The 56927-nt window shown below is 53.9% G+C and carries 59 protein-coding genes and 6 pseudogenes (1 of these 65 running past the window's edge); 49 read left to right on the forward strand and 16 right to left on the reverse strand.

All coding sequences use genetic code 11. The features are described 5' to 3' along the window. The 6 genes from JCM12296_RS03700 to JCM12296_RS03725 all read left to right on the forward strand — a co-directional run. On the forward strand, positions 1-381 hold a 381-nt coding region (locus JCM12296_RS03700; protein ID WP_157067354.1), incomplete at its 5' end, for an OmpA family protein. 107 nt (positions 382-488) lie between these two features. Beyond that, on the forward strand, positions 489-1166 hold the full coding sequence (locus JCM12296_RS03705) for a DUF2959 family protein (protein WP_213182036.1): 678 nt from the start codon (positions 489-491) through the stop codon (positions 1164-1166). Between the two features lie 9 nt (positions 1167-1175). After that, a complete protein-coding gene (locus JCM12296_RS03710) occupies positions 1176-2009 on the forward strand; it encodes a mechanosensitive ion channel family protein (RefSeq protein ID WP_054690002.1) in 834 nt (277 codons plus the stop codon). Positions 2010-2125: 116 nt separating this feature from the next. Beyond that, a complete protein-coding gene (locus JCM12296_RS41325) occupies positions 2126-2404 on the forward strand; it encodes a PxxKW family cysteine-rich protein (RefSeq protein ID WP_054690006.1) in 279 nt (92 codons plus the stop codon). 313 nt (positions 2405-2717) lie between these two features. Next, complete coding sequence (locus JCM12296_RS03720; RefSeq protein WP_306303948.1) at positions 2718-3929, forward strand: aminotransferase class I/II-fold pyridoxal phosphate-dependent enzyme; 1212 nt, start codon at positions 2718-2720, stop codon at positions 3927-3929. A gap of 3 nt (positions 3930-3932) precedes the next feature. Next, the gene (locus JCM12296_RS03725) at positions 3933-5762 is read left to right on the forward strand and encodes a chloride channel protein (RefSeq protein WP_054690009.1); all 1830 of its coding nucleotides are present in this window, start codon (positions 3933-3935) and stop codon (positions 5760-5762) included. Between the two features lie 12 nt (positions 5763-5774). On the opposite strand, the gene truA is transcribed toward JCM12296_RS03725, so the two are convergent. Genes truA through JCM12296_RS50105 form a run of 3 tightly spaced genes read right to left on the reverse strand, consistent with a single transcriptional unit; the run spans position 5775 to position 7580 of the window. Further along, positions 5775-6530: a tRNA pseudouridine(38-40) synthase TruA gene (gene truA, locus JCM12296_RS03730; protein ID WP_054690014.1), complete on the reverse strand. Its 756-nt coding sequence runs from the start codon at positions 6528-6530 to the stop codon at positions 5775-5777. Positions 6531-6548: 18 nt separating this feature from the next. Next, the gene (locus JCM12296_RS03735) at positions 6549-7466 is read right to left on the reverse strand and encodes an AEC family transporter (RefSeq protein WP_054690017.1); all 918 of its coding nucleotides are present in this window, start codon (positions 7464-7466) and stop codon (positions 6549-6551) included. Between the two features lie 6 nt (positions 7467-7472). After that, positions 7473-7580, reverse strand: a complete 108-nt coding sequence (locus JCM12296_RS50105; RefSeq protein WP_422698521.1) for a dual CXXC motif small (seleno)protein — start codon at positions 7578-7580, stop codon at positions 7473-7475. 409 nt (positions 7581-7989) lie between these two features. Here JCM12296_RS50105 and argJ point away from each other — a divergent pair. The 12 genes and pseudogenes from argJ (at position 7990) to JCM12296_RS43390 (ending at position 17900) form a co-directional block, all read left to right on the forward strand. After that, positions 7990-9065: pseudogene (argJ, locus tag JCM12296_RS03740) on the forward strand (bifunctional glutamate N-acetyltransferase/amino-acid acetyltransferase ArgJ). Between the two features lie 23 nt (positions 9066-9088). Then, positions 9089-9817: a pseudouridine synthase gene (locus JCM12296_RS03745; RefSeq protein ID WP_054690020.1), complete on the forward strand. Its 729-nt coding sequence runs from the start codon at positions 9089-9091 to the stop codon at positions 9815-9817. Positions 9818-9819: 2 nt separating this feature from the next. Next, positions 9820-10695 carry a B12-binding domain-containing radical SAM protein gene (locus JCM12296_RS03750; protein WP_054690021.1) on the forward strand — a complete coding sequence of 292 codons (876 nt, stop codon included), beginning with the start codon at positions 9820-9822 and terminating at the stop codon, positions 10693-10695. 77 nt (positions 10696-10772) lie between these two features. Beyond that, entirely contained in the window at positions 10773-12083 is a 1311-nt protein-coding gene (locus JCM12296_RS03755) for a nucleotide sugar dehydrogenase (RefSeq protein WP_054690024.1), read from the forward strand. Between the two features lie 130 nt (positions 12084-12213). Further along, positions 12214-12624, forward strand: a complete 411-nt coding sequence (locus JCM12296_RS03760; protein WP_054690026.1) for a DUF3617 domain-containing protein — start codon at positions 12214-12216, stop codon at positions 12622-12624. 47 nt (positions 12625-12671) lie between these two features. Further along, the gene (locus JCM12296_RS03765) at positions 12672-13055 is read left to right on the forward strand and encodes a DUF6794 domain-containing protein (protein ID WP_157067355.1); all 384 of its coding nucleotides are present in this window, start codon (positions 12672-12674) and stop codon (positions 13053-13055) included. 426 nt (positions 13056-13481) lie between these two features. After that, positions 13482-13811 (forward strand): PilZ domain-containing protein, encoded by a 330-nt coding sequence (locus tag JCM12296_RS03770; protein WP_054690030.1) that lies wholly within the window; start codon positions 13482-13484, stop codon positions 13809-13811. A gap of 153 nt (positions 13812-13964) precedes the next feature. Further along, positions 13965-15581 carry a glutamate formimidoyltransferase gene (gene ftcD, locus JCM12296_RS03775; protein ID WP_054690033.1) on the forward strand — a complete coding sequence of 539 codons (1617 nt, stop codon included), beginning with the start codon at positions 13965-13967 and terminating at the stop codon, positions 15579-15581. A 52-nt stretch (positions 15582-15633) separates the two neighbouring features. Next, positions 15634-15771, forward strand: coding sequence for a hypothetical protein (locus tag JCM12296_RS43385; protein ID WP_246803958.1), 138 nt, complete (start codon positions 15634-15636; stop codon positions 15769-15771). 8 nt (positions 15772-15779) lie between these two features. Next, positions 15780-16331: a TerC family protein gene (locus JCM12296_RS03780; RefSeq protein WP_246803959.1), complete on the forward strand. Its 552-nt coding sequence runs from the start codon at positions 15780-15782 to the stop codon at positions 16329-16331. Between the two features lie 86 nt (positions 16332-16417). After that, positions 16418-16678 (forward strand): annotated as a pseudogene (locus JCM12296_RS50110) (FAD-dependent monooxygenase); the annotation flags it as partial. A gap of 85 nt (positions 16679-16763) precedes the next feature. After that, on the forward strand, positions 16764-17900 hold the full coding sequence (locus JCM12296_RS43390; protein WP_246803960.1) for an NAD(P)/FAD-dependent oxidoreductase: 1137 nt from the start codon (positions 16764-16766) through the stop codon (positions 17898-17900). Positions 17901-17939: 39 nt separating this feature from the next. Here JCM12296_RS43390 and JCM12296_RS03790 read toward each other — a convergent pair whose 3' ends face one another. Both JCM12296_RS03790 and JCM12296_RS03795 read right to left on the reverse strand, forming a co-directional pair. Beyond that, positions 17940-19055, reverse strand: a complete 1116-nt coding sequence (locus JCM12296_RS03790; protein ID WP_157067356.1) for a M20 family metallopeptidase — start codon at positions 19053-19055, stop codon at positions 17940-17942. Positions 19056-19062: 7 nt separating this feature from the next. Continuing rightward, positions 19063-19644 carry a GNAT family N-acetyltransferase gene (locus tag JCM12296_RS03795; RefSeq protein ID WP_083455795.1) on the reverse strand — a complete coding sequence of 194 codons (582 nt, stop codon included), beginning with the start codon at positions 19642-19644 and terminating at the stop codon, positions 19063-19065. A gap of 32 nt (positions 19645-19676) precedes the next feature. Between JCM12296_RS03795 and JCM12296_RS37830 the strand changes: the two genes are divergently transcribed. The 16 genes and pseudogenes from JCM12296_RS37830 to JCM12296_RS03870 all read left to right on the forward strand — a co-directional run bounded on the left by JCM12296_RS37830 (position 19677) and on the right by JCM12296_RS03870 (position 34006). Continuing rightward, positions 19677-19829, forward strand: a complete 153-nt coding sequence (locus JCM12296_RS37830; protein ID WP_157067357.1) for a hypothetical protein — start codon at positions 19677-19679, stop codon at positions 19827-19829. A 231-nt stretch (positions 19830-20060) separates the two neighbouring features. Beyond that, positions 20061-21475: pseudogene (locus JCM12296_RS03800) on the forward strand (helicase HerA-like domain-containing protein). Positions 21476-21519: 44 nt separating this feature from the next. Next, the gene (locus JCM12296_RS46995; RefSeq protein WP_054690038.1) at positions 21520-22137 is read left to right on the forward strand and encodes an LptF/LptG family permease; all 618 of its coding nucleotides are present in this window, start codon (positions 21520-21522) and stop codon (positions 22135-22137) included. Then, positions 22134-22697, forward strand: coding sequence for an LptF/LptG family permease (locus JCM12296_RS47000; protein ID WP_054690041.1), 564 nt, complete (start codon positions 22134-22136; stop codon positions 22695-22697). The genes JCM12296_RS46995 and JCM12296_RS47000 overlap by 4 nt, the downstream gene beginning before the upstream one ends. Beyond that, positions 22694-23770, forward strand: a complete 1077-nt coding sequence (gene lptG / locus JCM12296_RS03815; RefSeq protein WP_054690044.1) for an LPS export ABC transporter permease LptG — start codon at positions 22694-22696, stop codon at positions 23768-23770. The genes JCM12296_RS47000 and lptG overlap by 4 nt, the downstream gene beginning before the upstream one ends. Positions 23771-23795: 25 nt before the next feature. Continuing rightward, positions 23796-25115 carry a 3-deoxy-D-manno-octulosonic acid transferase gene (locus JCM12296_RS03820; RefSeq protein ID WP_054690047.1) on the forward strand — a complete coding sequence of 440 codons (1320 nt, stop codon included), beginning with the start codon at positions 23796-23798 and terminating at the stop codon, positions 25113-25115. Further along, the gene (gene lpxK / locus JCM12296_RS03825; protein WP_054690049.1) at positions 25103-25861 is read left to right on the forward strand and encodes a tetraacyldisaccharide 4'-kinase; all 759 of its coding nucleotides are present in this window, start codon (positions 25103-25105) and stop codon (positions 25859-25861) included. The genes JCM12296_RS03820 and lpxK overlap by 13 nt, the downstream gene beginning before the upstream one ends. Then, the gene (locus JCM12296_RS47005) at positions 25851-26225 is read left to right on the forward strand and encodes a tetraacyldisaccharide 4'-kinase (protein ID WP_172683760.1); all 375 of its coding nucleotides are present in this window, start codon (positions 25851-25853) and stop codon (positions 26223-26225) included. Before lpxK ends, JCM12296_RS47005 begins: the two co-directional genes overlap by 11 nt. A gap of 301 nt (positions 26226-26526) precedes the next feature. After that, a complete protein-coding gene (locus JCM12296_RS47010) occupies positions 26527-26895 on the forward strand; it encodes a pilus assembly FimT family protein (protein WP_054690058.1) in 369 nt (122 codons plus the stop codon). A 181-nt stretch (positions 26896-27076) separates the two neighbouring features. Further along, on the forward strand, positions 27077-27940 hold the full coding sequence (locus JCM12296_RS03840) for a PilW family protein (RefSeq protein ID WP_054690060.1): 864 nt from the start codon (positions 27077-27079) through the stop codon (positions 27938-27940). Between the two features lie 22 nt (positions 27941-27962). Beyond that, positions 27963-28418, forward strand: a complete 456-nt coding sequence (locus JCM12296_RS03845; protein WP_157067358.1) for a type IV pilus modification PilV family protein — start codon at positions 27963-27965, stop codon at positions 28416-28418. A gap of 2 nt (positions 28419-28420) precedes the next feature. After that, complete coding sequence (locus JCM12296_RS03850; protein ID WP_054690065.1) at positions 28421-29002, forward strand: pilus assembly PilX family protein; 582 nt, start codon at positions 28421-28423, stop codon at positions 29000-29002. Positions 29003-29063: 61 nt separating this feature from the next. After that, positions 29064-29462, forward strand: a complete 399-nt coding sequence (locus tag JCM12296_RS03855; RefSeq protein WP_054690068.1) for a hypothetical protein — start codon at positions 29064-29066, stop codon at positions 29460-29462. 20 nt (positions 29463-29482) lie between these two features. Continuing rightward, positions 29483-32782, forward strand: a complete 3300-nt coding sequence (locus JCM12296_RS03860) for a pilus assembly protein (RefSeq protein WP_172683761.1) — start codon at positions 29483-29485, stop codon at positions 32780-32782. Next, positions 32739-33329: a hypothetical protein gene (locus tag JCM12296_RS03865; protein WP_054690073.1), complete on the forward strand. Its 591-nt coding sequence runs from the start codon at positions 32739-32741 to the stop codon at positions 33327-33329. Before JCM12296_RS03860 ends, JCM12296_RS03865 begins: the two co-directional genes overlap by 44 nt. After that, a complete protein-coding gene (locus tag JCM12296_RS03870) occupies positions 33326-34006 on the forward strand; it encodes a pilus assembly protein (RefSeq protein WP_157067359.1) in 681 nt (226 codons plus the stop codon). The genes JCM12296_RS03865 and JCM12296_RS03870 overlap by 4 nt, the downstream gene beginning before the upstream one ends. Positions 34007-34109: 103 nt before the next feature. Here JCM12296_RS03870 and JCM12296_RS03875 read toward each other — a convergent pair whose 3' ends face one another. From JCM12296_RS03875 to JCM12296_RS47015, 9 genes and pseudogenes are all read right to left on the reverse strand, one after another. Then, positions 34110-34460 carry a DsrE family protein gene (locus JCM12296_RS03875; RefSeq protein WP_054690080.1) on the reverse strand — a complete coding sequence of 117 codons (351 nt, stop codon included), beginning with the start codon at positions 34458-34460 and terminating at the stop codon, positions 34110-34112. Between the two features lie 118 nt (positions 34461-34578). Beyond that, positions 34579-35805, reverse strand: coding sequence for an aminotransferase class I/II-fold pyridoxal phosphate-dependent enzyme (locus tag JCM12296_RS03880; RefSeq protein ID WP_054690083.1), 1227 nt, complete (start codon positions 35803-35805; stop codon positions 34579-34581). Further along, a complete protein-coding gene (locus JCM12296_RS03885) occupies positions 35759-36376 on the reverse strand; it encodes a flavin reductase family protein (protein ID WP_218187959.1) in 618 nt (205 codons plus the stop codon). The genes JCM12296_RS03880 and JCM12296_RS03885 overlap by 47 nt, the downstream gene beginning before the upstream one ends. A gap of 136 nt (positions 36377-36512) precedes the next feature. Then, positions 36513-37982 (reverse strand): dynamin family protein, encoded by a 1470-nt coding sequence (locus JCM12296_RS03890; protein ID WP_054690086.1) that lies wholly within the window; start codon positions 37980-37982, stop codon positions 36513-36515. Positions 37983-38129: 147 nt separating this feature from the next. Then, positions 38130-38513 carry a peptidylprolyl isomerase gene (locus JCM12296_RS03895; RefSeq protein ID WP_054690089.1) on the reverse strand — a complete coding sequence of 128 codons (384 nt, stop codon included), beginning with the start codon at positions 38511-38513 and terminating at the stop codon, positions 38130-38132. A 142-nt stretch (positions 38514-38655) separates the two neighbouring features. Next, positions 38656-39647, reverse strand: a pseudogene (locus JCM12296_RS03900) (GGDEF domain-containing protein). 104 nt (positions 39648-39751) lie between these two features. Beyond that, positions 39752-40603 (reverse strand): SPFH domain-containing protein, encoded by an 852-nt coding sequence (locus tag JCM12296_RS03905; RefSeq protein WP_054690095.1) that lies wholly within the window; start codon positions 40601-40603, stop codon positions 39752-39754. Positions 40604-40681: 78 nt separating this feature from the next. Continuing rightward, a complete protein-coding gene (locus JCM12296_RS03910) occupies positions 40682-41008 on the reverse strand; it encodes an NfeD family protein (RefSeq protein WP_218187960.1) in 327 nt (108 codons plus the stop codon). Further along, positions 41008-41133 (reverse strand): hypothetical protein, encoded by a 126-nt coding sequence (locus JCM12296_RS47015; RefSeq protein ID WP_281491917.1) that lies wholly within the window; start codon positions 41131-41133, stop codon positions 41008-41010. Before JCM12296_RS47015 ends, JCM12296_RS03910 begins: the two co-directional genes overlap by 1 nt. A 258-nt stretch (positions 41134-41391) precedes the next feature. Here JCM12296_RS47015 and JCM12296_RS03915 point away from each other — a divergent pair, with 258 nt between their 5' ends. From JCM12296_RS03915 to ilvN, 4 genes and pseudogenes are all read left to right on the forward strand, one after another. Beyond that, complete coding sequence (locus JCM12296_RS03915) at positions 41392-42321, forward strand: MBL fold metallo-hydrolase (RefSeq protein WP_054690097.1); 930 nt, start codon at positions 41392-41394, stop codon at positions 42319-42321. Positions 42322-42383: 62 nt separating this feature from the next. Next, a pseudogene (locus JCM12296_RS03920) lies at positions 42384-43246 on the forward strand (dihydroorotate dehydrogenase). Positions 43247-43396: 150 nt separating this feature from the next. Further along, on the forward strand, positions 43397-43837 hold the full coding sequence (locus JCM12296_RS03925) for a DUF3783 domain-containing protein (protein ID WP_054690101.1): 441 nt from the start codon (positions 43397-43399) through the stop codon (positions 43835-43837). A 47-nt stretch (positions 43838-43884) separates the two neighbouring features. After that, positions 43885-44322 carry an acetolactate synthase small subunit gene (gene ilvN, locus JCM12296_RS03930; RefSeq protein WP_306303947.1) on the forward strand — a complete coding sequence of 146 codons (438 nt, stop codon included), beginning with the start codon at positions 43885-43887 and terminating at the stop codon, positions 44320-44322. 100 nt (positions 44323-44422) lie between these two features. Here the strand turns inward: ilvN and JCM12296_RS03935 are convergent, their stop codons facing one another. Both JCM12296_RS03935 and JCM12296_RS03940 read right to left on the reverse strand, forming a co-directional pair. Then, on the reverse strand, positions 44423-44824 hold the full coding sequence (locus tag JCM12296_RS03935; protein ID WP_054690104.1) for a response regulator: 402 nt from the start codon (positions 44822-44824) through the stop codon (positions 44423-44425). Further along, the gene (locus tag JCM12296_RS03940) at positions 44806-45660 is read right to left on the reverse strand and encodes an ATP-binding protein (protein ID WP_054690107.1); all 855 of its coding nucleotides are present in this window, start codon (positions 45658-45660) and stop codon (positions 44806-44808) included. The genes JCM12296_RS03935 and JCM12296_RS03940 overlap by 19 nt, the downstream gene beginning before the upstream one ends. A 239-nt stretch (positions 45661-45899) precedes the next feature. On the opposite strand from JCM12296_RS03940, the gene JCM12296_RS03945 reads away from it, so the two are divergent. The 11 genes and pseudogenes from JCM12296_RS03945 to JCM12296_RS03995 form a co-directional block, all read left to right on the forward strand. After that, complete coding sequence (locus tag JCM12296_RS03945) at positions 45900-47141, forward strand: tetratricopeptide repeat protein (protein WP_054690110.1); 1242 nt, start codon at positions 45900-45902, stop codon at positions 47139-47141. Positions 47142-47589: 448 nt separating this feature from the next. Next, positions 47590-48120, forward strand: a complete 531-nt coding sequence (locus JCM12296_RS03950; protein ID WP_054690114.1) for a tetratricopeptide repeat protein — start codon at positions 47590-47592, stop codon at positions 48118-48120. Positions 48121-48210: 90 nt separating this feature from the next. Further along, positions 48211-49650, forward strand: a complete 1440-nt coding sequence (locus JCM12296_RS03955) for an FAD-dependent oxidoreductase (RefSeq protein ID WP_054690116.1) — start codon at positions 48211-48213, stop codon at positions 49648-49650. Between the two features lie 322 nt (positions 49651-49972). Next, positions 49973-50689 carry a MarR family winged helix-turn-helix transcriptional regulator gene (locus JCM12296_RS03960; protein WP_083455799.1) on the forward strand — a complete coding sequence of 239 codons (717 nt, stop codon included), beginning with the start codon at positions 49973-49975 and terminating at the stop codon, positions 50687-50689. Positions 50690-51026: 337 nt separating this feature from the next. Further along, a pseudogene (locus tag JCM12296_RS50115) lies at positions 51027-51218 on the forward strand (glycosyltransferase); the annotation flags it as partial. A gap of 65 nt (positions 51219-51283) precedes the next feature. Further along, positions 51284-51847, forward strand: a complete 564-nt coding sequence (locus JCM12296_RS43410; protein WP_054690125.1) for a glycosyltransferase family protein — start codon at positions 51284-51286, stop codon at positions 51845-51847. Further along, the gene (locus JCM12296_RS03975; protein ID WP_246803962.1) at positions 51778-52752 is read left to right on the forward strand and encodes a glycosyltransferase; all 975 of its coding nucleotides are present in this window, start codon (positions 51778-51780) and stop codon (positions 52750-52752) included. Before JCM12296_RS43410 ends, JCM12296_RS03975 begins: the two co-directional genes overlap by 70 nt. After that, entirely contained in the window at positions 52752-54224 is a 1473-nt protein-coding gene (locus JCM12296_RS03980) for a B12-binding domain-containing radical SAM protein (RefSeq protein WP_054690131.1), read from the forward strand. Before JCM12296_RS03975 ends, JCM12296_RS03980 begins: the two co-directional genes overlap by 1 nt. Before the next feature lie 20 nt (positions 54225-54244). Next, on the forward strand, positions 54245-54952 hold the full coding sequence (locus JCM12296_RS03985) for a cytidylyltransferase domain-containing protein (protein ID WP_054690134.1): 708 nt from the start codon (positions 54245-54247) through the stop codon (positions 54950-54952). After that, positions 54949-55872 carry a glycosyltransferase family 2 protein gene (locus tag JCM12296_RS03990; RefSeq protein ID WP_054690137.1) on the forward strand — a complete coding sequence of 308 codons (924 nt, stop codon included), beginning with the start codon at positions 54949-54951 and terminating at the stop codon, positions 55870-55872. The genes JCM12296_RS03985 and JCM12296_RS03990 overlap by 4 nt, the downstream gene beginning before the upstream one ends. Next, positions 55865-56927: the 5' portion of a hypothetical protein gene (locus tag JCM12296_RS03995; RefSeq protein WP_054690139.1), read on the forward strand. 608 nt of this gene lie beyond the right edge of the window; only the first 1063 of its 1671 coding nucleotides appear in the window; its start codon is at positions 55865-55867; the stop codon falls past the right edge of the window. Before JCM12296_RS03990 ends, JCM12296_RS03995 begins: the two co-directional genes overlap by 8 nt.

Here is a 56927-nt window from a genome sequence, read left to right on the forward strand (position 1 = left end):
GCCCCCGCTCCACCCCCCACGACCATTTTGGATCAGAGCAAAGACGTTTGGTCGTTCGAGAACATCCGCTTTGCCTTTGACAGCGCCGTCCTGACCTCCGACTCATTTGCCATCCTGGATCAGATTGTCGATGCGCTCAACACCTATCCGAACCTGAACGTGCTTGTCGAAGGCCACACCGACAGCATCGGCACGAATGCCTATAACATGAAGCTCTCCAAACGGCGCGCCCAGGCGGTGGTGGATTACCTGGTCAGCAAGGGAATCTCACCGTCGCGGCTTTCCTCCGAAGGCTTCGGGGAGGAACGCCCCATTGCGAGCAACAAGACCGCAGAGGGACGGGCGCATAACCGGCGGGTTCAGTTAGACAGAGTAGAATAATTCAATTTACCGTTAAACGGAGTTGAATCGATACGGCTGGTTAGGGTGGTTTGGCACTTGTCGCCGGACCACCTGATCCAGCCGTTGTGTTCTTCTTGGAGAGCGTCATGATTTCAGACAACGCATCGAAAGTCTGCCGACGATTGGCCGTGCTTCGGTGCGGTTGGTTGTTGATGGCAATGGTTCTGCTCATAACGGGTTGTCAGACCACTTATTATGCGGTCTGGGAAAAATTGGGCAAAGAAAAGCGGCATCTGCTTAAAGACAATGTGGAAAAGGTCCGTGAGGAGCAGACAAAAGCGTCCGACCAGTTTGCCACTGTCGTCGAACAAATCAAAGCCATGTACGGATTCGATGGCGGTGACCTGGAGGCGGTTTACGATCAGCTGAACCAGGACTACCAAACCTGCGAACAACGTGCCGAGGCTGTGCGCAACCGCATCGACAATGTTGAACAAATCGCCGATGATCTGTTCACGGAGTGGGCGGCGGAAATCCACACCATTCAAAATGTGAAGCTTAAGGCACAGAGCCAGGCCTCTTTGACGGAGACACGCAACCGATTCGCCCGGATGCAACGTGCCATGGCCAAAGCCGAAGCATCAATGACACCGGTGCTTCGTAATCTGCGGGATTATGTGCTTTATCTGAAACATAATCTGAATGCACAGGCCGTGGGGGCGTTGAAGAAAGAGGTCATGGATATCGAAACCGAGGTTACGGCCCTGATTGGCGACATGAACCGATCCATTCAAGAGGCGGATGCATTCGCGCAAAAGATTTAAGGAAAGTGGATGATGGAAGAAATTATACATAAAATCTATCAGTTGTTGACGGTTTATGGTTTGAAGGTGATTGCCGCCCTGGCCATATTCATCTTCGGACGATGGGTGGCCAAGGGCGTGCGGAAGTTGGTCGTCCGCATCATGGGCAAAAGCGGGGTCGACTCCACGCTGACGACATTTACTGCCAACCTGACCTACATTGGTCTTTTGGCCTTTATCGTTATCGCGGCATTGGGACAACTGGGAATTCAAACCACTTCTTTTATCGCGGTCATCGGCGCTGCTGGCCTTGCCGTCGGCCTTGCGTTGCAAGGCTCGTTGTCCAATTTTGCCGCCGGATTCCTGCTGATCATTTTTCGTCCCTTCAAGGTCGGCGATCTCATTGAGGGCGCCGGCGTATTTGGCGTGGTTGAGGCGATTCACATTTTTACGACCCAGTTGAAAACTGCGGATAATAAAACCGTTATTGTTCCCAATGCCAAATTGACCGATGATAATATCGTTAACTGGACGGTCAAAGGGACCCGCCGCGTCGACATGGTATTCGGCATCGGATACAGTGATGACATTGACAAGGCCCGTTCTCTCATCACCGAGGTCATGGGCCAGGACAATCGGATATTGAAAGATCCGGGGCCGCAAGTCGCCGTTTCAGAGTTGGCCGATAGCAGCGTTAATTTCGTTGTCAGGCCGTGGGTCAAGGTGGAAGATTATTGGGGGGTCTATTTTGATTTGACGGAAAAAATCAAAAAAACGTTTGATGCCAATGATATTTCCATTCCTTTTCCCCAACGGGATGTCCATCTTTATCAACATGGCGCCGCTGTCCCAATTGATGGTTAAAAAAACTTGACAGCTTTGTGTTAATTTAATAAGAATTCTCTGTTTATAAAAGAGGCTGAAGAGACCTTGCGCTTTGGCCTTTTTATTTGCATAGACCATACTGGGAGGTAATAGCGATGAAATGCACAACCATTCGTGATGGCCAGGAATGCGCTTTCATGACGGCTAAAGGTTGCGGATATAAGGGCGGTGTCTGCTATGAGATCGTGGAACAGTGTAAAGGGTGCGGGCGAACCTTGGAAATCTCTTCGGGCTGGTACTGTTCAGCCTGCCCTGAGCCGACCATCAAATGGAAGAACGGAAATTGTAATCTGGCGACGCATGTTTCCACCAGTATTGCGGAAAACGCACAGAAGATCAACCCGTTGAAGGCATCCAAACGTTCCAGAAAATAAACGCCGCGGACGTCGATATACCAAGGAAAAAACCCTGCCAACTGACCTGGATGGCAGGGTTTTGTGTTTTTCCACAGCTGCCCGCGTATCCGGATTAAATTGGGATGATATGCATCCTACTGATTTTTAAAGTTCTTTTGTCTTGACTTTTCATGCAGCCAACACGTAAATAGCCCAATTGGATCTTAAGATTGGAGGATAGAATACCCATGAATCCTCTTGCTGAACAGCTCAATCAAACCATTAAAGCTGCAGCTCCCCATATCTATGATATGCTTTCGGATGTGGGGAAAAACTTTATTTCCCGAAAGGCATTCTCAGTCAAAGTGCCGAGGCCAAGGAAAAGGCGCATACCATCAATGCGACGATTGGCATCGCCAAGGAGCGTGGGCGAACCATGCGCTTTGATAGTGTCATGGCTGCCATCAACGCCATTCCACCGCGCCAATCGCTGACCTATGCACCCTCTTTCGGCATCCCGGCTCTGAGAAAGCAATGGCAGAAAGAATTGTTTTCTAAAAATGCCTCCTTAGCCGATAAAAGGGTCAGCCTCCCGGTGGTGACCTGTGGTATTACCCACGGCATCGCCACCTTTGCGGATGTGTGGATCAATGCCGGTGACGTGATTATTCTCCCGGAGATGATGTGGGGTAATTATGGGATGATTTTTTCCGTTCGCCGGGATGCCCATATCCACCACTACAAACTTTTCACCGAAGACGGTCACTTCAATCTGCCTGCTTTTGAACAGGTGGTTCGGCAGGAGGCCGCCGACCATCGCAAGCTGACCGTGCTGCTCAATTTCCCCCATAATCCCACCGGCTATACGATCAGCGATGCGGAGGCCGATGCCATCGTCAAGATCCTGAAAGACGTTGCTTCTTCAGGGACTTATGTCGTTGCGGTAACCGACGATGCCTATTTCGGTTTGTTTTACGAACCGGAATGTATCCAGGAATCGATTTTTGCACGCCTCTGTGGTGCACATCCCGCGATCCTGGCCATCAAGCTCGACGGTGCCACAAAGGAAAATTACGTGTGGGGGTTGCGTGTCGGATTTATCACCTATGGCGGAACCTTCAGCGTTGATCCCACGGACTTGTTTGATGCCTTGGAGCGCAAGACCGCCGGCTGCATTCGCGGAACCATCTCCAATGCCTCGCATTTGAGTCAGACGATTTTGCTCAATTCAATGCTGGACGAGAAAAACAGCGCTGAAAGGCAAGAAAAATTTGATATTCTGATGGACCGTGCCAAACGGGTCAAAGCGGTTTGCACGGATCCGAAATATGCCCCGGCCTGGGACGTTTACCCCTTCAACTCGGGCTATTTCATGTGCATCCGGTTGAAAACCGTTGATGCGGAGACGCTCAGGGTTCACCTCTTGGACCGCTATGGCGTGGGGTTGATTGCGTTGGGACCCGACAATTTGCGGATTGCCTTCTCGTGCATGGAGGCAGCGGATGTTGAAAAATTATTTGATATTATCTACCAGGGGATCAAAGAACTGGAAAACAGCCAATAAATCATGGGGCAAACCGAGCAGAACAAGGGACTGGTTCGACGTGCCAAGGCGAAACTGTCGCATTTAAACGTTGCCCAGGCCACCCGCTGGTCCGCATATTTTATCGCCATCGGATTGATTGCCGGCTTAGGATCGGTGGTCTTCCACTATTTTTGTCAGCTTGGGATTCACTTCTTCCTGGACATGGCGGCCGGCTACCGGCCGCCTGCGCCCGCCGGCGAGCATCACCTGCTGCCGCTGACCACAACACCACCCAACCGTTGGGTACTCCTCTTTTTACCGGCATTCGGCGGTATCTTGAGTGGATGGCTGGTCTACACCTTTGCACCCGAGGCCGAGGGACACGGTACGGATGCGGCCATCCGGGCCTATCACTACAAAGGTGGCTTTATTCGCAACCGTGTGCCGATCATCAAGACCATCGCTTCAGCGATTACCTTGACGACCGGCGGTTCCGGCGGTCGAGAGGGCCCCATCGCCCAGATCGGTGCCGGGTTCGGTTCTTTTCTGGCAACCACCTTCAAGCTCTCCGATCGTGAACGACGCATCATGATGGCGGCCGGCATCGGTGCCGGCGTGGGAAGCATCTTTCGGGCGCCGTTGGCCGGCGCGTTGTTTGCCGCCGAGGTGCTTTACCGGGATCCCGATTTCGAATCCGAGGTGATCATCCCCGCAGGCATCTCATCCGTTGTGGCCTATTGTGTTTTCTGCCTGGTGTTCGGTTGGGGGTCCCTGTTCGATTCACCGCCGTTCAAGTTTCGCAATCCATTGGAGTTGGGCCCCTATTTGGTGCTGGCACTGGTGCTTGTGGCAATGGGAATTTTTTACATCAAGGCGTTTTACGGAACGATCCACCTGTTTGAATCCGTCAAAAAAATTCCCAATCATCTGAAACCGGCGATTGGTGGTTTGCTGACCGGCATCATTGGTTTCTTTCTGCCCCATACCCTGGCTTTTGGGTACGGATTTGCCCAAATGGCCATCAACAATGAACTGGCCATTCCGTTTTTGCTGTCCCTGGCCATCGGCAAGGTCCTCACCACCTCTTTCTCCATCGGCTCGGGGGGCAGTGGCGGCGTTTTCGGACCGTCCATTGTTGTCGGCGGGGCCATGGGAGGTGTCGTCGGACAATTCTTCCATTCCATTATGCCCGGTGTGGTGACCCAGCCCGGCGCTTTTGTGGTGGTGGGCATGGCCGGCTTTTTTACTGCCGTATCCAATGCGCCGATTTCAACGATCATCTTTGTCAGCGAGATGACCAACTCCTACCATTTGCTGCTTCCCAGCCTGTTGGTTTGCTCGGTCGCCTATATGGCATCCCGCCGCTGGACGATTTTCAGCTGCCAGGTTCAAAGCAAGGTGGACTCTCCGGCCCATTCGGGTGATTTTTTCGTGGATATCCTCCAATCGATTGCGGTTTCCGATCTGATGCCAATGATCCAGAAAGTTACCCTGATTCCACAAAGCATGCCCTTTGTCGAGTTCAAACGCTACTTTTCGGAGACCAAGCAGCACTATTTCCCAGTGGTCGATGAGGATCAGCGACTCGTGGGGATTTTCTCGGTAAACGATATCCGCGCCGTTCTTTTCGCTCCGGAGATTGAACATCTGGTGGTGATGAAGGATGTTGGAACATCGGATATCATCGTCACCACCCCCGATGAAGATCTCAATGCCGTGCTCCGGAAGTTTACCACACGCAATATCGACAGCCTCCCTGTGGTCCGCACCGACGATCACGGAACTCTCCTGGGAATGCTCAACCGGCGCGAGGTTATCGCTGTCTATAATCGGAAGGTGGAAGAGGCGAAGTCCAAACGTCAGGTACGATAGAAGGGACTGACTTTAATAGATGACTTCCATGAGAAAAAGACCCTGGGGCGGAGCGGTGGCGCCGGCCAGGGACCGATCCCTGGATCGAAGGATCGTTGCGATCTGATCGGCCGGAATTTTGCTCAGACCCACCTCCACCAGGGTGCCGACGATGTTTCGTACCATGAAGCGCAAGAAGCCATTGGCCGTGATATCAACGTGCAGTCTTCCATCGTCGGCCGTTTGAAGGGCTGCCTGGTGGACCGTCCGAATGGTGTGCGCCCGGGGGCTGCCGGCTCCCTCGAAGGACTTGAAATCATGGGTGCCGATGAGAAAACGGGCCGCCTTTGCCATTTCTGCCGTGTTCAGCGGTGCGCGAATATGCCAGACGAACTGGCGGCCGATGGCCGGAGCCAAGGGGCGATTGAGCAGGTGATAACGATAGCGTTTGCGTTTGACATCGAAGCGGGCGTGAAATTCGTTGGGCATTGGGTCGCAGGCACGGACGACCACATCGTCGGGTAAAAGGCTGTTCAATCCCTTGAAAAAGGTTTGGGCATCAAGGCCTGCGGTGGTTTTGAAACTGGCTACTTGGCCGCGTGCATGTACGCCGGCGTCGGTGCGGCCCGAACCGATCACAGCCACCTTTTCCCGGGTCATGACTGCCAGCGCCGATTCGATGGTTGCCTGCACGGTGCGGTCGCTTTTCTGTCGCTGCCAGCCGTGGAAACCGGAACCATCGTATTCAAGGATCAGACGAAAGGTCTGCTGTTTTTCTCTCCCGATCATGGACACGTCCTTTTTCAGTTAAAACAGCATGAGCACGGCGCTCATGGAGAAGAATGAAAGTAAGGTGGACAGTACGATGGCAGTGGCGGCGAATTGGGTATCACTGCCGAGCTGGGAAGAGAGGACAATGATGGCCGGGGAGGTGGGAAGGGCAAAAAAGAGCATGCCGACCTGTTTGGAAAGGGGCGAGGCGTTCAGCGCGTTAAGAAAAGAATAGCCGATCAAGGGTAACAGGACGAGTTTGATCGTGCATCCCAGGAGCGATTGGCCGAGATGGGTTTTCAAGTTTTTTAGCCTCAAGGTGCCGCCGATGGAAATGAGGGCCAAAGGGAGGGTCACCATGGCAGCCAGGCGCAGGGTGTTGTCGATGAAGACAGGGAATTCACCGATAAAACGGGCGTAGGCCATGCCACTCAGGCAGCCGATAATCAGCGGGTTGGAAATCAGGGCGCGCAGGGTGATGCGAACCCTTTCGCGCATCGCGATGGCCCTTCCCGAAAACCAGATCAGGGTGGAAACCGCCAGGACATTGATGAAGGGAATGATGAACCCGATCAAAATCCCAAAGCGCGAGACCGCCGGTTCCCCAAAGGCGTTCATGATTACCGCCACGCCCACGTAGGTGTTAAAGCGGTAACAGCTCTGGGAAAAGGAACCGGCCGAAAACCGGCTGACCCGGAAAATTTTGATGCAGACCGTACTGACGATATAGATCGTGGCGATGGTGGCCATGGCGGCGACGATCAAATCGAGCGTGCCGTTGTCAACGATCGGAGCGGCACCGATTTTCCAAAACAGCAGGAGAGGAAAAAAAATGAAGTAGACGATTCGGTCCGATGCCTTGAGAAACGGTTCCGTGGTAAAATTCAGGTGGCGCAGGAGGGCGCCGAGCCCTATGAGGGCGAAGACCGGAAAGATCGTATTGAGGATGATCATTGCGGACTAAATCCTGTCACAGCGAAAATTAGCCAGCTCGCGCTCCATGGTTTCGTCAAGCTGGTGGATGAACCGGGTCAGGGGGTATTCGGCACCGCAGCCCGTGCAGCGCAATGTTACCGCCCTTCATGTGCGCTTCAGTACCAGCGCATGGTGGCATTTTTCACAGGTGGGTTTTTCTTCAGGCATTCAATGGGTTCCCTGGGTTGGCGCTGATCGAAAACCGACAGCAAGTGGCATAAACTTGAAAATGGACGCTATTTATGTCATATGGCGGCGGTTTGCAAGGGGCGGCGAGAACGCGCGCGATTGACAACGGCCTGGCCTTTGGGCCGGGGAGACTTTTTTGCCGTATCCGCTGCCCTTCAGCCATGATATCACTCAAACGACGACCAATAAGCGAGGGAATGGACGATGGCGTCAATGACCTGTAAGGGCTTTCGGGCCGGCGGTGTTGCTGCCGGTATCAAAAAAGAACGGCAACCTTGACCTGGGGTTGCTCGTATCGGATCGACCGGCCCGGGTGGCGGCGGTCTTTACCACCAACCGGGTTCAGGCAGCGCCGGTTCTTTTGGACCGCGAGCGGGTCAAATCCGGCACGGCGCGGGCCATCATCGCCAATGCGGGTAACGCAAATTGCGCCAATGGTCCGCAAGGTATGCAGGCCGCCGTGGCCACCACCGCAGCGGTGGCCAAGGCCCAATCCATTCCCGACGATCAGGTGCTGGCCGCCTCCACCGGGGTCATTGGCGTCCCCTTTCCGACGGAGAAAGCCGTGGCGGCCATTCCGGATCTTGTCGCGGGCTTGGAAGAAGATGGCATTGATTTTCTGGCCCGGGCCATCATGACCACCGATACCCGTCCCAAGGCCGGCGCGCGTGAAGTCCGGGTGGATGGGAAAAGCTGTCGGATTGTCGCCGTGGTCAAAGGCGCCGGCATGATCCGTCCGGACATGGCCACCATGCTCTGTTTTGCCTGCACCGATGCGGAAATATCCGGTCAGGACCTTCAGGCGGCCTTGAAGCGCGCGGTGGATATCTCCTTCAACCGCATTACCATCGATGGCGATACCAGTACCAACGATACGGCGGTTCTCATGGCCAACGGTGCGTCGGGTGTTTTCATCCAATCGGAAGACGCTTTGACCGCTTTTCAGCAGCAGCTCGATGATCTGTTCATGGATTTGGCCCGGCAGATGGTCGCCGATGGCGAGGGAGTCACCAAGGTGGTCGATCTGACGGTACGCGGGGCGCGCAGTCATGACGATGCCTGGCGCATGGTCGACACGATTGCCCATTCGCCGCTGGTCAAAACCGCTTTTTTCGGTGAAGACGCCAATTGGGGCCGCATCATCGCCGCAGCCGGACGCGCCGGCGTCGATCTCGATCCGGATCGGCTGGATCTTTATTTTGACGATGTGCAAATGGTGGAGGGCGGTACCGGATGCGGTGTGGCGGCTGAGGAAAAGGCCACCGCCGTATTGAAAAGGCGGCCTTTGCCGTCGTTCTGGACCTGAACCTGGGGGATGGCATGGCCAGCATGTTGACCTGTGATTTCTCTTTGGATTACGTCAAGATCAACGCCGATTACCGCTCCTGAAGCACGACCGGGATGAAAGCCGCATGACGCAGGTGCGCTTGCAGAAATATCTTTCAGAAGCCGGCGCCTGTTCACGGCGGCAGGGCGAAGCCCACATCCTTGCCGGCAAGGTGACGGTGAATGGTCGTGTGGTCACCACGTTGGGGACACGCATCGATCCGGCAGCGGATGTGGTGCGTCTCGATGGCGTTCCCGTGATGCGGATCCAACCGCTGATCTATGTGATGCTCAACAAACCCAAAGGGGTCGTGACCAGTTGCAAGCATCGGGGCGAGGCAGTGGTCACGGATCTGGTAGACCTGCCCTCGCGGCTATTTCCGGTCGGTCGTTTGGATAAGGCTTCCACCGGCTTGCTGTTGTTGACCAACGACGGGCGGATCCACCATCGTCTTTCGCATCCCTCCTTCGACCATGAAAAAGAGTATGACGTGACTGTTCAGCGCGCCATCGATGACCGATCCCTCCAGACCCTGGCCACAGGCGTTCGGCTGGAGGGCGTGATGACACGACCGGCGCGGGTAACGCGAGTTTCGGCCAGGCGCTTTCGCATGGTTTTGATGGAGGGCCGCAATCGCCAGATTCGCCGCATGGTGCAGCAGGTGGGCAACCGGGTGGTCCGCCTCCACCGCATTCGGGTGGCCGGTCTGAAACTGGCTGAACTCCAGCCGGGTGCCTGGCGGCATTTGACCCCGGCTGAACGTGAAGGGCTGCTCAACCAGCTCGGCCTGAACGAGACTCGTGGAGATCCTTAACGATGGATTACGAAGGCCCCATTTACCGGCCGCCCAGTGAAGCCGATTCACTCCTGGTTCAGGCCACCATCGGCTGCCCGCACAATCGCTGCACCTTCTGCATGGTTTATAAAAACGGCCCCCGTTACCGGGCAAGACCGGTGGTAGATATCATCCGGGATCTGGACGAGGCGAGTGGATTGTACGGACAGGGCGTGCGCACGCTCTTTTTCCCGGCCGGCAATACCATCGCCATGCCGACGGACGACCTTTGCCAGATTTGCCGACACGCCCGCCGGGTTTTCCCCACGCTTGAACGGATCACCGTCTACGGCTCCAGTCAATACATCCACCACAAGGGCCCGGAGGCGTTGAAGCGGCTGGCCGATGCCGGACTGAACCGCATCCACGTGGGGCTTGAGTCCGGCGATGATGCCGTATTGCGGAAGATCCGCAAAGGCACCACGGCGGCCCAACAGATCGATGCCGGCCGCTGGACCCTGGAGGCCGGCATCCAGCTCAGCCTGTACGTGATTCTGGGAATCGCCGGGGCTGCCGGCAGCCGTTCCCATGCCATCTGCACCGCCGATGTGCTCAATCAGATCAATCCCGATTTCATCCGTCTGCGGACCTTTGTTCCTAAAATTGGCACCCCGTTGCTGGAGATGGTCCAAGAGGGGGCGTTTGAGATGCTTGGGCCCCACGGGATACTCACGGAAACCGCCATGCTGCTCCGGCGGCTAACCGCCTCTTCCCAGTTGACCAGCGACCATTACACCAATTACATCAATCTGCATGGGCGGCTGCCTGAATCCCGTGACCGATTGCTCGATCAGCTGAATGCAGCGCTCAAACGCCCGGAGAGCGATTTCAGGCCGTTTTTTATCGGCGACCAATAAAATAAAGACTTCGATTTCGTTAACACCAGCAAACCCAATACGGGTATGAACTGGCAACAAAAGGGAGAAAAGCGAACATGCTGACGTTCGAGGCATTCACGACAAAAAAAGAGAAGATCGCGGTCGTTGGACTGGGCTATGTGGGCCTTCCCCTGGCCGTTCACCTTTCCCGGCATTTTGCCGTGGTGGGCTATGATTACAAGGCCAGTCGCATCGATGAACTCAAGGCCGGCCGGGACCGCACCCTGGAGGTGAGCGATGCGGAAATGGCCGCCGCTAAGGTGGTTTTCACCAACGACCCCAAGGCCTTGAGCGAATGCCGGTTGATTATCGTCGCCGTGCCGACCCCCATCGACCAGTATCGCATTCCGGATCTGACGCCCCTGCGAAGCGCTTCGGAGGTCACCGGCCGCCATCTGACCAGGGGCAGCTGTGTGGTCTTTGAATCGACGGTTTATCCCGGTGCCACCGAAGAGGTGTGCGTGCCGATCATCGAAAAGGAATCCGGGCTTGTTTGCGGAACGGATTTCACCGTCGGATATTCTCCTGAGCGAATCAACCCCGGCGACAAGGTCCACACGGTGGACAAGATCATGAAGATCGTCTCCGGCTCGGATGAAGCCACGGCCCAATTGCTGAAAGACGTCTACGGCAGCGTGGTCAAGGCCGGCATCCACGTGGCGCCGAGTCTCAAGGTGGCCGAAGCGGCCAAGGTGATCGAGAATACCCAGCGTGACCTGAATATCGCCCTGATGAACGAGCTGGCCATGATTTTCGACATCATGGGCATCGATACCATGGCGGTGCTTGCTGCCGCCGGCACCAAGTGGAATTTTTTGCCTTTCAGGCCGGGTTTGGTGGGCGGGCATTGCATCGGCGTCGATCCCTATTATTTGACCTTCAAGGCCGAGTCCATCGGCTACCATCCCGAAATGATTCTCGCCGGTCGGCGCATTAACGACGGCATGGGCAAATACGTGGCCGAACGGGTCGTTAAACTGATGATTCAGGAGGGCAAGCAGATCAATCATACCCGGGTGGGCGTGTTGGGTATCACCTTCAAGGAAGATGTGCCCGACTTGCGCAATACCCGGGTGACCGATATCATCGACGAGTTAAACGACTATGGGATCGAGGTGCTGGTCCACGATCCCCTGGCCGATGCCGACGAGGCGCGGTCTTATTATGGGGTCGATCTCAAGGCGCTGGACAGCCTGTCCGGTGTGGATGCCCTGGTGGTGGCGGTGGCCCACAAAACCTACCTGGAAATGGGGCTTAAAGGGCTGGCCACCTTCTGCGGTGGCGACAGGCCTGTGGTCGTGGACGTCAAGAGCACCTTCGATCCGGAAGTGGCGCGTCAAGCCGGGATTACCTACTGGCGTCTATAAGAGGCCAGTAAACAAGGGGCAAGTAGGCGTTTGATTCCTGAGATTCGGCGCAGTGTCCGACAAACTCGCCGCATTTGCTGTTGAAATACTCCATGGCCTCGATCATGGAAAACAAAGGAGAAAAAGAGTTATGCTGAAAAAAATGTTGGTGGGGATCGTTATGTGTACGGTGGTTTGCTGGTCGATGGCCTATGCCGGCGATGAAATCGACTTGCGGGAGGGACAATGGGAAATTACGTCCAAGGTGGAAATGCAGGGGATGAGCATCCCGCCAATGACTTTTACGCAGTGCATCACCCAGGCGAATGCCGTTCCGCAAGGGGATACGTCCGGGCAGGCGGACTGCAAGGTTGTCGAAATGAAGATTGTTGACAATACGGTGAATTGGACGATGGTTTGTAACGGGCAGGGTGGTCAGATGACCAGCAAGGGGACGATTACCTACCAGGGTGACCGGTTCGAAGGGCAGATGACCACCGAAACCATGGGAATGACCACACTTGCCAAAATGAGTGGAAAACGCATTGGTGACTGCCAGTAAAGCAGCCTTGGTTTTTATTTCCTCAGCGCCGGCCAACTTGAAAATCGTTGCGCCGGCGTTATTGTTCTATCATTCTTATTTCTTCACCTGTAACCGTTGAGCGACAAGAAGGGGGGGCGATGGAATTTTTTCTGGATAAATTTCCGCCTACCGTTGACCAGGTGGTGGAAAAACTCATGCAAGACATGACCTTTGCGGATAAAACCCGACTGGCCAATATGAATGAATCCGCATTGGTTCAGTTTCACACGTCCTACGGTATTTTCTTGCGCACTGAATTCCGATTGCCGGGAAATGATCCATTGATGAAATCCTGTATGGCGGAGGGGGCCCTGGCCACGATTACGCCGGAACAGGCCTCCTACGTAATTTTGAAAACGCTTCAGAAAAAATTGTTGGCTGGAAACACATTGAAGGTCATTCGTTCATAACGAAAATGTGAAGGTTTGGCTACTTGCGTTGCAACAGGTTTTTGTGCGAAAGCCTGCGAATATGCGGCTGTTTCAGAATGGACCGAATCTTTCACATCTGCTTGAATACCACTTGACCATTAATGAACATCACGATAGCATAGAGCCAAACAATTGGGCTTAACGTTTAATTCGATCACCTTTCTAGGATGTTTGTTGTCAGTGATCGCGCGACGCGCCACTTCCCCTACGCTTTTTATCCTGCGCTTGTGCCACCGATCGAGTTCCACCCCAATTTCAAATTCATAGCCGACGTGCCCCTTGCGGGGTGCGATTGGATGGTTAGCGATAGCTTCTGAAAGGACTTTTTCGCATACTGGCGATTGGGCTATTCAATTGGACGCGCCATATGCATTTCTACCCCTTGCGTTCAGAAAGGAGGGTACCATGCCCCAAATCCTTGAAAAACGTCATTCTGTCCGCCATCACAGCAAAGGCCAGATCACCTTGCTTCAACCGAATGCCAAGACCCAACAAACCGAAGGGGAACTGATCAATTATAGTGAACAGGGAATCCGTTTTTTCAGTCACCGACCGGTCCGGCCGGGAACCACGGTGATCGTGCGGGTTTCCGGCGAACACTACCGAAACCTGCCCGCCGGCAGCAATTGCCAGCTGCGATCCATGGGTTTTTGTACGGTAAAGTGGTGCCAGGAGGGGACCCATCAGGGATTGCCGATTCATGAAATGGGTGCCGTCTACGTGTTGCCCTATTGACCGCCGCCAAATCGAATTGACCGCTTTACCCGCCTGTCCCCAACGCTTTTTTACCGTTGCCGGTCTTTTGAAAATGGATCGATGCGTTCGGTGATCTTGCATTCTCTCCCCGGTTATCCTATTCAGAAACATCATTTAACAGGCGAGATCGAAATGCAAAAAATCGTCGAATGCGTGCCCAATTTTTCCGAAGGCCGAAACCGCGAGACCATCGATGCCATTGCCGCGGCAATCCGTGAAACGCCGGGCTGTACCCTTTTGGATGTCGATCCGGGAAAATCGACCAATCGGACCGTTTATACCTTTGTGGGCGATCCGCAAGCCGTCGTCCAGGGCGCGCTGAATAGTGCCCGGGTCGCCCACACGCGGATCGATATGCGTTCCCATAAAGGGGAGCATCCCCGTATGGGGGCCATGGATGTCTGCCCGTTCATCCCGGTGGCCAATGTCAGCATGCAGGCGTGTGTCGATATCGCCAACACCTTCGGCCAACGGATCGCCGAGGCGTTGGGCGTGCCTGTTTATCTTTATGAAGCAGCGGCCCACGAGGATTATCGTCGCAAATTGCCCCAGATACGCCAGGGAGAGTACGAGGGGCTGGCCAACCGGCTGAAGGATCCGCGTTGGAAGCCCGATTTCGGTCCGGCCGAATTCGTACCCCGCTGGGGGGCAACGGCCACGGGGGCCCGCTCGTTTCTCATCGCCTACAACGTCAACATTCTGGGCACCAGCAACCAGGCGCACCGGATTGCACTCAACCTGCGTGAGGCAGGGCGGGGCGAGGGCGCACCCGGTCGGCTGAAGGCCGTCAAGGGCATGGGCTGGTATGTGGATGAGTATAACCTGGCCCAGGTGACGGTGAACCTGACCGATTATCAAGTGACGCCCATGCATGTCCTGTTCGAAGCGGTCAAGGAAGAGGCCGCGAGGTTGAATCTCGGGGTTGCCGGCTCGGAGGTCGTGGGACTGGTCCCCTTGGCGGCGATTCTGCAGGCCGCCGCCTACTATATGGAAAAAGAGAACCTCTTTATCCTCGACGAGGATCAGAAGGTGCGCCTGGCCATCGACCGGTTGGGGCTCGGCAGTGTGGTCCCGTTCGATCCCAAGGAGAAGATCATCGAGTATCGGGTGGCTGAAGCGCCCCATGAACCTCTGGCTGGCATGAGCCTGCGGGCGTTCATCCAAGAGGTGGCCTCGCGGTCGTCAGCGCCGGGCGGCGGATCGGTATCGGCGGCCTTGGCAGCCCTGGGTATCGGACTGGGCGCCATGGTGGGCAAGCTCACCTATGGGGTTCGCAAGTTCGAAGCGGTGGATGCCCAGATGAGAAAAAACATTCCACCGCTGCACGACGCCGTGGCCCGTCTGATTCCCATGATCGATGCTGACACGACCGCCTTCAACGACTTCATGGAGGCTCTGCGCCTGCCCCGAAAAACCGATGCCGAACGGGTCGCGCGGACGGCGAGCATGCAGGCCGGGCTGAAAAAGGCCGTTGACATTCCACTGACCACCATGAAATTGGGGGACGGTGCCTGGGACGCCCTTTGCGAGGTGGCCCGTTACGGCAACCCGGCCTCCCGGTCGGATATCGAGGTCGGGGCCAGGACGTTGGAAACCGGCATTTGGGGTGCCTATAGAAATGTCATGATCAACCTGGCCCAGATAAACGATGCGGACTTCAAATCCCGTATGACCCAAGCGGCCGAGGCCATCGTCCGTCGGGCAGCCCAAAAGTGTGCCGAGGTGTTGGCCATTCTGGAAAACCGGTAAGCGCCGGTTGTGTGGCGGGTTAAACCGCCGCAAGTGAAAAATGAGGTGACGCGTGGCGGATGCATTGGGCCTTCTGGCCCTTTTGGTTGGGCTGGAGCTGGTTTTGGGGGTGGACAATGTCCTGGTCATTGCCATTTTGTCGGACGGTTGCCCGCGTCACAGCGCAAACGGGCGCGATTTATCGGGCTGAGCCTGGCCATGCTGGCCCGTATCCTCATGCTGGCCATTGTGGTCGCCTTGACCGGGTTGACCCAGCCCATCGTGGCCACTCTTTCCGTCAGGGATCTGATTCTCCTGGCCGGCGGCCTGTTCTTGCTTTACAAGGCCGTGCACGAGATTCATCACACGGTTGAATTCAAGGAAGCCGAAGAACACCCGACGAACGGGGCCGGTGCCGCCTTTGCCGCCGTGATCAGCCAGATCGTGCTGCTGGATATCGTCTTTTCCATCGATTCGGTAATCACGGCCGTGGGGCTTACCCAACACCTGTGGATTATCGTCACGGCGGTGATCCTCTCCTTCGTGGGGATTCTCTTCTTCGCCGGTCCCATCGGTGAATTCATCCTGCGCCATCCGGCCCTGAAGATCTTGGCGCTCTCCTTTCTGATCACCATCGGCGTGACCATCTTCATGGAGGGGCTGCATAAGCACGTACCCAAGGCCTACATTTACTTGCCCATGGGGTTTGCCCTGATGGTGGAGATCCTGCAGATGCGGTACGAGCACAACCGCCAGCGGCAGAAAGGCTGAGCCGGATGCCGCAGACCGTTGACCTGGTTCTCGCCCCCCGCGAGGCGGCGGAACCGGAGGCCATCCAAAGGGCCCTGGTCCGCAAGATGGGCCGCCCCATCGCTTCGGACCGGTTCGTTCTCATCCGCCGTTCCATCGATGCGCGCAAACGTCCTGTCCGGGTCAACCTGGGAATTCGGGTCTATGCCGACGATGAACCTCTGGTGCCGGAATTCGTTCCGTTTTGCTACCAGGATGTCCGCACGGCGGAACCGGTCATTGTCGTCGGCGCCGGTCCGGCCGGGCTGTTTGCCGCTTTGCGGTTGCTCGAACTGGGCCTCCGGCCGGTGGTGATCGAACGTGGCAAGCCGGTCCGGTCCCGTCGGCGCGACGTGGCCGCCCTGAACCGGCGCGGCATTCTGGACAGCGAATCCAATTATGCCTTTGGGGAGGGTGGCGCCGGCACTTTTTTCAGACGGCAAGCTTTATACCCGTTCGAAAAAACGGGGCGATCATCACCGTGTACTGCACCGCTTTCACCAGCATGGCGCCGATGCCGCGATCCTCTACGAGGCCCACCCGCATATCGGTTCCAATCGCCTGCCCGACATCGTGCAGGCCATGCGCGAGACCATCCTGGCCCATGGTGGCGAGATCCTTTTTCAACAAGCGGTGGTCGGGTTGTCGCTCTCGGCCGGCTGCGTCAATGGCGTGATACTCAAGCATGGCGGACGCGTGGGCGGCCGGGCGGTGATCCTGGCGACCGGCCACAGTGCGCGCGACGTCTATCGTATGCTGTTGGGGCAGGGCATCACCATCGAAGCCAAACCCTTTGCCATGGGCGTTCGCGTGGAACACCCCCAGGGCCTCATTGACCGCATCCAGTATCATGGCGAGCCCCGGGGGGAGTACTTGCCCGCCGCCGCTTACAATCTCGCGCAGCAGGTGGACGGGCGCGGGGTTTACAGCTTCTGCATGTGTCCCGGCGGGGTGATCGTGCCGGCATCCACCGAAGCCGATGGCCTGGTGGTCAACGGCATGTCCTTTGCCAAGCGTAATTCTCCCTTTGCCAATGCCGGCATCGTGGTGGAAATCGCCCTGGCGGACATTCCCGGAGACGCCAGAAATAACCCCCTGGTCGGCCTGGATTATCAACAAACTTTGGAACGGCTGGCGTTCACGAATGGCGGTGGTGGCGTGATTGCACCGGCCCAGCGGCTGACCGATTTCGTGGCCGGACGGCCGTCGAGTAACCTTCCGGCATGTTCGTATCCGCCGGGCGTGACCGCTTCTTCGCTTTCAGAATGGATTCCCTCAACCATTGGTCGCCGCTTGCAGTTGGGCTTCAACGCCTTCGACCGCCGCATGCGGGGATTTCTCACAAGCGACGCCCTGGTGGTGGGCGTGGAGTCGCGTACGTCTTCACCGGTGAGAATTCCCCGGGACCCGCAAACCTTGCAGCATGTGGCCGTGGCAGGGCTGTTTCCCTGCGGTGAGGGGGCCGGGTATGCCGGCGGCATCGTCTCCTGTGCCGTGGATGGCGAGCGGGCTGCCGAGGCGGTGCGGCGCCATCTTCAGAATCAATCCTGATATACGCGCAGGCGCGATATCGGGCTTTTTACGAATCCGTCAATCCTCTCTGGCGTAACCTAACAACAGGTCCGTATACATCTGCGCGGCCAGCTTGACCTGGGATAGAGAAACCATCTCCTCGGCGGTATGGGCCTTTTCCAACTGGCCCGGTCCCAAAAGGATCGGCTTGATACCGGCGGCCCACAGGGTATTGGCATCGCTGTGGCTGGGGAAACTGGTCGGGTTGAAAGCCATCTGGTGATGGTCGAAGACCTTTCTTAAAAGATCCACCAATGGCCCTTTCTGGGGGAGTTCGTAGCCGGCATGAATGGTGTTGAAGTGGAGCGCCGCTTCCACCTGGGGATTTTCTTTCAGATAGTTGGCGTGCAATTCCTCCAACTGGAAGGTGAGTTGACCCATGTTGGTCAGTGCCGGCAGATGCAGATCGATCCAGGCCTCGCAGCTGTCCGGGGCGGCAAAGCCGGAGCGTGCGCTGGTCAGATCGCGCAGGTTGTAGACGCCTTCGGAAAAATCGCGATCGAAGTGCTCGATGTACGCCAGCAGCAGGCGCAACATGGCCGTGGCGGCGTTGTTGGCCTGGGGGGCCACGCTGGCGTGAACCCGTTTGCCTTGGGTGGTCAGCTGAATTTCCAGATAACCGTGGTGGCTTAGGCACGGCAAAAGATCCGTGGGCTCACCCACGATGGCGGCGGAAAAATCGTATTCCCGCACCAGCCGCTGGGCGCCGTCACCATAATCCTCTTCGCCCACCACCAGAGCCAGGGCCACAGGGCGGTTGGTGTGGCCGTTTTCCCAGAGGGTGAGAAAAGCCTCGATCATGGCGGCACAGCCGCCTTTCATATCAGCCGTTCCCAAACCGGTGGCCAGATCGCCGTCCAGGCCGAATTCGTAGGATTCCAAATCGTAGGCTTCCACGGTGTCGACATGGCCGACCATGACCAGCTCGGCTTCGACGTCGTCAGGCTCCACAATCAGGTTGTGGCGGTCTTCGTCCACCGTCTGGCGCACGACCGGCAGGCCGTGGCGCTTGAGATAGCTGTAGAGAAAATCCACCAGATCGTTTTCCTTGCCGGGCGGGCTGTAGATGTTGACCATTTTGCGCAGCAGTTGTTGCAGCCGCCGGGCATTGATCTTCAGGGGGTGGTCGGGCATGCGCGCCTCATTCTTTTTCGTGGTCATCCACCGTGTAGCGGATGATGCGCTCCTTGCGCCGTTCTTCGTGTTTGCGGCGGTCATCGTCTACGTTCAAAGTGAGGTAGACGTGCTGCCGGGAGTGGTCGAACCCCATTTTGCGGAAAAACCGCAGGGAGGCGTGGTTTTCCGCATCGGTATCGACCATGATGATCCGGGCGCCGGCATCGATCATGGCATTCTTGAAATGGCGGAACAGGCGCTGAGCAATGCCGGATTGCTGGTAATCGGCACGTACCCCCAGCCAGATCAGGTATCCATAAGTCCATGAGTGGTGTTTTTCAATGATCGTTCCCAGCGCAAACCCGATGACGCCCTTGTTTTCATCCTCGGCAACGAAACAGAACTCGCAGTCGGTCTGAAAAAAACCGACCACCTCATATTCGTCCCAGGTACGATGGGCGTTGGGGGCGATTCGGGCCGTAAACAGCACTTCACCCAAGTGGAAGATCGCGGGGATGTCATCGATGGTCATCGGGCGGATCGATACACCCGTTCCGCCGACCGTCTCCAGCGGGTGGGCGTGGGGTTGCGGGTTTTCGTCTTCCATTTGGGACACTCCTTGTTGGACTTGGCGGATGCATGGCCGCCACCATGGATTATTTTTTGCAAATCTATCACAAGCCGGTGGGGCTGCCAATCGGCTTTTCCATCAACTTTGATGGACTCGTAAAAAGTCGCATTTCTGCCGGATTCGTAAAAAGCCCGAGATCAAGGCTTGCGAATCCTGAGTAATGAGACGTACTTAGCGTACTCCGCAGTGACGAAGGATGAAGCGTAACGCCGATCTCGAGCTTTTTACGAATCCGGCGTTTTTTCGTTTTCTTTTATGGCCGCATCCTTTAGGATGAACGACCGCGTATGCGCGTATGATGGATTCACGGTTGATGAAAGGAGCCTCGCATGGAAGCGGCACAATTGACCATTGGAGGTGCCCAGGGCGTATTGATCGTCCATGATGGCCGTATGTGCAACCGCCATGGTCTGGTGGCCGGTGCCACCGGTACGGGAAAGACCGTCACGCTTCAAACGCTGGCCGAGGGCTTCTCACGCATGGGCACACCGGTCTTTGCCGTTGATGTCAAGGGCGATCTTTCCGGCATCGCCATGGCCGGATCGCCTCAGCCTAAAATCGAGGAACGACTCCGGCGGATTCCGCTGTCCGCCTACCGTCAGCAGGCCTGTCCCACACTTTTTTGGGACATCGACGGCGTCAACGGCCATCCGGTGCGCACCACGATATCGGAAATGGGACCCCTGCTGCTGGCCCATCTCCTCGAACTCAACGATACCCAAACCGGGGTGTTATACGCCGGGTTCGATATTGCCGATGACCAGGGATTGCTGCTCCTGGACCTGAAGGATTTGCGTGCCCTCTTGGCTGGATGGGCGAAAATGCCAGTGCGCTTCGATCGGAATACGGCAATATCAGCCGTGCCAGTCTGGGCGCCATCCAACGACGCCTGTTGGTGCTGGAAGAGCAGGGTGCCGAAAAATTCTTCGGTGAGCCGGCCCTGCAGCTTGGCGATCTGATGCTTACGGATTTCTCCGGCCGTGGGGTGATCAGCGTTTTTGATGCCGGACGACTGATTCACCAAGCCCCGCGTTTGTATGCGGCGTTTCTTTTGTGGTTGCTGGCCGAGTTGGTCGAACAGCTGCCCGAGGTGGGTGATCCGCAGGTTCCCAAGCTGGTCCTCTTTTTTGATGAAGCCCATTTGCTTTTCTCCGGTGCGCCCAAGGCATTGTTAAACAAAATCGAACAAGTGGTCCGGCTGATTCGCTCCAAGGGGGTCGGCGTTTATTTCGTCACCCAAAGCCCCACCGACCTGCCCGATGCCGTCCTCGGTCAGCTGGGGCTCAAGATCCAGCATGCTTTAAGGGCCTTCACGCCCAAGGATCAAAAGACCATCCGGGCCGTGGCGGATTCCTTCGTGCCCAACCCGGCCTTTGGCACCGCCGAGCGGGTGACAACCTTGGGAATCGGTGAGGCCCTGGTATCCACCCTGGACGATGCCGGAAGGCCCCGGCCGGTCCAACAGACCCTGATTGCCCCGCCGGAAGGGCGAATCGGACCGGTGTCCCATGCGGAGCGCGCAACCCTGATTCAGCGGTCACCGGTGCGGGGGCGGTATGACACGCCTCTCGATCGGACCTCGGCCTATGAAATGCTGAAAGAACGGGCCGCGATCGCCCAGGAAGCGGCCAACGCGAAGCGTGAAACCATGGAAGCCCAGCGCCAAACACAGCCATCAACCGGCCGGGGTCGCCAACGTCAGGGCCTGGGCGAGGCCATGCTGAAAAGCGCGGCCCGGTCTATTGGCAGTTCCATCGGCCGGCAGATCATTCGCGGCGTGCTGGGCTCCCTTTTCGGGCGTCGTTAGATCGTGTCTATCCTATTGAAACCCTCAATCGAAAAAGAAATTCTGTGATCCGCCCATTTTCCATTCTGTCACGCTATCTGTTTCTGGAAATGCTGCCGCCGTTTTTTATCAATCTGGCATTTTTTTCCTTTATCTTTTTAATGAAGCAGATCCTTGACATTACCGACATGATCGTCAACCACAGGGTCGGTGTCGGACCGGTCTTCCTCCTTTTGATCTACACGATGCCTTATTTCCTGCAATATGTCATTCCCATGTCGGTGATGATGGCGGTCCTCCTGACCCTTTTACGGATGTCCAGCGATAACGAGATCATGGCGCTTAAAGCGGGCGGGGTGAGCATCTATCGCTTGTTGCCGCCCATCCTGGCGTTCAGTCTGATGGGCACGGTAGTAACCGGTTTCATGACCATTGCCGGCGTTCCGGTGGGTGCCGAACGTTTCAAGACATTGCTTTTCGATGTGGCCACGGCCAATCTGAATGTCAGTCTGAAAGAGCGGACGTTCAACGATAATTTCAAGGATGTGATGATTTACGTCAACCGGATCGATCCCAAGACGCGGGAGCTACACCAGGTCCTCATCGAGGATGGACGCACGGCGGATGTCAATAACACGGTGGTGGCGCGTGTCGGAAAACTTTTTGGCGATCCCCAAAAATGATCTACCAGTTGCGGCTTTATGACGGCATGATCAGCCAGATGGACATGCGGGACCGTTCGGCCCATACGGTCAATTTTTCCACCTACGACATCCGCCTGGATATGAAGAGCGCTATTTCAAGAGAAAGCTTACTGCGAAAAACGCCGGATGAGATGCCGCTGGGCGAGTTGAATGCTTATTTGAAGAAAAACCAAAAAAACAAGACAGTATATTTCGGCGCACTGGGCAACTATTATAAAAAATTTTCCATTCCCGTCGCTTGTCTGGCAATGGGCCTTTTGGCCATACCGCTGGGCATCCAGAATCGTCAGGCAAAGAAAAGTTTCGGCATCGGTCTCGGCCTTTTCTTTTTTCTGCTCTACTACATCCTTTTGTCGTTGGGATCGACCTTCGGCGAAAGCGGATATTACCCCCCCGTGCTTGGGATGTGGATGCCGGATTTGATCCTTGGCGGGGCCGGCCTGATGCTGCTGATCCGGTCAGCCAGGGAAAGACCCGTCACTTTTGCCTGGTTGGACGAATTTTTTGCAAGGCTTACCCATTGGGTACAGAATAAATGACAATCCTATACCGCTATGTGACCCGAGAAGTTGTCAACTGTCTGCTGATCGTTCTGGCGGCGGTCCTGAGTATCTATTTGGCCGTTGATTTTATTGAAAAAATTGATAATTTCATGGAGGCTGGGGTTTCCGTCAAGCGTTGCGTCGTCTACCTGCTCTACAAGCTGCCCTTTATTGTCGTGCAGATTGCGCCCGTCGGGTTCTTGCTCTCCATTCTCATCGCCTTGGGCCTGATGAATAAAAACAACGAAGTGATCGCGCTGAGAAGTTGCGGCATCGGCAAATTCCACTTGCTCAAGCCGACTGTGACGCTTGGCGCTTTGCTGTGCATCGGGCTTTTTGTGATGACCGAGGTGGTTGTTCCCCCATTTATGGCCAACGCCAACCGGATTTGGCTCCATGAGGTGCGCAAAAAGGATCTCCATGCAACCCAGACCACCGATATCTGGATGCGCAACGCCCACCAGATCGTCCATATCAAGAAATACGATTATGATTTGAAGCGGATTACGGGGGTGACGATTTATACGTTTAACGATCAATTCCATTTGGTACAGCGAATTGACGCCCTTTCCGGTTCCTTTGACGGGCAGCATTGGATCCTTTCGGATGCTATCAAACAGGTGTTCACCCCCGATGGTGGCGTGAAATCCACCGTGCCCGATGACACCGTGGAGATGACCATTGATTTGAATCCCGACGATTTGGCCACGGTTGCCAAACGGTCCGACGAGATGGGGCTGGCCGAACTGAAGCGCTATATCAAAAGGGCCGAACAGGAGGGATATACCGCCACACGCTATCGGGTGGATTACCAAAGCAAAATTGCCACGCCATTCGTATGTGTTTTGCTGAGTATCCTTGGCACGGCGATCGCTTTGGGGGGGAAACTGCGCGAAGGGATGAGTGTGAGTATTACCTACGGGCTGGGAATCGCCTTCCTTTATTGGATCTTCAACAGCTTCTGTATTTCCCTGGGTTACGCCGAGATATTACCCCCGCTGATTGCCGCTTGGGTGGCCAATCTGGTTTTTTTGTGTGCATCCGGGATATTGATGCTACGGGCCGTTTGAGCGGCAATCCCATTCAGGAGAAATCATGCCTTTGCTTCTCTATAACGGCGGCCTGCTGCTTCTCATAGTTTTGTTCGCCCCTATCTGGATCCCCTGGGTCTACTTCACCGCCAAGCGTCGACATACGTTTTTTCAGCGATTCTACATGCCGTCGATTCCGCGTTTCGCGGATATGGTGAGAAATCAACGCATCATTTGGATTCACGCGCTATCCGTGGGAGAAGTTCTCTCCGCTGAGCCGCTGGTCAAGCAACTGGCCCGGCAGAAGGGGGCTGAGCGCCTGGTTTTTACGGCGTCCACCCAAACCGGCTTCGAAACCGCGCAACGCATCATCGTGCCGTATGTTGCCGCTTTACGATATTTCCCATTCGATATCGGCTTGTCCGTGGTCCGTGCCTTAAAGGTGATCCATCCCGCACATGTGATTATCGTGGAGACGGATATCTGGCCCAACTTCCTGTTTTTGCTTTCCCGACGCGGCATTCCGGTGGATCTGGTCAATGCCAGGCTTTCGGACCGGTCTTTGCGTGGCTATCAACGGATTGCCTTTCTCATGAGACCGCTGCTTCGCAAATTTCGCCGAATTTGTGTGCAGACCGGGTTGGACTTTACCCGCTTCCGTCGGCTCGGGGTTCCCTGTGAGAAACTCGCCACGGTCGGCAACATGAAGTTCGACCAAACACCGATTGTGACTTCAGCAGAGGCCCGGCAGGCCTTGCGCGCGAGGTTCGATCTACCCGACCCATCCCTGGTTTGGCTGGCCGGCAGTACGCACGAGGGTGAAGAGGAACTGCTCGCCCAGGCTTACAAGAAGATTTGCGCCATGGGTATCGGGGCGCTTTGCCTGATTGTCGCCCCGCGTAACCCGGAGCGGGCTGCGGAGGTCGCTTCTCTGTTCAGCACAGCCGGTATCGCCGCCGTCTGCCTGAAACAGGTTGAGCAGGCGCAAGAGACGCCAAAGGCGGTTGTGGTGGTCGACCGGATCGGTTTGCTGCGAGATCTGTACGCCCTGGCCGACGTGGCCTTCGTGGGCGGCAGCCTGGTGGCGGCCGGTGGTCACAACCCCCTGGAACCGGCGTCGGTGGCCAAACCGGTGCTTTTCGGCCCTCATACCGAGGATTTTCGTTGGATCTGCCAGACGCTTGAGGTGGCCGGTGGTGCCATTCGGGTTGCAACGCTTGACCAATTGACCGATCGGCTTGCTGCGCTGATTTCAGACCCGTCGCGCAGGGAAGCCATCGGGCAGCGTGCGCAGCGCGTCTTTTTTCAACACCGCGGAGCGGTTGCCCAAACCCTGGCGGAGATTGAATTTCAAGCCGAAAGGGGGAAGAGATGCGGCTGCTAATCCAGCCTTTTGAACACCTGCGCCGGCGGATCATGGATATCTCCCGGAATGATTGGCCGTCAGCGCTGTTATCCCTTGAGACGTTGCTCAGCGTCCTGTCCACGATTTACGGTGGGATAACGGCCTTGCGTGCGTCTGGCTATGCAAAGGGATGGCTGAAATCACGCCGCTTGCCCTGCAAGGTCGTTTCCATCGGCAATCTGGTCGCCGGCGGTACCGGTAAAACGCCCATGACGATTTATGTGGCCCAACTGCTTCACGAAATGGGCTGGCGGGTGGTGGTACTCAGCCGCGGCTATCGGGGGCGTATGGAGACCATGGGCGGCGTGGTCAGTGACGGCCACAGACTTCTGGCGACGGTCGAAGACGCCGGAGATGAGCCCTATTTGATGGCCCGGTGCCTGAAAGGGGTGCCCGTCTTGGTAGGCCGGCAGCGCTATCAGGCCGGCCTGTTGGCCATTCGGGCCTTTGGTGCGGAGGTCATCGTTCTTGATGATGCCTTCCAGCATTTGAAACTGAAAAGAGATCTCAATCTGGTGCTTCTCGATCACCACCAGCCTTTCGGCAACGGCCATCTTCTTCCACGGGGCCTCTTGCGGGAACCCCTATCCAGCCTGAGACGTGCTCACGCCTGGTTTTTACCCGTTGTGACGGAAAGACCGTACCGGTGGCGTCAAATGTTTGTCGGCCTGCCAATAGACCGTTTTTTATTCGATTCACCATCCCGTGATTCGGTTGTCCCATGAAACTGGGGAAACGCCTTTTTTCAGGGATCCTGCTGCGGTCACCAGCCTCCAGGGGAAGCGGGTGGTTGCTTTCGCCGGCTTGGCGGACAATGAGCAGTTCTTTGCCTCCCTTCGGCAGGTCGGATGTGAGATTATCCGCCGCGTTGAATTCAAGGATCATCACCGCTATACACCATCGGATATTCATGAATTGGTCGAAAGTGCCATACGGCTGGGCGTCGACTGCCTGGTGACCACCACGAAGGACGATGTGAAAATTGATCGCCCAAAATCCCTGCCGATTGAATGGGTTGTCGTCGATGTGCAGATCGGCATGCCTATGGACGGGGAGCGCTTCCGGCAATTTCTCATGCAATCCTTATGACCTATAAAAAAAATTAATAGATCTGGAAACCCTCCTGATCGATTGGAATGACAGGATAATCAAGCCCTATCAAAGATGCCAACAGCCCACCCTATAAAATAAATTAATAGTAGTGATACCAAAAAAATCCGAGTTTTCCTAAACACACATCACTGTCATTGTGAAAGATTTCTGAAAAGGCAAGCCAAAAATTGATAATGTATAGTTATATCAATTTTTTATAATATATAACGATGGATTATGTTATTGAAGGCATAAATATTGCTCATCCAGAAAGTCCATCAATACTGAGAGAGAAAGAATGAATCGACAATCTGGTTTTACCCTGATCGAACTGGCTGTTACCGTGGCCATCATGGCCATTTTAAGTGCTATCGCCATTCCCAACATGATCGGCTGGATCGCCAATGGTCGTGTGAACAGCGGCGCGCGGGATGTTGTGTCGATGCTTCAACGGGCGAAAATCGAAGCGGTCCGTGAAAACGCCTTTGTTGTTGTTCGTTTCGACACCAGCGGAAATTATACCGCTTTTCTCGACGACGGAAAGGGTACCGCCGATTCAGGACCAAAACCCGATGGCATTCCGGACGGGGCGGGAAATTGGACAGGATGGGACCGAACGTACGCTTGTCAATGGCCAACTGCCGCCAGGTGTTTCGCTTGTCGGTAATCCATTTAATGTGTTGGCATCAACACCGCTGGATGGGATGACCAACCGATTTAACGCGAGAGCCATGCCAAGCATATCTGGAAAGACAACATTGACCAACAGCCGGGGGCATACGGTGACGGTCAACCTCAGCCCTGGCGGTATCATCCAGACCCAATAGCGGACGATAAGGGGGATTTCCATGCCGAAACGAAACCACCAAGATGGTTTTTCCTTGATCGAGCTGATGGTGGCCATGGCCATCACAGCCGTTGTCCTTGCCGGCATTTACGGGGCTTATCAGGATCAGTTACGAACCAGCATCACCCAGCAGCGCATCGTCGATATGAATCAGAATCTCAGAACGGCCACCCTGATCATTGAACGGGATCTGCGCATGGGTGGGGCGAACCCGACTGGCGACGCCCCGGCCGGGATAACGACGGCGGAGGCAGACAAGCTGGTTATCGCCATGGATGATGGCGGGGATGATAACATTGCCGGCAACAGCAGCAATGCTCTTGATGACGATAAAGACAATGATGGGGATGACGTTGTGGACGAGGGCAGCGACGCACAAGACAATGACGGGGACGGCTTGTACGATGAAGAAGATGAGGCGGAGTGGTACGACGGGGATGTGACGGATCAGGGTGAGGTTGTGATGTTCGACCTGAACGATGGAAATCTTAGACGTCGTGCCAATTCTCAAGGTTCAGATGACCCGACTGATGGAACGGGTATAACCAAATGGATTGCGACCAACATTGATGCCATCAACTTCGTTTATCTTGATGCCGATGGCGATGTGCTGCCTACACCGGTGACCGGTGGCGATCTTAACGACATCCATAGCGTCCAGGTTACCATCATCGCCCGCTCCGGTGACACGGTTCCGGTGTTGATGCGAAAACATACCGACAACACCGTCTATCGCGATCCGCGAGAACCGGACTCGGTCGATCCAACTGTTGGCAAGGTAATTTTGGACAAGTCTGCTGCGCCGGATCAATTCCGGCGGCAGATGGTTACGACGACCATCAAATGCAGGAACATGGGGCTGTAGAATGAGAAAAAAGGTAGGTGATATGATCCATCCAGATCACATTCAACCGAATTGGACCAATCAACGCGGTTTTACGCTCATTGAGGTTTTGATGGCCATGGCCATCTTGGCCATAGGGATCCTCGGCATGGCCACCCTGCAGATCGTTTCGGTTAAAGGCAATACGTCGGCATCGAATCTGACGGCAAATACCATTATCGGCCAAGACCGTGTGGAGACCTTGATGTCGGTGACCTATGATGAAGCGGATCTGAGCAATGGTACCCATACGCCGGCCCAGGATGCCGATGGTGTGGATAATGACGCCGACGGCACGACCGACGAAACCGGCGAGACCGGGCCGATCGTGGTCTCCTACACCGTCAATGAGGACACGCCGGTGCTGAATACCAAAACAGTTACCTACACCGTGACGCGGCCTCATGCCTTCGGGCGGAAGACCGTTACTTTTATCCAAGTCGTACCGGAGATCATTTAATTATGTCGCAGAAACGAGTGAAATTAAATGTCCAGCCATGGGGAAATGAAAATGGTTCCGTGATGGTGGCTGCCCTGTGTATTCTCGCGATGGTGACGATTCTCGGGGTCACCGCGAGCAATACCAGCACCATTGAACAACAAATCGCCGCCAACGATCAATTCATCAAGATGTCTTTTTATAATGCGGACGGCGCCTTGTATGGAACCTCGAAGCTGATTTCCCTGGCGGTCAATGAAAGTGGTGAGGTCAATTCAGGTACTGGCAACGACGCCCCCGGCCTGACCTACCTTACTTCGGCGAGCAATTTTTATCGTCAGGTTGCCGGCTTCGACACATACGACGGTGCCGTTGATGTGGATTTCAATGCCGGTGGCATCGATGCCCAGGCCGACGCGCGCAGGGATCGGCAGGTGCATGTGAGTGGTAGCGGTGCGGAATTCGCTTCGGGTTCGGAAGGTGTGGGGGCGAATGCCATTGCCATCTATTACGAAATCGAATCCAGCGGGTTCAGCAACCGCAACACCACCAGCGCGCTTTCCGCGACCTATCGCAAAATGGTGGGCGTGGCTGGCGGACTATAGCCACTGACAGAACGTTTTTCCCATACCCCGAACCTTTCTGTGTAAATGGACAGATAATATCATGAAAAAAAAGGTGATTGTTTTTATCCTGCTGGCCTGTTTCATCAGCGGCCTATTCATTGTCATTTCCAGCGGGGTCGGTCTTGCCGGTCCGCCGGACCCGGTTGCTTACGAAGCCTATCCGCCGTTTCTGGCTGCATCCGTTCCGCCTTTGGTCATGCTAGTGATGGGCCGGGATCAAAAGCTTTATTATGAGGCCTATAACGATACGACCGATCTCGATGAAGACGAAGAACTGGATACGACCTATAAACCCGATAAGATTGATTATTATGGGTATTTTGATTCTTATAAGTACTACACTTATAGCTCGACAAACAAGCGATTCGAGCCTGTGGGCGTAACAGCCGATAAAAAACGCCCGGTGGGTACTGGAGCGGTGACTTCCTCAACTATTTGACCATGTCAAGAATCGATGTGTTGCGAAAGGTGCTGTATGGCGGCTACCGTTCCGTGGATACGGCGACAGAGACGGTTTTGGAACGGGCCTACATTCCGAACGATGCCCATTGCTGGGGGAAAGAATACACCGATGAGGCGACCGATGGGTATAAAATCAGTGACTACACGCCTTATTCGGAACCGTACACAGGCAGGCGTCACCTGTTTGCGAATGGATCCGTCGTTGCGCCGGAATCCTCATCCTATGCTCCTTTGCTGCGCGTCAAGCTAAACAGCTCTTCGCGGATTTGGACGTGGGTGTCAGCAGAAAGTGGAAATGGCATTCTCGGGACCTCGCTGGTTGGCACACCTGACGCCGATTTCAGTGTAAGGGTTCAGGTTGGCGTTTCCACTTTTCCAGATGCGGATAGCGAAAAACGGTACGGCACCGATCCCAATACCGTGTATAAACCCATCGGCATTCTGCAACGTTATGGGGAGTCTGACAGAATCTATTTCGGATTGATCAGTGGGTCTTATGGAAATCACCTGTCCGGCGGCGTAGTAAGAAAGAATATCAGCTCCATATCCAATGAAATCAACCCCAGTACGGGGCAGTTTAACTATAAAACCGATTCGACCATTGGCGGTATCATCAAAACCATCGACAATTTCAGGATCATTGGCTTCAACCACAGCAGCCATTACTGGGATTACACCACCTATGCGGGGCCCATTTCCGAGGGCCAGAATTATATGTGGGGAAATCCGGTCGCCGAAATGATGTATGAATCGCTTCGTTATTTTGCGGGAGAAACGAAAACAGCGGCTTTTTCCTCATCGGTTTCGGATGGTAACGATCGGGGGCTTGATCTGCCGATGGAAACCTGGGTCGATCCCTATACGGTCTTTCCAACTTGTTCCAAACCCATCATGCTGGTGCTTAGCGATATTAATCCGTCCTATGACACGGATCAATTGCCAGGCAGTTACTTTGGCGGGTCCGGGAGCCTGGGTACATTAAGCGTCCAGTCTGAAGCCAGCCTCATCTCGGCCAATGAAGGACTCAGCGCGACAAGCCATTATATCGGGCAAAGCGGAAGTTATACCGATTCGGCATGTTCGGCGAAAAGTATTTCCGGTCTGGGTGAAATTCGTGGTCTTTGCCCCGAGGAGCCCACCAAAATGGGGGGCTATTATGCGGCTTCGGTTGCCTACTACGGACTGAAAAACGACCTGAGTACCGTGTCCGGAAGCCAAACCGTTTCAACCTATTCCGTTGGTTTGGCGTCGCCTTTGCCCCAGATCGAAATCGCCATGGATGATAATCGAACGATTACCTTGGTGCCGTTTGCCAAAACGATATACTCAACGGGCGGCGGTGGGGTAACGCCGGATCGCGGCGATTTTCAACCCACCTGCGCGATTGTCGATTTTTATGTCGATTCGATTACCAGCACCAGCGGGAAATTCCGAGTGACTTACGAGCATGCCGAACAAGGCTCCGACTATGACATGGATGCTTTGATTACGTATGAATATGAAAAAACGTCGGGCAACACCATTAAGGTTACCATTTCCAGCCTAGAGGCTACACCTGGGGGCGGATCAAAACAACATTTCGGATATATCATTTCAGGAACGGATGCGGATGGGGTATATCTGGAAATCAAAAATCATACACAACCCGATTTGGAAGATCGCGATTACTACCTTGACACGCCGGGAACATGTGGTCCAAACGCTGGTGCACTGGATACCTGTTGGGATGACAACACGTTTCTGCCGAATATAAAAATGCGAACATTTACTGTCGGTGATGTCTCAACCGCTACTTTGCTTGAGAATCCACTCTTCTATGCGGCAAAATATGGCGGTTTTAACGAGAAAAACAAAAATGACACCCCCGATCGGCAAGATGAGTGGGATAAAGACGGCGATGGGGTTCCAGATACCTATTTTTATGTTGTCAATCCGTTGGAACTGGAAACCCAACTCAACAAGTCTTTTGCCGCTATTTTAGAAAATACGGCTTCCGGTACGGCGGCATCAGTATTGGCAAACAACAGCGAGGGAGACAGTTCTCTTATTCAGGCCTTTTTCAGACCCACGATGGACACCCCTTCCGGCAAGACATTGAGTTGGCTGGGCTACATGCAGAGTTTGTGGGTGGACGAGTGGGGCAACATCCGGGAGGATACGAACGGAAACCACAAATTGGACCTGGCAAACAGCACGGACAGTATTTCCGGTGAAACCGGGGACGTGGATATGATTATCGAATATGCCGTGGACGACGAAGGTGATACTGTCATTCATCGGTATACCAGTCACCATCTGTACCATCCGAGCAACAGCTCCAGTGAGGATTGTGTCCTGGCGGCACTGGGCTATACCTGCCCGGACCTGGACAACAGCTATGAGACGATCGGCCTTGACGAGATCGCCCCCCTTTTTGAGGTCGGTGAAAGGTTGCATCAGCGTAGCCCGGACGACCGCAAGATTTTCACCTTCATTGATGGAAATGGTGAGGATGATGATGCTGACGGTCTGATTGACGAATCCGGAGAAGAAGAGGTCTCCGGTGCGAAATGGGTGGGACAGGTGACGGATGCGGAAAATGATGACCCCTTTACCACCTCCGGGACTGACGAGGTGATTCCCTTCAATGAAGCCAATTGGTCACGGATCAGACCCTTTCTCGGTGTGCGGGACGTCACGGCCTGGTCGTATCTCGATCGGACGTCTTCCCCCAACCATGAGACGCGAGCGAAGAATTTGATCAACTATATCCGTGGAGAGGATTCGGCCGACCTGATCGATGGACCGAATACGCGCAGTCGTACCCTGGATGACGGGGATGTGTGGAAGCTGGGGGACATCGTCAATTCGACCCCGGTGAGCATCTCTTCTCCCCCGGACAGCTATCATCTGATCTACGGTGACGTGTCCTTTCAAAATTACCTGAACCATTACAAAGACCGCGAAACGGTCATCTATGTGGGTGCCAACGATGGCATGCTGCATGCTTTCACATCCTGGCGATACGATTCCTCCACCGAAACCTACACTCAACCGAGCTCGACCACCGAAGGGCTGGGAGACGAATTATGGGCTTATGTCCCCCAAACCCTGTTGCCGCACCTCAAATTTTTAGCCGACCCGGAGTATGCCCATTCCTATTATGTGGACCTGAAACCCAAACTGTTCGACGCCCAAATTCTTGATGACGACAGCCACTACACCGATGATGGCACGGACGGATTGGGGAACGATCCTTTTGGTGGGCCTCAACATGGGCGGAAAACAGATCTGGGCGGAGTCCGATTTCGACGGTGATTCATCCACCGTTGAGACGCGTTATTTCAACCCCACCTACATTTGCATGGACGTCACCGACCCGCGCAATCCGCGGCTGCTTTGGGAACGGTCCTATGAGAACCTGGCCATGACCACATCCTCGCCGACCATTGTCGCCGTGGGGAAGACGCGATCCCTGTCCGGTACAAGTTATAGCTGGAGTGTCGGCAAGTGGCTGGCGGTTTTCGGTTCCGGGCCGACGGAATATGATGGTACCTCAAACCAGAACGGTTATATCTTCGCCATCGACCTGAAAACCGGAGAACCATACCACAGCAGTGGCGGTGATGAATGGCTTTTTGACACAGGATCGGCCGAAGCGGTGATGAATTCACCGGTCTCTTATGATCACGAACTGAGCTATAATGTCGATGGGGTTTATTTTGGCAGTGTCATCGACACGAATGGTGGCAAGGTTTACAAGGTCGATACCCGTGTGAGTGGCGAGCCTTCGGATGACCCGACCCAGTGGAGCCTGACCACCATGTTCGATGCCGAGGGTCCCATCTCGCGCCGCTTTCCTTGAGCACGGATTCAAGCGGCAATGCCTGGATGTTTTTCGGCACGGGCCGCTATTTTTCAACGGCAGACAAGATAGACACCGAACAGCGTTATTTCTTCGGCGTCAAGGATTCCTTTTACCGGACCGGTACGCCGGTCGTGAACCTGGATATGGCGGATTTGTTCGACGCCGGCCCTTACACGGTGTATACCAACCAGGCCGTTACGAACAGTGACGACGGGTCGACCAGCAACTGGAACTCCCTGATCAGCACAGCGAGCGGTAAAGCGGGGTGGTATAACGCGTTGGAAACCCTATCCGGCAGCCCTTCGGAACGCGTTATTTCCAAGGCCACGGTGCTGGGCGGCATCGTCTTTTTTCCTGCCTACACGCCCAACAGTGACGTCTGCGGGTTCGGTGGTTCCACCAACTACTATGGCCTATACTATGAAACCGGAACGGCTTACTACAAGCAGGTGCTTCCCGGAAGCACCACAACGGACACCACCGGCGAGCAGGTGAACACCAAATACACGGCGGGTGACGGCGCCCCCCCACCGGCTGCCGGGTTCCATATCGGACGCGGAAGCGGCGGGACGGCCTTTTTGCAGATGAGTACGGGAGAAGTCGTTGAGATCGATGTCGAAACCGCATTTCCGTTAAAAAGCAACCTGACCGGCTGGCGGGATAAGAGCAAATAACCCCAAACAGCGATGAACAAAAAAGAAGCGGCATGCGTCAATTGATGACGGTATGCCGCTTCCCTTTACGGACGTCCCAACAGGTAGGAACCCGGATCTGCCACTAAAAATTGAAAACCTTGGCCTCGGCAGCCATGTCAATCAGATGCGGCCCGCCATCGAGCTGCATGTTGGAATAAAAACGCGCTTCATCCATGTTGCGGTTTTTTGCGCACGGCGTACAGATGCCGATTTTTACCTCATTTTCCACCAGGTAGGGGAGGTAGTCGTTGGGGCAGTCACCGGTGGTGGTCTTGATCGAAAGGTCCCTGCTCTTGTCGGCCCACATGACACCCCCATCGATGAAGAACATGTCGACATGATGGCCTTTGGTATGGGCGATCTTGGCAAACTGGCAGCAACGGGTAAAGGCTTCATTCTCATCTTTGCTCAGCACAAACAGAAAATTTCCCATTCTTTCAATCCTCTCTTTCTTTATTCAGTCCATTCGATCCGCTCGCGGGTACCGAACCCGAAGCGGTTGTCCGTGTAAAAAACCTCTTGCGGTGTAAACGCGTACAACCGCACCTTCACTAATTGCTCACCAGCCCAACACGCCGAACGGCGCGTTCAATTTGTTCGATGCGCATTTCAAGTGTTCCCGTATAGCCGATGGACATGCGGACCAAACCGGGTGAAAGCCCCATTTTGTGCTGATCGGCTTCGCTGATTTCCGATGAGGTGGTTGATCCCGAACAGGACATCAGCGTGTCGAAGTAGCCCAGGGAAACGGCAATATAACCAAAATCCTCTTTGTTCTGGAGCTCGTCGAGGAGATCATCCGCCCGTTTCCGGGTACCGCAGTCAATGGTCAGCATGCCGCCGTAGCCAAAGCCCTTGTTGATCAGCGCCGTGGCCAGCGCATGTTGACGGAACGCGGGCAGGCCCGGATAGGTCACCGGCACGCCCAGCTCATCCAGCCGGCGGCCGATGGCCAGGGCGCGCCGGGAATGTTCGCGCATCCGAATCGCAAGATGCGGCAGCCGTTGAATGATATCGTAGGCCATGCGCGGATCCATGGTCGGGCCGAAGAGCATGACCCGGCCGGTGTGCAGGTCCATGAGTTGGTGAATCATCGCCTTGGTGGCGCAGATGGCACCGGCCACCAGGTCGCTGGCGCCGTTGATGAATTTGGTCAGGGAGTAAACCACCACATCGGCGCCCAGGCGGGCCGGCGATATCATCATGGGGGTGAAGGTGTTGTCCACCACCAGTTGCAGGTGGTTGGCCTTTGCCAGTTTGGACAAGGCGCGGATATCGGCGAATTTCAGGGTGGGATTGCCCATGGTTTCCGTGAACAACACGCGTGTTTGGGGTGTGATGGCCTTTTTGAAATTGTCCGGGTCACGGGGATCCACAAAGGTCGTGGTGATCCCCAACTGGGCGAAAAGTTCGTTCAGCAACGCGTGGGTTCCCCCATAGATCGTATCGCTGGAAACGATGTGATCCCCGCTGCGGCAGATTTGTAGCAGGGCACAGGAAATGGCCGACATCCCGCTGGCGGTGCAGACGGCAAATTCCGTCCCTTCCATGGCCGACAGGTAGCGCGCCAGGATATCCACCGTCGGGTTGAAATGGCGGCTATAGAGAAAACAGCCGCCTTCCTCCGGACCCCGGACCCCGCCGAAAATTTCCGGCATGGTTTCCGGGTCCATGACCGTAAACGTGGATGATCGTGAGATGGATGGCGTCACACCGCCGTGCTCGCCAAACTCACGTCGGACTTCGCACAGATCCTGCTCCGGCCTGAAGTCGTTCATTACGCACCCTCGTCTTTCTTTTTGCCGACGGAGAACGCTTTGGCGACGATTTCTCCAAGCGTTGATAGTTTCCGCTGCCCGGTGAGTAAACCAGCGGATCGATTTTTACGGCGTCGGGTCTGCCATCGGTCATGCAATCCTCGGTAATGTGGGTCTGGATCACTTCGCCCACCACCAGGGTATGGCCACCGAGATCCAATGTGTGCCGCAAGCGGCATTCGAGGTTCAGCGGGCAGGCGGACACCAGTGGGGCATAGGCCAAATCTCCGCTAAAAAGCTCGAAAACCGTGGATTTATCCACCTTGCGACCGGAATAGATGCCACAAAAATCGACTTCGGCGACCATGGCGACCGATGGCACATTAATGGAGAATTCACCGTTGGCCAGAATGCCTTTCAGGGTATGGCGTTCACCGCGAACGGCTACGGAAATGGCCGGCGGTTTGGACGAGGCGATACCACACCAAGCCGCCGTCATGAAATTTGCGCGGCCCTCGACCATCGTGCCCACAAGCACGGACGGCGTGGGAAACAGCAGCGCCTCGGGACCCAAACGCGATTTCTTAATCATTATGACCTCCTGAAAAGGATGTGTGTCATTGACATATGCTCAATAATCCAACTATACCCCAGGTCTTGATGAGAGACAAGGGGTACTGTTTATCTGTTTTCCGGTCGGTTGTGAAAGGTTGTCTTCGAGGCGGGTGTTAGCTTGCCGAGTCGCTATCGGGAGGTGTTGCCGGCGCTTCCCAGAAAGGAATGGGGGTATCTGAACCGCTCGTTTCATCAAGATCGATGCCGTTGAGTTCTTTCAGCGCTTCACGGATTTCACGGGAGCCCCTGTCATGAATTTCCTTGACCATCGCATACTCGCCCACGACCTGTGAGAGTGAGTAATTGCCGCGGTTGTTTTTCAGATTGACATAGACCAGGTCCCGAACCGCGGCCCAACTGTCGCGGCGCGTCTGATTGGGTAACGGGGTGAGCCCGTCGAGTTGTTCCAGCCATTTATTCAGAAAACGGGCCGAGAGATATTTTTGGACCACGGCCAGCCAGCCGATCAACAGCAGGGCACTGAGCGTTGCGGCACCGGTGAGTTGCAGCGTCGGGTGGAGACCGGCAACCGGCGTGAAGCTGATCAATCCCACCCAAGCGGCAGCTCCCCCCACCAGGGAGCCGGCAAGGGCGCTGAAAAAAGACTTGGCCCTGAAACGGCGAATCTGTTTGCGGAAGCTGATCATGCCTTCCAGAAAATGACACAATCGCTCACCATGGGTTTCCACGAATGACGCCAGATTGTCCAATCGGTGACAGGGTGCCTGAAGCACCGCTTTTTTCAGCTCTTCGCGCTGATTCTCGATGTACTGCAGGTAAGCGGCCTTGGGTTCGTCCAAGCGTCCGCTTTTCTCTGCGGCCACAGGAGAATAGGTCAGGTGGATCATCGGAATGTCCTTGCGGCCGGTAATCTGGGACAGATTCCAGCACAAGGTGCCATAAACGCGCAACAGATCCGTCATGGAGGCGCATTCGTCGATCCGGTTGAGCACATACAGAACCCGGTCCTCGAAGGTTTTGGCCGGCAGTGTATCACGCAGGCTGGTGTGCGCTTCACGAACCGTTCCCGCCTTGTGGGGATCAAAAAGGACCAGGACCAGATCGGCAATCTGGGCCAGATCACCGATCACATCCTGATAGTTGTAGCCCCGATCCCGTTCGGTGATGCTGTCAAGCATTCCCGGCGTATCGATGATGGCCAGATTTTTCAGAAACGGAGAATTGATTTTTTTGAGTTTGAAGTGGGAAGCGAAACGAAGCCCATGCCGTTTGAGCGTTTCGAATGGGTATTCGGGATCGTTGAGCAAAAATTTGCCGTCACGCTGATCGGTGACCCGGATAGGCGTTCCGGGCGGTTCATTTTCATCGTAGGTGATGACGGTAAAGGAATCGTCCGTGGGCGCCTGGCCGGTGCCCTGGACGTCGATTCCCAGAAACTCGTTAATCAGCGTGGATTTGCCTGACGAGTAGTTGCCCAGCACCAGAACTTGCGGGCGCCATTTGATGTTGGTTTCCAGAGGAACTTCGCTGTAGCCATAACGCATGGCTACCGGGGTCAACTGCTCGGAGACCATCTCCAGCAGTTCGGTGCGAAGTGCGTTGATGTAGTTTTCGCGATACATGAAGGCCTCCGGCCGGCCGGTACAATGCGGTTCATGGTTGATCCCTGGTATAAACGCAAGTAGGTATAAGGGGTTCCTGTAAACAAATCAAGCTTATAACGATTCTTGCGGAAAACGCAATCACAGAGCCGCCGGAGCGTCTAACGATTAGTGGGCGCCGCACCCACAGCCACAGTCACCGCAGCTGCCGCCACTGGCCATGGCTTTGACCACTTCGCGGTCATCGGCTCGGGCGACATCGGTGATGGTCATCTGAAGGGATCTGGGGGCTCGGATCCCGGTCTGTTCCACAAGGGGCAGTTCCAGATGCCCCAGGATGGCGCAGTGCTCGCTGGCGGGGATCTCCAACTCGATGCGATCGCCAATGCTTTTACCGAAAAGGGCTTTTTCGAAAGGCGTGATCCCATCGGTGCCTACTCCATAGATGAATTTGAAAGGGGTGCCTGCGGAATCACCGCCATTGGCAGCACCGGTCTTGATGGTCAGGTGAATTTTCATCAGGGCGTCGATCGTCGGGGACGGATTTTGCATTGTTTCCTCCAATTCTCGGGGTTGACGATGCTGAAAGATTTGTCTGTGCCGGCTCGGGCGATATCAGGCGGAAGTTCAACCGGTTTTCTTGCAGCTAAAATAAGTGAGGATTGAAAAAAGTAAACCGTGCGTCATCCCGTGCTCACTCTGAAACCACCCGGTTTTTGCCTGCGGCCTTGGCCCTGTAAAGGCATTGATCAGCGCGTTCGATCAGGCGCTTTACCGAATCGTCCTTGCGAAAGCAGGCTACACCGATGCTGACGGTAACCGACAGGACATCTGGCGTACATGTGTCGTCGGCCGCATAGCGGCTTGTGGCGATGGTTCGGCATAGCAGTTTGGCCTTTTTGGTGGCATTGCGCAGGGAGGCGCCGGGTAGCACCAGCATGAATTCCTCGCCCCCATAGCGGGCCAAAAATCGTCGCTTCTCACCAGCTGGCGACACTTCCCGGTGAATGCCAGCAGTACCCGGTCCCCCACGGTGTGGCCATACGTGTCGTTCAACTGTTTGAAATCATCCAGGTCCATCATCAAAAGCGAGAAAGGCGTCCGCGTGATCGTATTCCGTTCTACTAAACTACCGAGATAGTGGTCCAGGGCCTTGCGGTTATAGACGCCGGTAAGGCCATCGGTATTGGCCGAGTGACGGGCATTGTCCAGCTCTTTTTTCAGGATTTCCACCTGGCTGGAAAGGGCATCCAGGTTCTTTTGATCTTGTTGCTCCTTGCGCCGGACCATCTCCCGCAGTTTGGCGACTGCTTGGACCAGTTCGTTCTTAATGCGTTTGATATCGTTTAACAGGGTAATCTCTTCGAAGCGTTCCCCCTGGACGCGGATGGAACCGTAAAAATCGATATTCTCCTGGTCCAGACTGGTCATGGCCGCGGTCATCAAATCGATGATTTCCCTGAATTCCGTTTCGCGTTCGCCTAAATAGCGTTTTTGCCGCTGGATGTGTTCGAGAATGCGGCTTTTCTGGCGTTCGAATTGGACGGCAATGGCGCGGGTCTTTTCATCCGCCTGAAAACGGTCCTGCAGGGCCTTCAGTTCTTTTTTGAACGTCTCGGCGTCGATTTCGCTGATATCCAGGGTGTATTCACGCAGGAAAAGAAAAAGCGCCTGGATGCTGTCCATAAAAAATCCAGGCGTCGGCGGCGATCGTCGCCTTTCGCCTCACAATCACCCGAATGCGTACCGATGGAATCGGATTTGCCAAACAGCTTCATGGATCGCCTTCCTTATTTGAAGCCACCAACGATTCCCCGAATGGCCGATGGGATTTCCGCCGGCAGCATGACCACCTTGGCGTTCTGGGCGGTGGAAAGGGCCTTGAGGGATTCCACGTACTTTTCACCAATCAGATACATGACCGGCAATTCGTCATCGCCGATGGCTGCGGAAACCTTCTGGATGGCCTGCTGACTGGCTTCAGCCAGGACGACCTTGGCTTGGGCATCGCGTTTGGAAGCCTCCAAACGACCTTCGGCTTCCAGAATGGCCGCAGCTTTTTCGCCGTCGGCGCGGGTGACGGTGGCCCGCCGTTGGCGCTCGGCGGCTGCTTGTTCTTCCATGGCCGCCTGCATGGTGGCGGATGGATTGATGTCCTGGATTTCAACGGTTTTCAGGGTGATTCCCCAGTCGGCGATGTCATCGGAGATGGCGGCCTTCAATTTTGCCTTGATCTGGTCCCGAGAGGAAAGGGCATCATCCAGATCCATTTCACCGACAATGGAGCGCAGGGAGGTCTGTACCAGATTTTGGATAGCGAATTGGTAGTTCTCCACGCCGTAAACGGATTTTTCCGGTGAGATGATATTGATGTAGGCGACCGCATTCACAATAATGACCGCATTGTCCCGGGTAATTACTTCCTGGGAGGGAATGTCCAGGACGATGTCCTTGGTGGTAACCTTATAGGCCACCGTATCCATATAGGGGATGATGATGTTTAGCCCGGGGCCGAGGGTTTTATGAAACTTGCCCAGGCGCTGGACCACATGTTTGCTGCCTTGGGGAACAATGCGGACGCCCAACACCAGGGTGACGATGACCAAAACAACGAAAACGGCGACGATGATCAAGCTTTCCATCTTTCCTCCATGATACCGAAAAGGGTGACTGATGACGGTTCCCAGCCATTGGCGGGCAAGGATATTGCCGGTTGTGGATTATAATTTGTTGACCATGAGGGTATTTCCCGAAACATCGGTGACCTTGACCCGATCCCCAACGGTCACATCCGTGCTGCAGATAAACGTCCATTCCTCTGAACCCAACAGCGGCGTTGTGAAGCGGACCATACCGCGTCGTCCCGATTCCGGACGACGAATGACTTGGCCAACCTCACCGATGGCGGCTTCGCGAGGGATTCCGGCTTTTGTGCGATCGGTCATGATGGGGCGGATGTACTTAAACCATAGAAATGTGAAAATACAGGACGCAATGGCCCAGATGAACAGTTGCCAGGAAAAACTGAGCGTATTGTCCATCAGCATCAGGCCGGACACCACAATGGCACCCAGGCCGAACCAAAAATGGTGAAGCTGGGAATGAAGATTTCGGTCATGATCAGGATCATGCCGAACACCAGCCAATGCCAGTAGGCGATGTGAAGGTTCATCGTGTTTTCTTTCCGTTCAGATCGGTATCGGTCATTTGGGATAGGAAATGAGATAAAAGATTCCTGTCGGTTCGGAAGATGGTCGACTTTAGCATAAATCAGCCACCGGGGGAATCGGTGCGCGGCCAATGGGCGCGACAGCCGGTTGATCAATCCGGTGGACTCGTCTATATTGCGTTTGAATTCCAAATCTAATTCTAAGTCTGTCTGCCTGCTGCTATCGTTCGTTGGACCATGGCAGGTTCCGTGGAGGCACCCATGATCATCGACCGAACCGGAAAAATTGCCGAAGGCATCCATATGCTGGGACATCATGGATTCCCGATTTTTCTGGTTGACGGTGAACGGCCGGCCATCGTCGATGGCGGCCTGGCCTTTCTCGGCCCTATATACGTCCGGCAGATCCATGCGGTCTTGGGGGATCGGCAGCCCGCCTGGTGCTTTTTCACCCATGCCCACTTTGATCATTGCAGCGCGGTCGGCTATTTCAAAAGATCTTTCCCGCGAATGCAGGTCGTGGCCTCGAAAAAAGCGGCCGATATCTTATCGCGACCCAATGCCATTCATCTGATCGCCCAGTTGAATCAATCTGCCCTGGCACTATCCCCGCTTTTGGGGATCGACGATACCGGCGTCCGGTTTGAACCCTTTGGCGTGGATCGGATCGCCGAGGAAGGCGACTGTTTCGAGCTTTCGTCCAATCTGAGCCTGCAGGTACTGGAAACGCCCGGCCACACTTGGGATTTTCTCTCCTACTATGTGCCCGAACGCAGGCTTTTGATCGCCTCGGAAGCTGTCGGCACCCGGGAGCAGAGAGGCCATATCATGATCGACTGCCTGGTGGATTTCGACCATTATTACCAATCGATTCAGCGGCTCAAGAACCTTGCTGTGGATATTCTGTTTCAGGGCCACATTTATGCATTTACTGGCTCGGATGCGCAAGTGCATTTGGACACCTCACTGGATCGGAGCCTGCGGTTCAAGGCGATGGTCAAACAATTCATGCGCGAAACCGGTAATGACATTCAGGCGGTGATGCAGCGTTTCAAAGCCATCGAGTGGGAGAGCAATCCGGGGCTGCGTCAACCCGAGCCAGCCTACCTGCTCAATCTGGAAGCCCGCATTAAAACGGTCTTGCGCGCCATTGCGGCCGATGCAGGCAAACTTTATGAAAAGGTCCATTAATCCCCATGAACATACCTGACCTTAGGGTAGACATCGGCGGTCTCAACCTCGAAAACCCCGTGATGACCGCCTCGGGAACCTTCGGTTACGCCCGGGAGTTCGAATCGTATATCGATCTGAACCGGCTGGGCGGGATCATTGTCAAAGGGCTCTCCTTGCTGCCGGCCAAGGGCAACCCGCCGCCGCGTATCGTGGAAACCGCATGCGGCATGCTCAATGCCATCGGCCTTGAAAACGTGGGGATTGACGCGTTTCTACGGGATAAACTGCCGTTTCTGGCGCGCCTGCGACCGCCTGTGATCGCCAACATTTATGGCAAGACCGTCGATGAATATGCCCAGCTGGCAGGTCGCCTGGAATCCGCCGATGCGGTTAAGGGGATCGAAGTCAACATCTCCTGTCCGAATGTAAAGCAGGGGGGGTGGTTTTCGGTTCGGATCCGCGGATTGCCGCCGAGGTGGTGCGCGCCGTGCGCAGGAAAACCACCAAACACCTGATGGTCAAACTCTCCCCCAATGTGACCGACATCACGGTGATTGCCCAGGCGGCCGAGGACGCCGGTGCCGATTCCCTGTCGTTGATCAACACCATCACCGGCATGGCGGTGGATCTTGCCACGCGTCGACCGAAGCTGGCCAACATCACCGGTGGTCTTTCAGGTCCGGCGATCAAGCCCATTGCCCTGCGCATGGTCTGGCAGACCGCCCGAGTGGTGAAGATCCCCATCATCGGTGTGGGCGGCATCATGACCGCCATGGATGCGCTGGCGTTTCTGATGGTGGGTGCCACGGCAGTCCAGATCGGCACCGCCAATTTTGTCAGCCCGACCAGTACCGTGGAGATCATCGATGGCATCACGGCCTGGTTGCGGCAGGAAGGCATCGATGACGTCAAGAAACTCATTGGGACCTTGAAGACGGATTAAATGGAAAAGCGCGCAGCTGTACGGGGGAGGAATGGCGGTTGGGGTGGTTTGCATCCAAGGCCGAAATAGCGTATAAGCGGAGTCCATTCAAAATGTGAAGCTTACGGCACGGAGCCAGGCGAAGATTCAACACCGGAGTGCAAACAAACCATGACCAACGGCACTTTTGAAAAGGTTCAGCATACTGACAGTCCCATGTATGGTCCGTTGAAACTCATTTTGTGTGGCTTTCCGGCGGCGGCCCAGGATAAATTCGGCCTCGTTCTGGAAATGAGCGGTCTTCGCGATGTGCCCGTGATATGGGCCAATGAAACCCATCAGGCGGCTACCTTGGCCGATCTCTTGGCGTTGCCGGCCGGCAGCGGCAAGGGCAGCGACTCGACCCTTCCACGCGCCGTCATCGTTTCCGGAATCACCGAAAATCAATTACATGTGCTGATGACCACTTGTCGTAAAACCGGTATGCAGCCGGCGCTTTGGGCGGCGCTCACGCCCACCTCCGAAACCTGGCCCCTGTCAGGGCTTTTGGGAGAACTCCAGGCAGAGCAAAAGGCGCTTGCCAAGCGTCGAAAAAACAAACCGGCCGGATAACCTGATTTCCAGAACGCAAATGCTTCCGGGCGCTGGAGAGCCGAATCATGCAAACCGAGAAATACACCATCACCATGCTGGTGGAAAACGAACCCGGGGTGACCGCCAGGGTTGCCGGGCTTTTTGCCAGTCGCGGATACAATATCGAAACCATTTGCGGCGCGCCGACGGCCAACCCGGAAATGTCGCGAATTACCATCACCACCAATGCGTCACCGGATCAGGTCGAGCAGATCATGAAACAGGTGCGGCGACTGATCAACGTGATCAAGGTCCGGGATATGACCGGAGACGACGCGGTGCGGCGGGAAATGGCCCTGATTTGCGTAAAGGCCCAGGAGGAATATCGGGCGGAAATTCAACGCATCGTGGACAACTTCAGGGCCCGCATCGTGGACACGGGAATGAGTCACTACATTATCGAAGTGACCGGCCGGATGGAAAAAATTGCCGCGCTGCTGCATCTGCTCGAGCCATGGGGATAAAAAAAGTGGCCCGATCGGGCATCCTTGCCCTTTATCGGGAGCCCGGCTGATGGCCCCCCTCACTAAACATTAATGGCCAAGTAAAAAAAAGACAGCATGCCTATGACGCAGTGGTTTCCGTTGGCGGGTGAGCGCGTGAAGCATCCTGACGAACCACCCGATCCAGTTTTTGACTGAATTCGATAATCTCGTAAGGCTTGGTCACCCTTTCGCAAAAACCGTACTCCTCATAGCGCGCCACGACCGGACTTTCCGCATACCCACTCGAAACGATAGCCTTGACAAAGGGATCAATGGCTTTCAACTGACCGATGGTCTCCTGGCCCCCCATGCCGCCCTTGATCGTCAGATCGAGAATCACCGCATCGTACGCTTGTGAGGCATGCATGGCGGCCTGGTATTTCCGGATGGCGATTTCTCCTGCCTCGGCAAAATCAACTTCATATCCAAGGTGATTCAGAAGATTGCCGACCAATTCACGAATCATGGCTTCATCGTCCATGACCAGGATTTTCCCTTGCCATGGACCGGCTTGCCTGGATACCGTTCGTTTCTCTGAGGCTTCTCCGGAACGATGGGCTGGGGGCCGGTATCTGCCGGCAACAAGACGTGAAAGGTAGATCCCACACCGGTCCGTGAGCAGACCGTGATCTCTCCGCCATGTTTGGTGATGATGGAGTGGGAAATGGACAATCCCAGCCCCGTGCCCTTGCTGGCGCCTCTGTTTTTCGTTGAAAAGTAAGGATCGAAGATTTTCTCGATATGTTCTGCCGGTATTCCCATCCCCTGATCGCGGATGGCGATATTCACGTAACGGCCGGCGGACAGGATGCTGTTACCACCGTTGATGGTCACGTTTTCGAAATCAATGAAGACGGTCCCGCCCTTGGGCATGGCTTCGGCCGCATTAATCATCAGATTGTGAAGGGCTTGGCCGATCTGCTGGAAATCCACCTGGGCTGGCCAGATGCCCTCATTGGCGCCGATTTGGATATTGATGTTCGATCCGCTCAAGGAGAACGCGGCGACATTTTCGACCAGATGGACAATGTCCGTGGGGCTTTTTTCCAGCTGACCGCCCTTGGAAAATGTGATCAACCGGCGGGTCAATGTTTTGGCAGATCGTGAGGCCGAAAGCGCCTGCTCAAGGAACGTGGCCAACGGCGATCCCGGCGTGACATGCTCCATGGCCAGGGATAGGTTTCCCATGATCGCTGTTAGCAGATTATTGTAATCATGAGCAATGCCACCGGATAAAGCCGCTATCGACTCCAGTTGGCGGATTTGCCGCTTTAGATCATTGCGACCTTTGGATCGGTCGGCGGAAGGGGGCGTCATTGTGTTGGGTTCCCGGCTTTCATCGTTGGCGGAAAAACGCGTCTGTATGTCATTTTGCTATCGACCCGAAAAAAGCAGACTTGAGCGGCGTATTGATGTTTCCGTAACTAAAGTAACAGAAAAAGTTACCGATAAGCAGACCAGATAGGTATCGCCGCCAATAATTATTTTAGCCAGCGTTCGGAACGGCGTCCGTTTCGGCGGGGCAGCATCGTTGGGATATCCCACAGGAGAAAAAAATGGATGGAATCGCGACCATTCTGCAAAATTCGCTCTATCCAACGACCCAGTCGAGCATCTTTGATGAAAAAGATGGAACCGATTTACTGGCTGCATTGGTGCAGCAGCAAAACGGTTTGGAAACACTCTCCAACCAGTTCCTGCAGACCGGTATCGACCAGTATCTGAAAAAGGATTACGAGGAGGCGGTTAAATCATTCGAGGCAGCCATCGCCATTGCCCCGCAATCCAGCTACAACGGCGAGACCACCCAATACCTCTCCCAAACCTACCTGAAACTCGAAAAAACCGACAAGGCCATCGAGACCTACGAAAAGGCCGTCGCTCGTGAGCCGAGCAACGGCGATTTACACAGTGCGCTAGCGCAGTTGCTCTATTCCGAAGACCGCTACGACGAGGCCGTGCAGCAGTACCGGGCGGCCATGGAACTTAACCCTAGTGCCACAACGCGATATGCTTATGGTGAATCCCTACTAAAGGTGAATAATTACACGGAAGCCGAAATCCAGTTCAACCAGGTCAAACGCCTGGATCCGGAAAGCTATGCCGGTGATTACGGCCTGGGTAAGATGTACGCCCAGTCGGGTGATAAAGCGAAAGCCATTGAGCATTTTGAAAAAGCCTTAAAATTGGATCCTGAATTTTACGATGCATATGCCGAGATCGGTTACGCGTATGCGGATGACGGAGAAATCGAAAGTGCCAGAGCTGTTGCTGCAGAACTCGAGGAGAAAGACGAGAATCTGGCAAGCCTTCTCGGGTATTACATCGACGAGAAAGAGCCTCCACGGATCGCCTTTGCGTTGGCGGAAAGCAGCTTTCCTTACCGAATGTCCAAGGGATATTCGGTTTCCAGCATTGACAGCTATCTCGAAAACGCCGGTGCAGAACTTAGCATGACCATGAAATTCATATTTTCCAAAGGGATGGATCCGGCTTCCATTGAAAATCGGTTCAATTGGCAGTTATCTCGGGCCTCGAGTAGCAATATTGCCGAAACCTACAATTTCGGAGATACCATCCCCGCCACGGAAATCAACCTGGATCCGTATCCGGATTACGTCCTCTACGACAAGGATAGCCAGGTCGCCACCGTCGGTTTCACACTCAGGCAAAACGAGACGGCGGACGGCACCATCGACCCTTCCCATATTGTCTTCAAATTCGATGGCAAAGATGTTTTTGGCGTTTCTATGGATTCTGACGGTGACGAGTACAGCGGCTTTTCTGGAACCGCGTAGGCTTTCAAAAACGAAAAGATTGTAGGCGTCTTCTCCTGCTATCGCTGATCTCGTATGCACTATCCTATCGCATTGCTGCCCAAACAGCCGGGGCCTACCCAGTAAAATGTCCACCCTCATAGATCTTGGATGGTTGATCCGATCTTTTTCCTGAATTTTCTGTAAATCATCTCATTCCGGTATGTTGATTTGAAACGCGGTATACTTTCACGAATCAAACTCTTGGCCTAATTTTTGAAATTTCAAGTCGGCAAGTTGAGCGGATGTCGCCATGCCGCTATCATTTCTTCTCGAATCGCAATAAAAGGCGCTGATTTAATGTCCTATGATAAAAATGACACGTGTTCACCCCCTCGGATAGGGTCAAAGAACTGACTGGTTTCCGTCACGAAAGTGACAATTGCCAAACCTGCGATCGGATATCGCAAATATCATAAGGTAAACAAGAATGGTCAAACAACAGCCACACCAAAATTCAACCGACGTCAATAGCGATGAAAGAGCTCAAAAAGCGGATGTTTTGTTTTTGGAAAAGGCATACAATAATTGTCTTCGGTTGGCCCAATCAGATAAGGTCGAAGAGGCGATCGCTGGCCTCGAATCGATCCTTGCCAAGAATCCAAATTTCGCTATAGCATACAACGACTTAGGTGTGTTGTACTATCGATTGGCGGATAAGGAGCGAAGTTTGCAAAATTATGAACAAGCGGTTTCGATTGACTCATCCAACCCGAATTTCAGGAAAAACCTTGCCGATTTTTATTTTGTCGAGCAGGGGCGTACGGAAGACGCCTTAGAAATCTATCTTTCCATTCTCAAGGACAATCCTGAAGACATCGAGGTGTTGTTGGTTGCCGGCCATATGTGTTCGGCGTTAAAAAAGAATGATTCTGCGCGAACTTTTTACGAGCGAGTGCTGGATATCGAACCCTGGAATTTCGATGCCAGCGATTGCCTGGAAAAACTCGAAACGAATTAAGGATATAAGAATTTTACAACCTCAATTCTCACAATTCACCATGGTTTACAGATACTATTGATTGATCAAGTTCTGGTTTAACCGACTATTATGTCCCTGTATATTTTAGATTCCGATGTTCTGGTCCTCGGCTCTGGCCTGGCGGGATTGCGGGCGGCCTGGGCGGCGTTAGAGACCGATCCGAGGCTGAATGTCACGGTGGTCAGCCAAACTTCCGGTCCTTCCGGTTCATCGTTTGCCAATATGAACAATCGGTTGGGGATGCAGGTCTGTATGGATGACCGGGAACGTGAGGCTTTTGTAAAAGACGCACGTTCCATTGCGCCGCCCGGGCATATCGATGTTGGTCTCGCAAGCCTTCTTGCCGAAGAGAGCGAGGCGAGGTTCCGCGATCTGGTGGATATCGGGTTTCCATTTGATCGGGAGGCACGGGGAGCGTATTTCAGGGTCACCGGATGCTTCAGCCCTGAAGAGAAACGGGCGTTTATCTATACGGGGCTGGCCGATGCCTTTGACAAGATGAAGGGGCGTGTTCTCTCCCTTGGCGGCCGTTTTTTGGATGGATGGTTGTTACAAGACCTGGTCAAAACCGGGCCGGATAATTCATCCCGTGTGTGCGGTGCCGTGTTTCAGCGCGCCAACGGAAATGATAAAATGGCGATCATTGCATCGTCTGTAATTGTTGCCCTGGGAGGTCCCGCCCCCCTGTTTTCCCTGAATGTTTGCGGTCCGGGGAACCATGGGGTTTCCTATGCCCTTTTGAAACGGGCCGGCGCGGAACTGGTGAATACCCCCTATCTTCAATTTATGTGGCATCAGATTCCATTCCGTCAATTCTGGCCCATCCAGGACTTCCTGACTAATGGTACGAGAATTAGACGCTGGGACGGTAAGGTGTTGCCAGTTCCGGAAGCGTTGTTTGAACTCGCCGGGAAACGGGCGACCCACTGCCCCGTCGGATATGATTTTGAAGATACTGCCGCAGATCTATTTTTTATCGAAAATCTCAGTTTCAGTGGCGAAGTTGACGCGCTTGTAGAACCCGACAGCCAGATTACGATCGCCCTTATGGCCCATGCTGGAAATGGCGGTGCTATCATCGACGAGAATGCCTGGACAGGGGTGCCGGGTCTTTATGCCTGCGGAGAGAGCGCCGGCGGCATGCACGGCGCCAACCGTATCGGAGGCGCTATGGTAACAGCAACCCAGGTCTTCGGCGCCCGGGCCGGAAAAGCAGCCGCGCGGGGTGCAGACGGCCGCGGCGCCATAAACCAAAAGCAATTTAGTAAACTTGCGGCAAACATGATCGGAAGCCAGGTAGAGGATGAAACGGAATGCCGAGAACTTCAACATTGGTTGCGAAACGGCATGCAGACGTTTGCTGTATTTGGTGGACGCCCCGGCCTGGACTCGTTCATGTGTGAATGCCGGAGAAAACTTCTCGTGGCAAGGGACTGGCGATTGCGATTGGCCCTTGAGGCAGCAATTCTTATCGGTGATGCTTCAAATGTCCGGGTATTGAATGGTTAGAGTGCGTCAAAATTTCAACGGCTGAAAGGGCGTCGGATAGGAAATGATTTCCGGAATCAGGATCCCGTTGCCCATGGCAAACCTTTTCAGTTCTGTCGCAATTTTATAAAAAACTCATTATTTCAATATTATATCTTGATTCGCGGTTTTCCTCAGAGCATTTGTTGTAAAACAAAAACATTTATTTTGATCTCGGCATAAATACTGCGTTAACATTCTGCAGCTTGCTAAATTGGTTGACTTTTTCCAATGAACCGCAACAATGAAGGTGCCGAATGCGTAACATGGCGGTGGCCTCCCCCTGAGGGTGCAATATGGTAACATGTCGTTGTTAACAGGATGGTTCGCCAATGCTAATTGTTCATTTAGTGAATGGACCGTGTTGTTGCCTAAAACAGAGAAGGTCATGATCACTTTATTTAATTCCTCCTTTTTTTCTCCCAACAAGGCGCTACGCAGGCTTGCCCTGCTGTTTGCGATCCATGAGAGTCCCCAGATCAGCCAGCATGCCATCGGCCGATTGGTTCGGTTGAGCAGTTCGATGGTCAATAATTACATCAAGATGTTCAAGCAGGAGGGGTTGGTGAATGTGCTGGGGGATACCAATCGTACCCAGAGCTATCATCTCACTGCAGAAGGGGGCATTGCCCTTCGGAATGATCTTCTTTTCTACTCCGCCGAAATTGTCCAGATGTACGGAGCGGTAAAACGCGAACTGTCCAATATCCTGAATGGTTTTTATGAGGAGGGTATTCGAACGGTGGTACTCTTTGGCGCTGCCGAAACGGCCGAGATCGTTCATGCGGCATTGAAAGCATCGGATTTAGTGGTAATCGGCGTTGTGGACTCCGATCCGAAAAAGCAGGGGGCGGGGTTTAACGGGTTCAAAATAAAAGCTCCGGAGATGATTGAAAATATTAATCCTGATGCGGTCATTATCACCTCTTTTGCGCAGCAGGAAGAGATGTTTCAATCGATACAGACATATATTCGAGGCAAGAATATCGCCATCAAAAAACTGTCTGATATTTCAGTGTGACATAAAAACAATCGGTGTTGAGCCGAAATAATTTAAGCCCTCTGTGAGTTGTGACGATAATGAAACTATCCGTTCAATTGGTGGACGGTCTGGGCGACTCTGAAAAAGCTGGTTGCCGGAAGGCTGCATCCAAATTGAACATCCCGTAATTGTGTTAGTTCATTTTTCATACGACTCTATGGGGGACAATGGAAAAAACATCAAATTGTAATTTGCCAGGCGGAGCTATGCCCATTCATTTGAAACAAACGCCAACTTTTTCAATCATTGTTCCCGCTTACAACGAAGAGGCCGGCTTCTCGCCTCGGTTGGTGAAATTCACCACGTTTTTGAACAGATGGGGTATGAATTCGAAATTATTGTGGTGGATGACGGAAGCACGGATGGCACCGGCAGCCGCATGGAATTGCTGGCCAGCCGCTACCCTGAGGTTAAAACTGTCCGGCTGACCGTCAATTCGGGAAAAGGTCATGCTATCAAAAAAGGAGTGATGGTTTCCAGCGGTGAGTACATTGTCTTCATGGATGCCGACCTTGATATTCATCCAACTCAATTCGGAGCTATCTTCAACGCGTTGGAAAAAATGGGTGCGATGTGGCCATCGGCTCAAAGCGTCATCCCGAGAGCATTGTGGCCTATCCATGGACGCGACGGATCATCAGCACCGTATATTACTGGATCATCAAGCTGCTGCTGGGACTCAATGTACGGGATACCCAGGCGGGGTTCAAAATTTACCGACGGGAGGTTCTGACGGCCATTCTTACGCGGATTCTGGTCAAGAAATTCGCCTTTGACTTAGAGATGCTTGTGGCCGCCCACCGGCTTGGCTTTACCATCGAGGAGTTTCCCATCCGGGTCGTGTTTTCAAGGCCGTTCGGCCGGATTACGTTCAGGGATTGTTGGCGTACCGGTATCGATACCATGGCCATTTTCTACCGGAGTCGGGTCCTCGATTTTTATGGCCAGCCGGCCTACTGGGAAAAGCCGACGGTTTCGGTAAGTATCATCATTCCCTTTCGGCGCCGGACAAAACCCTTCGGCGATGCCTGGCGGCTTGCCTTCGCCAGGATTACGAACACTATGAAATCATCCTTTTGCCAGACGCGGATGCACCTGAATTGGGTGAAATTGCCAGAAACCACCGGGTGTCGGTGATCCCCACAGGCCCTGTCAATCCTTCGGTAAAGCGCAACATCGGCGCGGCCCGGGCTACGGGGCGGATTCTGGCGTTTCTGGACGACGATGCCTTTCCGGAGACCGACTGGCTTGCCAGTGCGGCAAAGAATTTTGCGGATGAAACAGTGGCCGCAGTGGGCGGGCCGGCGGTTACTCCCGTGGGCAGTCCCTTGACGGAACGGGCCGGTGGAAATGTCTATGCCTCCCGGGTGGTTTCCGGCGCATACCGATACCGCTATGTGCCCCACCGGTTCCAGGATGTGGACGATTACCCTTCCTGCAACCTTTTCGTATCCAGAAAGGTCTTTTTCCAGGTGGGTGGTTTTTCCTCCCAACACTGGCCGGGGGAAGACACCCTGCTATGCCGGGCGATCGTCCTCGATACCGGCAAACGGATCGTTTATGACCCCCATGTGGTGGTGGAACACCAACGACGGCCCCTTTTTCAAAAGCACCTGGCCCAGGTCGCGCGGTATGCCCTCCATCGGGGGTACTTCGTAAAGCGGTGGCCGGAAAATTCCCTTCGGGTTGCCTATTTTGTCCCCTCTCTGTGGGTGCTGTTCTGTCTGTCTGGCGCTCTGGTCTGGCAGGTTCCCTATGCCAGGGAAGGGTATCTTACCGTTGTCGGGCTGTATCTGCTGCTGATTGCCATTTTTTCCGTTCACCTGCTACGCCCCCTGGAAACGCTGCTAACCATCCTGGGGAGTATTGCGACCCATGTCGTATATGGAAGCTTCTTTTTGAAGGGATTGCTGATTCCCACTCTTTCAACTCACAAGCCGATATCAGAGACTATGTTCCGTGGGGTCGCGGAAGGACAGTCGGGAGGCAGTTCCACGGTAGGTCTGGTTACAAAACGCTTTGGAAAAATGCCTGAGGAGTAATGAAGGTTTCCATCTCATATCCGCCACTTGTTTCCGGCAAGGGAACGCCGCTGCTTTCCCAAAACAGGCAGTTCCAGTGGTTCTCCCAGCCGACCTATATCTATCCGGTTCTTCCGGCGTATGCCGCCACGCTGTTAAAAAAAGAGGGCCATTCGATCATCTGGGATGACGGTATCGCCGAAGGCCTTCCGTTCGAAGCTTGGCTGGCACGCCTCAAGACGATGCGTCCGGATCTCATTGCCATGGAGTCCAAGACACCGGTCATCGAAGCTCACTGGCAGATTATCCGGCAGTTGAAGAATGAGCTGGCCTGGAACCCCATTATTGCGCTGTTCGGTGACCATGTGACGGCCCTGCCACGGGAGTCCATGGAGAACAGTCCCGTGGATTTCGTTCTGACGGGGGGGGATTATGACTTCCTGCTTTCAGAGCTTTGCCAATATCTGGAGTGTTCTGAGCCCCGGAAGGTCCCTGAAGGTCTCTGGTATCGGCGGAATGGCGAAATCTGTAATTCGGGACCGGCATCCCTGAGCCACGATCTGAATACGCTTCCGATGATTGACCGTGACCTGACCCGATGGGAGCTGTATTCCCGCAAAAACGGTAACTTCAAATACTTCCCCGGCACCTATACCATGGCCGGCCGGGACTGCTGGTGGGGAAAATGCACTTTTTGCAGCTGGGCGGCCCTCTATCCCGGCAGCACCTACCGGACGGTGTCGGTGGCGCGGCACCTGGAAGAGGTTGGGCAGCTTATCAGCAATTACGGGATTAAGGAGATTTTTGACGACAGCGGATGTTTCCCCAAAGGCCGATGGCTAACGGATTTCTGCGAAGGGATCTTGGCGCGGGGGTATCACAAACGGGCCTTTTTCGGCTGTAATATGCGTGTGGGGGCTTTGCGTGAAAGCGAGTTTCACCTGATGAAGCGAGCCAACTTCAGGTTTATTCTCATCGGGATCGAATCGGTGATCCAGAGTACCTTGGACCGACTCAACAAGGGGGTCGTCGTATCCCAGATCGGTGAAACTCTTGCCGCCGCCCGCCGGGCAGGGCTTTCTCCCCACATCACCCTGATGATGGGATACCCCTGGGAGACGCGGGCGGATGCCGAGGCCACTGTCTCTTATGTCAAGGAGCTGTTCCGTCGGGGATTCATCGAGACCCTCCAGGCAACCATCGTGGTGCCCTATCCAGGAACCGGACTTTTTGATTTGGCCCGGCAGAACGGGTGGCTATTGCCGCGGGTGTGGGCGGACTATGATATGCGCCAGTCGGTCTGGAAGAGCGAGGTGACTCAAATGGATGTGCTGGCGATTACCCGAAGTCTTTATAAATCCGCGCTTTCTCCGAAATTTATTATTCGGAAGATTCTCAACGTCCGAAACATTAACGATTTGCGTTTTTTAATGAATGCGGCCAAAAAGTTGATCGGCCACGTCTGGGATTTCAGACGGCACGCGGCGTCCTGAAGAAGAAAGGAGATTCAACCATGGTAGTGATAGGACAAATGATGGTAAGGGGAGAGGGGAGCACGTTGAACCGTAAAAACGTGCGCCAAATCTGCGGCAAACCCATGATCTACTGGACCCTGAAACATGCCCTGGACGCCGGCTTCATGGATGATGTCTTCGTATTTACCGAAGATGAGGAGGTTGCTCAGGTGACGGAATCCCTGGGGTGTTCCGTTGTGGAGAGACCCAAGGAAATGCTTTACTACAATGGGGGCTTTTCGACCCCTTCGGAATGGGGAGAACTGCTGAAATGCAAAATCGAGGAAAAGATTAAAGCGCCCGCGGATATAATTGTAGGGCTGAACTGCAATGTATGCCTCATCAAGGGGGAGACCCTCCGGCGGATGTACGTTAAGCTGATGGAAGATGAACTTGCAGGGGCTATTTATCCTGTGGTTGAAGTTGAACCACACCTTTACATGGAAAACCCTGTTACCAGATATTTATTTCCTGTCTGGGATGATCCCGGATTAGACAGACAAAAATTTCCGAAATTGTTCCGCAAAATAGGTGTCCCGATTTCGCACCGGCCTCGCATACGAAAGGGGCATTGTGCACGGCATCTCTATCACGAAATTCCATTTGAGGAGAGCCTTGATGTTCATTGTGAAGAAGACCTGTTTCTGGCTGAAACCTTTTTATCACGTCAGATGGAGATAGATAAATCCGCTGGAATTGTTGTATGAAGCCTATTGTATCCGTGGTCGTGGCTGTACGCAACGGCGAACAGTTCATTGAGAGAACTCTTACTTCCATCGCTCTTCAGACTTATTCCCATACGGAAATCATTGTAGTGGACAACCACTCCACTGACCGAACCCGTGAAATTGCATCTCGTTTTACCGACAACATCTTTATCCGAGGCCCAGAACGTTCTGCACAACGAAATTATGGTATAATCGACGTTGCTCATGGAGAATATGCACTCTACATTGATGCGGATATGATTTTGACGCAGGATCTGCTTCAATCTTGCATATGGTGCATGGAAGCCAACGCTTATGTTGGCCTTCATATTCCGGAGATTATTCTTGCCCAAGGGTATTGGGGGGCAGTCCGACGTTTTGAACGTACGTTCTACACCGGATCGTTGATTGATGGAGCAAGGTTTTTTAAACGATCGGTATTCAAATCAATTGGCGGATTCGACGAAAAGCTCACTGGTCCTGAAGACTGGGATTTGGATAAACGACTTAGCCAAGTTGGAAAAATCGGGCTATTGAGAATCAATTCAAAGATAGATGAGGCGAATTCATCATGGCCAATCACTTCATATGTAAAACGCTTCGGAGCCAATCCTTGCTTTGAAGCGCCTGTACTGTACCACGATGAAACTGGATTTAATATTAAAGATTATGGAAAGAAAAAAAACTACTATGCATCCGGATTGCTTAAATATCGACTAAAATGGGGAGCAGGTGATCCTGCTATAAAAAAGCAACTTGGCCCCTATTATCGATTATTCGGCGTATTTATTGAGCATGGAAAATGGAGACGGCTTTTTTTCCACCCCTTATTGATGATTGGTTTATTCATTTTGCGGTTTTTGGTTGGCTACAATTATTTCTTGGAAAGAATTAAACGGAAGGTAAGGTTCGTTGGTTAAAAAAATGACTAATACACTTATGGCTTTTCTATCCGGTTTAACAGGGGTTTTTTTTTCTCCTTACTGGATTGTAAAAGGCTGGACTAATTTTTTTTTCAGGATATACTCACAAGACGGAAGGATTATAAGCTTTACAAGAAAGAATTCTATCAATGACCATACTGGGATGAACACCATTCAAAACTGGATGTTAAAATACGGATACTGGGGAGTTAATTTTGAAAATAACGGTAGGCCATTACATCTTTCATATCCACCCTTAACTTATTATTTGATTCGATTTTTAGGTTTGAGATACATGTTTATTGTCGGTCAGTTTCTTTTTGTAATCATTGCTGGTTATATGCTAATTGCTAACCATCCTGCATTTTTGATGATACTGCCAGTAGTTTTTTGTAGCCCATTTTATAAAAACCATGTTATTGTCTGCGGTCGCTATGATTTTATAGGCTTTTGTTTTTATATGATTATGATGATATTCTTTTCAGTCCATTCAATGGTTCTGGGAAGCCTTATGGTAATCCCTATGAGCCTTATTCATCCAACTTTGGCTTTACTTGGCTGGATCACAATAGCAATAAAACTTCTATTCGATCATGTTACCAAGGATATATTTATCGGAGTATTGTTTTTGCACGCTATCATGGTTTTTTTTTGGCTGTACCCGTTTATGCTGAGCTTTAACCTCACCGCACATCATAAACATTCATGGAGTCCTCCTGGATATTCAGATAAAACACGATCAAACTTAATCATAATAAAGAAAACTCTTCCATACTTTATTTTTGTTATATATTTTTATTTTACTTATAAAGATTTTGAATATCTTATGATGCTGTCAGTACCGATAATTTTTGAGATAAGTGAATATTTTAAGCGAAGCTTAATGAACAGGTTTTCAGTGGATTTATTAAAAGCTATTATCGGACTATTTTGTATCTGCGCATTCCCTTCACCTACTGTCATAGGGTTATATATTTTTTTTCTATATTTCTATGCTTCTCCGAGTAGCAGGAATGGATTCGATTTAGATGTAATTTTTCTTAAAGATGCTG

This window comes from Desulfosarcina cetonica JCM 12296, assembly GCF_001311845.1.
Classification (GTDB): Bacteria; Desulfobacterota; Desulfobacteria; order Desulfobacterales; family Desulfosarcinaceae; genus Desulfosarcina; species Desulfosarcina cetonica.

What these genes read in the sequence shown, in the direction of transcription:
- JCM12296_RS03705 (WP_213182036.1), top strand. Translation starts at nt 489, where the DNA reads ATGATTTCAGACAACGCATCGAAAGTCTGCCGACGATTGGCCGTGCTT.
- JCM12296_RS03710 (WP_054690002.1), top strand. Translation starts at nt 1,176, where the DNA reads ATGATGGAAGAAATTATACATAAAATCTATCAGTTGTTGACGGTTTAT.
- JCM12296_RS41325 (WP_054690006.1), top strand. Translation starts at nt 2,126, where the DNA reads ATGAAATGCACAACCATTCGTGATGGCCAGGAATGCGCTTTCATGACG.
- JCM12296_RS03725 (WP_054690009.1), top strand. Translation starts at nt 3,933, where the DNA reads ATGGGGCAAACCGAGCAGAACAAGGGACTGGTTCGACGTGCCAAGGCG.
- truA (WP_054690014.1), bottom strand. Translation starts at nt 6,530, where the DNA reads ATGATCGGGAGAGAAAAACAGCAGACCTTTCGTCTGATCCTTGAATAC.
- JCM12296_RS03735 (WP_054690017.1), bottom strand. Translation starts at nt 7,466, where the DNA reads ATGATCATCCTCAATACGATCTTTCCGGTCTTCGCCCTCATAGGGCTC.
- JCM12296_RS03745 (WP_054690020.1), top strand. Translation starts at nt 9,089, where the DNA reads ATGACGCAGGTGCGCTTGCAGAAATATCTTTCAGAAGCCGGCGCCTGT.
- JCM12296_RS03750 (WP_054690021.1), top strand. Translation starts at nt 9,820, where the DNA reads ATGGATTACGAAGGCCCCATTTACCGGCCGCCCAGTGAAGCCGATTCA.
- JCM12296_RS03755 (WP_054690024.1), top strand. Translation starts at nt 10,773, where the DNA reads ATGCTGACGTTCGAGGCATTCACGACAAAAAAAGAGAAGATCGCGGTC.
- JCM12296_RS03760 (WP_054690026.1), top strand. Translation starts at nt 12,214, where the DNA reads ATGCTGAAAAAAATGTTGGTGGGGATCGTTATGTGTACGGTGGTTTGC.
- JCM12296_RS03770 (WP_054690030.1), top strand. Translation starts at nt 13,482, where the DNA reads ATGCCCCAAATCCTTGAAAAACGTCATTCTGTCCGCCATCACAGCAAA.
- ftcD (WP_054690033.1), top strand. Translation starts at nt 13,965, where the DNA reads ATGCAAAAAATCGTCGAATGCGTGCCCAATTTTTCCGAAGGCCGAAAC.
- JCM12296_RS03780 (WP_246803959.1), top strand. Translation starts at nt 15,780, where the DNA reads ATGCTGGCCCGTATCCTCATGCTGGCCATTGTGGTCGCCTTGACCGGG.
- JCM12296_RS03790 (WP_157067356.1), bottom strand. Translation starts at nt 19,055, where the DNA reads ATGCCCGACCACCCCCTGAAGATCAATGCCCGGCGGCTGCAACAACTG.
- JCM12296_RS03795 (WP_083455795.1), bottom strand. Translation starts at nt 19,644, where the DNA reads ATGGAAGACGAAAACCCGCAACCCCACGCCCACCCGCTGGAGACGGTC.
- JCM12296_RS37830 (WP_157067357.1), top strand. Translation starts at nt 19,677, where the DNA reads ATGGCCGCCACCATGGATTATTTTTTGCAAATCTATCACAAGCCGGTG.
- JCM12296_RS47000 (WP_054690041.1), top strand. Translation starts at nt 22,134, where the DNA reads ATGATCTACCAGTTGCGGCTTTATGACGGCATGATCAGCCAGATGGAC.
- lptG (WP_054690044.1), top strand. Translation starts at nt 22,694, where the DNA reads ATGACAATCCTATACCGCTATGTGACCCGAGAAGTTGTCAACTGTCTG.
- JCM12296_RS03820 (WP_054690047.1), top strand. Translation starts at nt 23,796, where the DNA reads ATGCCTTTGCTTCTCTATAACGGCGGCCTGCTGCTTCTCATAGTTTTG.
- lpxK (WP_054690049.1), top strand. Translation starts at nt 25,103, where the DNA reads ATGCGGCTGCTAATCCAGCCTTTTGAACACCTGCGCCGGCGGATCATG.
- JCM12296_RS47010 (WP_054690058.1), top strand. Translation starts at nt 26,527, where the DNA reads ATGAATCGACAATCTGGTTTTACCCTGATCGAACTGGCTGTTACCGTG.
- JCM12296_RS03840 (WP_054690060.1), top strand. Translation starts at nt 27,077, where the DNA reads ATGCCGAAACGAAACCACCAAGATGGTTTTTCCTTGATCGAGCTGATG.
- JCM12296_RS03845 (WP_157067358.1), top strand. Translation starts at nt 27,963, where the DNA reads ATGATCCATCCAGATCACATTCAACCGAATTGGACCAATCAACGCGGT.
- JCM12296_RS03850 (WP_054690065.1), top strand. Translation starts at nt 28,421, where the DNA reads ATGTCGCAGAAACGAGTGAAATTAAATGTCCAGCCATGGGGAAATGAA.
- JCM12296_RS03855 (WP_054690068.1), top strand. Translation starts at nt 29,064, where the DNA reads ATGAAAAAAAAGGTGATTGTTTTTATCCTGCTGGCCTGTTTCATCAGC.
- JCM12296_RS03865 (WP_054690073.1), top strand. Translation starts at nt 32,739, where the DNA reads ATGGGCGGAAAACAGATCTGGGCGGAGTCCGATTTCGACGGTGATTCA.
- JCM12296_RS03875 (WP_054690080.1), bottom strand. Translation starts at nt 34,460, where the DNA reads ATGGGAAATTTTCTGTTTGTGCTGAGCAAAGATGAGAATGAAGCCTTT.
- JCM12296_RS03880 (WP_054690083.1), bottom strand. Translation starts at nt 35,805, where the DNA reads ATGAACGACTTCAGGCCGGAGCAGGATCTGTGCGAAGTCCGACGTGAG.
- JCM12296_RS03885 (WP_218187959.1), bottom strand. Translation starts at nt 36,376, where the DNA reads ATGATTAAGAAATCGCGTTTGGGTCCCGAGGCGCTGCTGTTTCCCACG.
- JCM12296_RS03890 (WP_054690086.1), bottom strand. Translation starts at nt 37,982, where the DNA reads ATGTATCGCGAAAACTACATCAACGCACTTCGCACCGAACTGCTGGAG.
- JCM12296_RS03895 (WP_054690089.1), bottom strand. Translation starts at nt 38,513, where the DNA reads ATGCAAAATCCGTCCCCGACGATCGACGCCCTGATGAAAATTCACCTG.
- JCM12296_RS03905 (WP_054690095.1), bottom strand. Translation starts at nt 40,603, where the DNA reads ATGGAAAGCTTGATCATCGTCGCCGTTTTCGTTGTTTTGGTCATCGTC.
- JCM12296_RS03910 (WP_218187960.1), bottom strand. Translation starts at nt 41,008, where the DNA reads ATGCTGATGGACAATACGCTCAGTTTTTCCTGGCAACTGTTCATCTGG.
- JCM12296_RS47015 (WP_281491917.1), bottom strand. Translation starts at nt 41,133, where the DNA reads ATGAACCTTCACATCGCCTACTGGCATTGGCTGGTGTTCGGCATGATC.
- JCM12296_RS03915 (WP_054690097.1), top strand. Translation starts at nt 41,392, where the DNA reads ATGATCATCGACCGAACCGGAAAAATTGCCGAAGGCATCCATATGCTG.
- JCM12296_RS03925 (WP_054690101.1), top strand. Translation starts at nt 43,397, where the DNA reads ATGACCAACGGCACTTTTGAAAAGGTTCAGCATACTGACAGTCCCATG.
- ilvN (WP_306303947.1), top strand. Translation starts at nt 43,885, where the DNA reads ATGCAAACCGAGAAATACACCATCACCATGCTGGTGGAAAACGAACCC.
- JCM12296_RS03935 (WP_054690104.1), bottom strand. Translation starts at nt 44,824, where the DNA reads ATGGACGATGAAGCCATGATTCGTGAATTGGTCGGCAATCTTCTGAAT.
- JCM12296_RS03940 (WP_054690107.1), bottom strand. Translation starts at nt 45,660, where the DNA reads ATGACGCCCCCTTCCGCCGACCGATCCAAAGGTCGCAATGATCTAAAG.
- JCM12296_RS03945 (WP_054690110.1), top strand. Translation starts at nt 45,900, where the DNA reads ATGGATGGAATCGCGACCATTCTGCAAAATTCGCTCTATCCAACGACC.
- JCM12296_RS03950 (WP_054690114.1), top strand. Translation starts at nt 47,590, where the DNA reads ATGGTCAAACAACAGCCACACCAAAATTCAACCGACGTCAATAGCGAT.
- JCM12296_RS03955 (WP_054690116.1), top strand. Translation starts at nt 48,211, where the DNA reads ATGTCCCTGTATATTTTAGATTCCGATGTTCTGGTCCTCGGCTCTGGC.
- JCM12296_RS03960 (WP_083455799.1), top strand. Translation starts at nt 49,973, where the DNA reads ATGTCGTTGTTAACAGGATGGTTCGCCAATGCTAATTGTTCATTTAGT.
- JCM12296_RS03980 (WP_054690131.1), top strand. Translation starts at nt 52,752, where the DNA reads ATGAAGGTTTCCATCTCATATCCGCCACTTGTTTCCGGCAAGGGAACG.
- JCM12296_RS03985 (WP_054690134.1), top strand. Translation starts at nt 54,245, where the DNA reads ATGGTAGTGATAGGACAAATGATGGTAAGGGGAGAGGGGAGCACGTTG.
- JCM12296_RS03990 (WP_054690137.1), top strand. Translation starts at nt 54,949, where the DNA reads ATGAAGCCTATTGTATCCGTGGTCGTGGCTGTACGCAACGGCGAACAG.